At 64.5% G+C, this 55,009-nt stretch carries 57 protein-coding genes, 2 tRNA genes, 1 other RNA gene and 1 pseudogene (1 of these 61 cut by a window edge); 42 read left to right on the top strand and 19 right to left on the bottom strand.

What is annotated here, in order from left to right; all coding sequences use genetic code 11:
- Together VGN68_RS06980 and VGN68_RS06975 are read left to right on the top strand one after the other, a co-directional pair.
- Nucleotides 1–588 carry the 3' portion of a CheR family methyltransferase gene (locus VGN68_RS06980; protein WP_327475143.1) on the top strand. The gene continues 267 nt to the left of window position 1, outside the view, so the window shows 588 of its 855 coding nt (coding positions 268–855); its start codon lies beyond the left edge, outside the window; the stop codon is at nucleotides 586–588.
- Nucleotides 589–655: 67 nt separating this feature from the next.
- Complete coding sequence (locus VGN68_RS06975) at nucleotides 656–1,345, top strand: N-acetylmuramoyl-L-alanine amidase (protein ID WP_327475140.1); 690 nt, start codon at nucleotides 656–658, stop codon at nucleotides 1,343–1,345.
- 60 nt (nucleotides 1,346–1,405) lie between these two features.
- On the opposite strand, the gene VGN68_RS06970 is transcribed toward VGN68_RS06975, so the two are convergent.
- Nucleotides 1,406–1,825, bottom strand: coding sequence for a DUF3703 domain-containing protein (locus VGN68_RS06970; RefSeq protein ID WP_327475138.1), 420 nt, complete (start codon nucleotides 1,823–1,825; stop codon nucleotides 1,406–1,408).
- Nucleotides 1,826–2,157: 332 nt separating this feature from the next.
- Between VGN68_RS06970 and rnpB the strand changes: the two genes are divergently transcribed.
- Nucleotides 2,158–2,549: RNase P RNA component class A (gene rnpB, locus VGN68_RS06965), an RNA gene on the top strand.
- Between the two features lie 80 nt (nucleotides 2,550–2,629).
- Nucleotides 2,630–2,785: a hypothetical protein gene (locus VGN68_RS06960; protein WP_293703321.1), complete on the top strand. Its 156-nt coding sequence runs from the start codon at nucleotides 2,630–2,632 to the stop codon at nucleotides 2,783–2,785.
- 6 nt (nucleotides 2,786–2,791) lie between these two features.
- On the opposite strand, the gene VGN68_RS06955 is transcribed toward VGN68_RS06960, so the two are convergent.
- From VGN68_RS06955 to VGN68_RS06945, 3 genes are all read right to left on the bottom strand, one after another.
- Complete coding sequence (locus tag VGN68_RS06955; protein WP_327475135.1) at nucleotides 2,792–3,448, bottom strand: hypothetical protein; 657 nt, start codon at nucleotides 3,446–3,448, stop codon at nucleotides 2,792–2,794.
- An 87-nt stretch (nucleotides 3,449–3,535) separates the two neighbouring features.
- A complete protein-coding gene (greB, locus tag VGN68_RS06950) occupies nucleotides 3,536–4,015 on the bottom strand; it encodes a transcription elongation factor GreB (protein WP_327475287.1) in 480 nt (159 codons plus the stop codon).
- Between the two features lie 8 nt (nucleotides 4,016–4,023).
- Complete coding sequence (locus tag VGN68_RS06945; protein WP_414713023.1) at nucleotides 4,024–6,051, bottom strand: lytic transglycosylase domain-containing protein; 2,028 nt, start codon at nucleotides 6,049–6,051, stop codon at nucleotides 4,024–4,026.
- Nucleotides 6,052–6,151: 100 nt separating this feature from the next.
- On the opposite strand from VGN68_RS06945, the gene dapA reads away from it, so the two are divergent.
- From dapA to VGN68_RS06880, 13 genes are all read left to right on the top strand, one after another.
- The gene (gene dapA, locus VGN68_RS06940) at nucleotides 6,152–7,027 is read left to right on the top strand and encodes a 4-hydroxy-tetrahydrodipicolinate synthase (protein ID WP_327475132.1); all 876 of its coding nucleotides are present in this window, start codon (nucleotides 6,152–6,154) and stop codon (nucleotides 7,025–7,027) included.
- 8 nt (nucleotides 7,028–7,035) lie between these two features.
- Entirely contained in the window at nucleotides 7,036–7,521 is a 486-nt protein-coding gene (smpB, locus tag VGN68_RS06935) for an SsrA-binding protein SmpB (RefSeq protein ID WP_088442006.1), read from the top strand.
- A 32-nt stretch (nucleotides 7,522–7,553) separates the two neighbouring features.
- On the top strand, nucleotides 7,554–8,132 hold the full coding sequence (locus VGN68_RS06930) for a DUF2062 domain-containing protein (protein ID WP_327475285.1): 579 nt from the start codon (nucleotides 7,554–7,556) through the stop codon (nucleotides 8,130–8,132).
- A gap of 96 nt (nucleotides 8,133–8,228) precedes the next feature.
- Complete coding sequence (locus VGN68_RS06925; protein ID WP_327475128.1) at nucleotides 8,229–10,289, top strand: M13 family metallopeptidase; 2,061 nt, start codon at nucleotides 8,229–8,231, stop codon at nucleotides 10,287–10,289.
- Nucleotides 10,290–10,411: 122 nt separating this feature from the next.
- Nucleotides 10,412–12,760: a hybrid sensor histidine kinase/response regulator gene (locus tag VGN68_RS06920; protein WP_327475283.1), complete on the top strand. Its 2,349-nt coding sequence runs from the start codon at nucleotides 10,412–10,414 to the stop codon at nucleotides 12,758–12,760.
- Nucleotides 12,753–13,103 (top strand): response regulator, encoded by a 351-nt coding sequence (locus VGN68_RS06915; RefSeq protein WP_327475126.1) that lies wholly within the window; start codon nucleotides 12,753–12,755, stop codon nucleotides 13,101–13,103. Before VGN68_RS06920 ends, VGN68_RS06915 begins: the two co-directional genes overlap by 8 nt.
- A 135-nt stretch (nucleotides 13,104–13,238) precedes the next feature.
- Entirely contained in the window at nucleotides 13,239–14,318 is a 1,080-nt protein-coding gene (gene recA / locus VGN68_RS06910; RefSeq protein WP_327475124.1) for a recombinase RecA, read from the top strand.
- A 237-nt stretch (nucleotides 14,319–14,555) separates the two neighbouring features.
- Complete coding sequence (locus tag VGN68_RS06905) at nucleotides 14,556–15,161, top strand: hypothetical protein (protein ID WP_327475122.1); 606 nt, start codon at nucleotides 14,556–14,558, stop codon at nucleotides 15,159–15,161.
- A 254-nt stretch (nucleotides 15,162–15,415) separates the two neighbouring features.
- Nucleotides 15,416–16,231: an agmatinase gene (gene speB / locus VGN68_RS06900; protein WP_327475120.1), complete on the top strand. Its 816-nt coding sequence runs from the start codon at nucleotides 15,416–15,418 to the stop codon at nucleotides 16,229–16,231.
- Between the two features lie 18 nt (nucleotides 16,232–16,249).
- On the top strand, nucleotides 16,250–16,876 hold the full coding sequence (locus VGN68_RS06895; protein WP_327475118.1) for a glutathione S-transferase family protein: 627 nt from the start codon (nucleotides 16,250–16,252) through the stop codon (nucleotides 16,874–16,876).
- The gene (locus tag VGN68_RS06890) at nucleotides 16,866–17,453 is read left to right on the top strand and encodes a hypothetical protein (RefSeq protein ID WP_327475116.1); all 588 of its coding nucleotides are present in this window, start codon (nucleotides 16,866–16,868) and stop codon (nucleotides 17,451–17,453) included. Before VGN68_RS06895 ends, VGN68_RS06890 begins: the two co-directional genes overlap by 11 nt.
- Nucleotides 17,454–17,525: 72 nt before the next feature.
- Complete coding sequence (gene alaS / locus VGN68_RS06885; RefSeq protein WP_327475114.1) at nucleotides 17,526–20,162, top strand: alanine--tRNA ligase; 2,637 nt, start codon at nucleotides 17,526–17,528, stop codon at nucleotides 20,160–20,162.
- Entirely contained in the window at nucleotides 20,159–20,635 is a 477-nt protein-coding gene (locus tag VGN68_RS06880) for an SRPBCC family protein (RefSeq protein WP_327475112.1), read from the top strand. Before alaS ends, VGN68_RS06880 begins: the two co-directional genes overlap by 4 nt.
- A 347-nt stretch (nucleotides 20,636–20,982) precedes the next feature.
- Here VGN68_RS06880 and VGN68_RS06875 read toward each other — a convergent pair whose 3' ends face one another.
- Together VGN68_RS06875 and VGN68_RS06870 are read right to left on the bottom strand one after the other, a co-directional pair.
- Nucleotides 20,983–21,396, bottom strand: coding sequence for a holin family protein (locus VGN68_RS06875; RefSeq protein WP_327475110.1), 414 nt, complete (start codon nucleotides 21,394–21,396; stop codon nucleotides 20,983–20,985).
- Between the two features lie 61 nt (nucleotides 21,397–21,457).
- Nucleotides 21,458–22,027, bottom strand: coding sequence for a glycoside hydrolase family 108 protein (locus VGN68_RS06870; RefSeq protein WP_327475108.1), 570 nt, complete (start codon nucleotides 22,025–22,027; stop codon nucleotides 21,458–21,460).
- A 71-nt stretch (nucleotides 22,028–22,098) separates the two neighbouring features.
- On the opposite strand from VGN68_RS06870, the gene VGN68_RS06865 reads away from it, so the two are divergent.
- Both VGN68_RS06865 and VGN68_RS06860 read left to right on the top strand, forming a co-directional pair.
- On the top strand, nucleotides 22,099–23,076 hold the full coding sequence (locus VGN68_RS06865) for an NADPH:quinone oxidoreductase family protein (RefSeq protein WP_327475106.1): 978 nt from the start codon (nucleotides 22,099–22,101) through the stop codon (nucleotides 23,074–23,076).
- A 100-nt stretch (nucleotides 23,077–23,176) separates the two neighbouring features.
- Nucleotides 23,177–23,506, top strand: a complete 330-nt coding sequence (locus VGN68_RS06860; RefSeq protein ID WP_327475104.1) for an EF-hand domain-containing protein — start codon at nucleotides 23,177–23,179, stop codon at nucleotides 23,504–23,506.
- 65 nt (nucleotides 23,507–23,571) lie between these two features.
- Here the strand turns inward: VGN68_RS06860 and VGN68_RS06855 are convergent.
- Nucleotides 23,572–23,648: transfer RNA gene (locus tag VGN68_RS06855), tRNA-Pro, on the bottom strand.
- A gap of 276 nt (nucleotides 23,649–23,924) precedes the next feature.
- Between VGN68_RS06855 and yajC the strand changes: the two genes are divergently transcribed.
- Genes yajC through secF form a run of 3 tightly spaced genes read left to right on the top strand, consistent with a single transcriptional unit; the run spans nucleotide 23,925 to nucleotide 26,914 of the window.
- Nucleotides 23,925–24,254 (top strand): preprotein translocase subunit YajC, encoded by a 330-nt coding sequence (gene yajC, locus VGN68_RS06850; protein WP_327475102.1) that lies wholly within the window; start codon nucleotides 23,925–23,927, stop codon nucleotides 24,252–24,254.
- A gap of 53 nt (nucleotides 24,255–24,307) precedes the next feature.
- Entirely contained in the window at nucleotides 24,308–25,921 is a 1,614-nt protein-coding gene (gene secD / locus VGN68_RS06845) for a protein translocase subunit SecD (protein WP_327475281.1), read from the top strand.
- A gap of 12 nt (nucleotides 25,922–25,933) precedes the next feature.
- Nucleotides 25,934–26,914 (top strand): protein translocase subunit SecF, encoded by a 981-nt coding sequence (secF, locus tag VGN68_RS06840; RefSeq protein ID WP_327475100.1) that lies wholly within the window; start codon nucleotides 25,934–25,936, stop codon nucleotides 26,912–26,914.
- Between the two features lie 120 nt (nucleotides 26,915–27,034).
- Here secF and VGN68_RS06835 read toward each other — a convergent pair whose 3' ends face one another.
- Nucleotides 27,035–28,207 carry a glycosyltransferase gene (locus VGN68_RS06835; RefSeq protein WP_327475098.1) on the bottom strand — a complete coding sequence of 391 codons (1,173 nt, stop codon included), beginning with the start codon at nucleotides 28,205–28,207 and terminating at the stop codon, nucleotides 27,035–27,037.
- 106 nt (nucleotides 28,208–28,313) lie between these two features.
- Nucleotides 28,314–28,874, bottom strand: a complete 561-nt coding sequence (locus tag VGN68_RS06830) for a helix-turn-helix transcriptional regulator (RefSeq protein WP_327475096.1) — start codon at nucleotides 28,872–28,874, stop codon at nucleotides 28,314–28,316.
- Between the two features lie 88 nt (nucleotides 28,875–28,962).
- On the opposite strand from VGN68_RS06830, the gene VGN68_RS06825 reads away from it, so the two are divergent.
- Nucleotides 28,963–29,445: a DUF6456 domain-containing protein gene (locus VGN68_RS06825; RefSeq protein WP_327475094.1), complete on the top strand. Its 483-nt coding sequence runs from the start codon at nucleotides 28,963–28,965 to the stop codon at nucleotides 29,443–29,445.
- 202 nt (nucleotides 29,446–29,647) lie between these two features.
- Here VGN68_RS06825 and VGN68_RS06820 read toward each other — a convergent pair whose 3' ends face one another.
- The gene (locus VGN68_RS06820) at nucleotides 29,648–30,304 is read right to left on the bottom strand and encodes a suppressor of fused domain protein (RefSeq protein ID WP_327475092.1); all 657 of its coding nucleotides are present in this window, start codon (nucleotides 30,302–30,304) and stop codon (nucleotides 29,648–29,650) included.
- A 105-nt stretch (nucleotides 30,305–30,409) separates the two neighbouring features.
- A complete protein-coding gene (locus VGN68_RS06815) occupies nucleotides 30,410–32,185 on the bottom strand; it encodes an ABC-F family ATP-binding cassette domain-containing protein (protein WP_327475090.1) in 1,776 nt (591 codons plus the stop codon).
- A gap of 133 nt (nucleotides 32,186–32,318) precedes the next feature.
- Here VGN68_RS06815 and VGN68_RS06810 point away from each other — a divergent pair, with 133 nt between their 5' ends.
- The gene (locus VGN68_RS06810) at nucleotides 32,319–33,065 is read left to right on the top strand and encodes an SIMPL domain-containing protein (RefSeq protein WP_327475088.1); all 747 of its coding nucleotides are present in this window, start codon (nucleotides 32,319–32,321) and stop codon (nucleotides 33,063–33,065) included.
- A gap of 135 nt (nucleotides 33,066–33,200) precedes the next feature.
- Here the strand turns inward: VGN68_RS06810 and VGN68_RS06805 are convergent, their stop codons facing one another.
- A complete protein-coding gene (locus VGN68_RS06805) occupies nucleotides 33,201–33,887 on the bottom strand; it encodes a 2OG-Fe(II) oxygenase (RefSeq protein ID WP_327475086.1) in 687 nt (228 codons plus the stop codon).
- Between the two features lie 113 nt (nucleotides 33,888–34,000).
- Here VGN68_RS06805 and VGN68_RS06800 point away from each other — a divergent pair.
- From VGN68_RS06800 to VGN68_RS06735, 14 genes are all read left to right on the top strand, one after another.
- Nucleotides 34,001–34,077 (top strand) — tRNA-His (locus tag VGN68_RS06800).
- Nucleotides 34,078–34,177: 100 nt separating this feature from the next.
- Complete coding sequence (locus tag VGN68_RS06795; RefSeq protein ID WP_327475084.1) at nucleotides 34,178–35,227, top strand: Glu/Leu/Phe/Val family dehydrogenase; 1,050 nt, start codon at nucleotides 34,178–34,180, stop codon at nucleotides 35,225–35,227.
- Nucleotides 35,228–35,549: 322 nt separating this feature from the next.
- Complete coding sequence (locus VGN68_RS06790; protein ID WP_327475082.1) at nucleotides 35,550–36,272, top strand: SIMPL domain-containing protein; 723 nt, start codon at nucleotides 35,550–35,552, stop codon at nucleotides 36,270–36,272.
- 56 nt (nucleotides 36,273–36,328) lie between these two features.
- Nucleotides 36,329–36,697: a YbaN family protein gene (locus VGN68_RS06785; RefSeq protein ID WP_327475080.1), complete on the top strand. Its 369-nt coding sequence runs from the start codon at nucleotides 36,329–36,331 to the stop codon at nucleotides 36,695–36,697.
- A 286-nt stretch (nucleotides 36,698–36,983) separates the two neighbouring features.
- The gene (gene ccmC / locus VGN68_RS06780) at nucleotides 36,984–37,724 is read left to right on the top strand and encodes a heme ABC transporter permease CcmC (RefSeq protein ID WP_327475078.1); all 741 of its coding nucleotides are present in this window, start codon (nucleotides 36,984–36,986) and stop codon (nucleotides 37,722–37,724) included.
- On the top strand, nucleotides 37,721–37,876 hold the full coding sequence (locus tag VGN68_RS06775; protein ID WP_327475076.1) for a hypothetical protein: 156 nt from the start codon (nucleotides 37,721–37,723) through the stop codon (nucleotides 37,874–37,876). Before ccmC ends, VGN68_RS06775 begins: the two co-directional genes overlap by 4 nt.
- Nucleotides 37,873–38,307: a cytochrome c maturation protein CcmE gene (gene ccmE, locus VGN68_RS06770; protein ID WP_327475074.1), complete on the top strand. Its 435-nt coding sequence runs from the start codon at nucleotides 37,873–37,875 to the stop codon at nucleotides 38,305–38,307. The genes VGN68_RS06775 and ccmE overlap by 4 nt, the downstream gene beginning before the upstream one ends.
- Before the next feature lie 127 nt (nucleotides 38,308–38,434).
- On the top strand, nucleotides 38,435–40,405 hold the full coding sequence (locus VGN68_RS06765) for a heme lyase CcmF/NrfE family subunit (protein ID WP_327475072.1): 1,971 nt from the start codon (nucleotides 38,435–38,437) through the stop codon (nucleotides 40,403–40,405).
- Entirely contained in the window at nucleotides 40,402–40,932 is a 531-nt protein-coding gene (locus tag VGN68_RS06760) for a DsbE family thiol:disulfide interchange protein (protein ID WP_137753283.1), read from the top strand. The genes VGN68_RS06765 and VGN68_RS06760 overlap by 4 nt, the downstream gene beginning before the upstream one ends.
- Nucleotides 40,933–41,033: 101 nt before the next feature.
- Entirely contained in the window at nucleotides 41,034–41,489 is a 456-nt protein-coding gene (locus VGN68_RS06755) for a cytochrome c-type biogenesis protein (RefSeq protein ID WP_327475070.1), read from the top strand.
- A complete protein-coding gene (locus tag VGN68_RS06750; RefSeq protein WP_327475069.1) occupies nucleotides 41,486–42,136 on the top strand; it encodes a tetratricopeptide repeat protein in 651 nt (216 codons plus the stop codon). Before VGN68_RS06755 ends, VGN68_RS06750 begins: the two co-directional genes overlap by 4 nt.
- 44 nt (nucleotides 42,137–42,180) lie before the next feature.
- On the top strand, nucleotides 42,181–44,142 hold the full coding sequence (locus VGN68_RS06745; protein WP_327475068.1) for a potassium transporter Kup: 1,962 nt from the start codon (nucleotides 42,181–42,183) through the stop codon (nucleotides 44,140–44,142).
- A gap of 90 nt (nucleotides 44,143–44,232) precedes the next feature.
- Nucleotides 44,233–45,066, top strand: coding sequence for a hypothetical protein (locus VGN68_RS06740; RefSeq protein ID WP_327475067.1), 834 nt, complete (start codon nucleotides 44,233–44,235; stop codon nucleotides 45,064–45,066).
- On the top strand, nucleotides 45,066–45,551 hold the full coding sequence (locus tag VGN68_RS06735) for an AHH domain-containing protein (RefSeq protein ID WP_327475066.1): 486 nt from the start codon (nucleotides 45,066–45,068) through the stop codon (nucleotides 45,549–45,551). Before VGN68_RS06740 ends, VGN68_RS06735 begins: the two co-directional genes overlap by 1 nt.
- On the opposite strand, the gene VGN68_RS06730 is transcribed toward VGN68_RS06735, so the two are convergent.
- The 4 genes from VGN68_RS06730 to VGN68_RS06715 form a co-directional block, all read right to left on the bottom strand.
- Nucleotides 45,541–46,512, bottom strand: coding sequence for a nitronate monooxygenase family protein (locus tag VGN68_RS06730; RefSeq protein ID WP_327475065.1), 972 nt, complete (start codon nucleotides 46,510–46,512; stop codon nucleotides 45,541–45,543). The genes VGN68_RS06735 and VGN68_RS06730 overlap by 11 nt on opposite strands.
- A gap of 125 nt (nucleotides 46,513–46,637) precedes the next feature.
- Nucleotides 46,638–47,135 (bottom strand): hypothetical protein, encoded by a 498-nt coding sequence (locus tag VGN68_RS06725; protein WP_327475064.1) that lies wholly within the window; start codon nucleotides 47,133–47,135, stop codon nucleotides 46,638–46,640.
- A gap of 14 nt (nucleotides 47,136–47,149) precedes the next feature.
- The gene (locus VGN68_RS06720) at nucleotides 47,150–47,926 is read right to left on the bottom strand and encodes an SDR family oxidoreductase (RefSeq protein ID WP_327475063.1); all 777 of its coding nucleotides are present in this window, start codon (nucleotides 47,924–47,926) and stop codon (nucleotides 47,150–47,152) included.
- Nucleotides 47,927–47,983: 57 nt separating this feature from the next.
- Nucleotides 47,984–48,811, bottom strand: coding sequence for an alpha/beta hydrolase (locus VGN68_RS06715; protein ID WP_327475061.1), 828 nt, complete (start codon nucleotides 48,809–48,811; stop codon nucleotides 47,984–47,986).
- Between the two features lie 127 nt (nucleotides 48,812–48,938).
- Between VGN68_RS06715 and VGN68_RS06710 the strand changes: the two genes are divergently transcribed.
- From VGN68_RS06710 to VGN68_RS06700, 3 genes and pseudogenes are all read left to right on the top strand, one after another.
- Nucleotides 48,939–49,952: a GlxA family transcriptional regulator gene (locus tag VGN68_RS06710; protein ID WP_327475059.1), complete on the top strand. Its 1,014-nt coding sequence runs from the start codon at nucleotides 48,939–48,941 to the stop codon at nucleotides 49,950–49,952.
- Nucleotides 49,953–50,114: 162 nt separating this feature from the next.
- A pseudogene (locus VGN68_RS06705) lies at nucleotides 50,115–50,474 on the top strand (YciI family protein); the annotation flags it as partial.
- A 129-nt stretch (nucleotides 50,475–50,603) separates the two neighbouring features.
- Entirely contained in the window at nucleotides 50,604–51,860 is a 1,257-nt protein-coding gene (locus VGN68_RS06700) for an RNA polymerase sigma factor (RefSeq protein ID WP_327475057.1), read from the top strand.
- Here the strand turns inward: VGN68_RS06700 and VGN68_RS06695 are convergent.
- From VGN68_RS06695 to VGN68_RS06685, 3 genes are all read right to left on the bottom strand, one after another.
- Nucleotides 51,857–52,078: a hypothetical protein gene (locus tag VGN68_RS06695; protein WP_414713022.1), complete on the bottom strand. Its 222-nt coding sequence runs from the start codon at nucleotides 52,076–52,078 to the stop codon at nucleotides 51,857–51,859. The two genes, VGN68_RS06700 and VGN68_RS06695, sit on opposite strands and share 4 nt — an antisense overlap.
- 8 nt (nucleotides 52,079–52,086) lie before the next feature.
- A complete protein-coding gene (locus tag VGN68_RS06690) occupies nucleotides 52,087–52,455 on the bottom strand; it encodes an antitoxin Xre/MbcA/ParS toxin-binding domain-containing protein (protein ID WP_327475053.1) in 369 nt (122 codons plus the stop codon).
- A gap of 158 nt (nucleotides 52,456–52,613) precedes the next feature.
- Nucleotides 52,614–53,585 (bottom strand): hypothetical protein, encoded by a 972-nt coding sequence (locus VGN68_RS06685; protein ID WP_327475051.1) that lies wholly within the window; start codon nucleotides 53,583–53,585, stop codon nucleotides 52,614–52,616.
- Between the two features lie 708 nt (nucleotides 53,586–54,293).
- On the opposite strand from VGN68_RS06685, the gene mauJ reads away from it, so the two are divergent.
- The gene (gene mauJ, locus VGN68_RS06680; protein ID WP_327475049.1) at nucleotides 54,294–54,881 is read left to right on the top strand and encodes a methylamine utilization protein MauJ; all 588 of its coding nucleotides are present in this window, start codon (nucleotides 54,294–54,296) and stop codon (nucleotides 54,879–54,881) included.
- The last annotated feature ends 128 nt before the right edge of the window (nucleotides 54,882–55,009 follow it).

Below are 55,009 nucleotides of genomic sequence, written 5' to 3'. Positions count from 1 at the left end.
GCTGCAACGGTGCTTGATAAGCTGCGCGAGATCAACAAGCTGCGCCGCCGACTGACGATCTGGCATTGCGGCGTCTCGACCGGCCAAGAGGCCTATTCGCTGGCCATGCTGATTGCCGAACAGGGCGAAAAATGGGCGGGGTGGCAGGTCGATATCGTCGGCACCGACGTCAGCTATCACGCGATTAGCCGCGCCCGCGTCGGCCTGTACAGCCAGTTCGAGATCCAGCGCGGGCTGCCGGTCCAGCGGATGGTGCGCTGGTTCGATCAGACCGAGGCTGGCTGGCTGGTCAAAGCCGATATCCGCCGCCGCATCGATTTTTCGGTGCAGAACATGTTGACCGACCGGCCACCGCTCGCCAGCCCCGCCGACCTCATTTTCTGTCGCAATTTGCTGCTCTATTTCTCTGCGCCGATGCGGCAAAAGGCATTCGCAAAGCTGCGGGCGATGGCGGCGCCGCAAAGCTTTCTTGTTCTGGGCGCGGGCGAAACCGTGCTTGGGCAAACGGACCAGTTCGTCGCGAGTCCGCGTTTACGCGGTTTGTACGAACCCGCCGACCAGCAAGTGCGCCGCGCGGCGGCGGCCTGACCTTGCTTTTTACGCGCCACTGGCGCAATCGACGAACTGACAAGCACAGGACGGGTCTTCCGAGCGCATGAGCGATTTTATCGAACGCTGGTCTCCCAATTTCGACGAGCGCGCGCTGCCCATCTCGATGATCGTGCTGCACTACACCGGTATGAAGAGCGGCGCCGAAGCGATTGATTGGCTTGCCAATCCCGACTCGAAAGTCTCGGCGCATTATGTCGTCAGCGAGGACGGTCAGATCACTCAGATGGTGCCTGAGGAAAAACGCGCCTGGCACGCAGGTAAATCGCATTGGCGCGGGATCAGCGACATCAATTCGGCGAGCGTCGGGATCGAGATCGTCAACCCCGGGCACGAATGGGGCTATGTCCCGTTCCCAGACCCGCAGGTCGGCTCGGTCGTCCGCCTCGTCCACCTGATCAAGGACCGCTACGCGATCACCCGCGGCAATGTCGTCGGCCATTCGGACATCGCCCCGACGCGCAAGCAAGATCCGGGCGAATTGTTCCCATGGGAAGAACTGGCCCGCCGCCGTCTGGCACTGCCGCGCCCGCGCAAGAAGCTGACCGATCCGCTATGGACCGATGCGGGGTTCCTGCTGGCCCTCGAACGCTTCGGCTATGACGTGACCGACGGTTTTGCGGCGACAGTTGCCTTCCAGCGCCGCTTTCGCCCCGAACTGATCGATGGCACGATCGACGGCGAGTGCCGGGCGATCCTGCTGGGGCTGTTGCTGCCGCAGCCCGAGGGGAACTGAGGACCGGTATCGCCGTCGCGTTCGCGGCAACAAGAGGCACGCCGTCTTGTCGGTATCGGTTTAGCGCACAACTAACAGATAGGCGGCGATGACCGCGGCGACCAGAACAGCGCGCAGGATCAACCCGTTACGCAGCGAATGACCTTCAAGATGGGCTTGCAGGTCCGCTGGGATCGGCATCGGCCGTGTTGCCGAAACGTCCGCGCCGCCCGTGTTGCCGACCGGCACCCAGCCCGCCAGGTGGAAGGGACCCGCGCCGATCAGGCGGACCAACTGGCCGCGCGCTTCGCTGCGATCCCCTTGCTTGCGCGCGAGCAGCAACATCCGGAAATGCGTCTGGACATGCGTCCAGTAGCGACGCTGGCCCAAGATATGCGCGCGTTCCAAATGATGTTTGGCTAGCGCCATATCGCTCGTCGCCTCGGCAGCGCGCGCTGCCGCCATTTCGTTCGCGAACGCGGATTTCAGGGCGGACTTCATAAAAGGCGTCTCCGGGAATCAGGGACGAAAATATCATAGATGTTGCGGCCCGAACGAGCGCCGAAGGGAACTAGTATACTGTTTGTGAGCGGCAGGTGGCACCAGTTGCGGACGTTACCCTTCCTCCCCGGCACCGGGAGGGGGACCGCCCCCAAGCGGTGGTGGAGGGGTCGCGGCGGTGCCTTATAACGCGAGGTTCCGACCCCTCCGTCAGCCCTGCGGGCTGCCACCTCCCCGTTCCGGGGAGGATCGGCAACGTCCGCTTCCCACCCCAAACCACCACACCCCGCAATCGCTCGCCATGCGCCGGCATTCGCGCTATACTCGCACCGCCAGAGGGTTGGGCGATCGCCGCCGGTGGGGTATCCTGCCGGGGGAGGAAAGTCCGGGCTCCACGGAAATCACGGTGCCGGATAACGTCCGGCGGGCTGGCCCTCGGGCCGGTTCAGGGAAAGTGCCACAGAGAGCAAACCGCCACGGCTTCGGCCCGGCGAAAGGTGAAAGGGTGCGGTAAGAGCGCACCGCGCGGCTGGCAACAGGCGCGGCACGGCAAACCCCACCGGGAGCAAGGTCGAATAGGGACGGTACGGAGCAATCCAGGGCTGATTCCGGCCCAGCCGTCCGGGTTGACTGCTTGAGCGTTCGGGTAACCGTTCGCCTAGAGGAATGATCGCCCATCCCCGTAAGGGGTGGACAGAACCCGGCTTATAGACCCTCTGGCAACATTCTCTCCCCGACACCGCGCGGGAACGCCCGTGCGCTGTCCGCGTTCTATGCCGGACCAGTTGAAAAGGGATACGCATCATGAAAGTCGTCGATGAGCATGTCGAAGTGACGGAGACCGAAGCCAGCGGCGGGGTCAAGGGCCACAATGTGCGCTATGTGCTGGCCTTTTCGCTGATCGCGGTGGTAATCGTGATGTCGGCGATCTGGATCATCCCGGCACTGCTCCAGCCCTGATTGCGATCATTCCGCCTTGGCAACGCGGACGAGTTCTGCTTCCGGATCGGGTGTTTCCTCCATGTAGATGGTGCGTGCCGGTTGGCTGAACCGGCGCGTATGAAGCCTTTTATAGCCACGGTCGCCCGTGGTCGGGACGGTGAGCTTGGTGGTGTTGATATCGCCGGTCGCGACATTCCAGCTCATTTCGCGGCCTTCATGCGCAAATGTGCGGCTGTACACCGTGGCATCCAGGCCGATCAGCCGCATCCGGGGCCGCTCCGCCGTGCGGACGGCGCGATACCGGTAGGTAGCCGATAAGGCCGTGCTGCCGCCGGTCAAATCGCGGATCGTCAGGACGCCTTTTGCGATTTTCAGTTCCGCGGGACCGATCGGAAGCGGTTCGAGTTTCAATTCGCCGCCAATCTCGTGCCCGATATCGACGTCGCTGCGATAGCTGAGCATGACGCGCAGCGTTCGCGCGTCAGGGCTAGCGACGACATACACGGTGTCGGTATCGCCGTCGCCGTTGAGGTCACCGTCGGCGCGCGTCTCGATTTCTTCGCCGCGTTCGAGCCACCCCTTCAACATTTCGTCGGTAACAGGCGGCATCGCAGTACGATCTTCCGTGGCGTGAGCCGTACCGGTCAGCAAGAGCGCGGCCATGACCATTGCGTTTCGCATCGCCCCAAACTCCCTCATCCGGTCCAGATTATCATCTGTTAGCTGTCGGTCCAGCCCGCTTCAGTGACGGCGCGCACTGTGAAGCGCCTAGCGATATTCGATTGCGACGACTTCCCATTGCTTCGGCCCCGACGGCAGTTGGACCACCCGCACATCGCCGACCGCGGCGCCGCGCAGGGCGCGGGCGAGCGGGCTGTTCCAGCCGATCCGGCCGACGCCCGCTTCGGCTTCATCATCGCCGACGAGGGTGACGGTGCGCCGCGCATCGTCGTCGTCGGCGAGCTCGGCGGTGGCGCCGAACCAGATGCGGCTTTTGTCAGGCTGCTCCGCTGGATCGACCACGCGGGCTGCCTTCATCCGGCGCGCCAGGAACGACAGCCGCCGGTCGATCTCACGCAGCCGTTTGCGGCCATAGATATAGTCGCCATTCTCACTGCGGTCGCCGTTGCCCGCGGCCCAACTGATCACCTCGACGAGCTTCGGCCGCTCATCCCCGAGCAGCGCGTCATATTCGGCGCGCAGCGCGGCAAAGCCGGTCGGCGAAATGATGTTGCTGCGTTCCCCCACCACGCGGATTACCCCGGCGTGCGTTTGCCGAGGTAGAAGCTGAGCGGCGCCTGCGGCAGCGTTTTTCCGGGTTGCAGCGTGTCGTAAACGACCGCATTTTCCAGCACGCGCTGCACGTAATTCCTGGTCTCAAAGATCGGGATCGCCTCGATCCAGTCGAGCATCTCGATCGATCCGGTGCGCGGGTCGCCATTGGCGCGTAGCCACTTGTTCACATTGCCCGGCCCGGCATTATACGCCGCGACGGCGAGCGGGTAGCTGCCGCCATAATAGCGCAGCATCTGCTGGAAATAGGTCGACCCGAGCATCATGTTGTAGTTGGTGTCACTGGTCAGCAGATCGCGGTTGTACGAGAGGCCGAGCTTGCCCGCGACCTCGTTCGCGGTGGCTGGCATCAGCTGCATCATCCCGCGGGCGCCGGCATGGCTGATCGCTTGCCGGTCGAACTGGCTTTCCTGGCGGGTGATCGCGTGGATGAAGGTCCAGTTGCCTTCGTGACCTGCAGGCACGCGCACGGTGGGGAAACCGGCGACCTCGACCGCGTCGAGGCTGTTCGCCTGCGCGCTGCGGCCGATCATGACGCCCAGGTCGGGGCGGCCGATCTGCGAGGCCAGCTGTCCCGCGAGGACATGGTCGGCGGGCGACGTCGCCTTTTGCGACAGCGCGCGCAGGAACAGGGTCTGCTCACGCCACGCGCCGATTTCGCCGAGCGCGCGCGCGGCGCGGACCAGTCGGTCGTCGTTGAAGTTGCGCTTTTCGTCGTCGCTGACCCGGATTGTCGGGTTGGGGGTCGGCTTGGGCTGCGGACGGCCCAGCCGTTCGAGCGCGAGCTGGCCATAGAATTGGTCATAATGCTGGGCGGCATCGGCGAAATGCGCATTGGCGGTGCCGCGGTCGCCGGCTGCCAGCGCCGCGCGTCCGGCCCAATAAAAGCCCTTGGTACGCGTCTGCGCCGATCGCGCCGCTTCGCCATAAGCGCGGTACAGTTTCACCGCCTCGGCAGGGCGGCGCAGATCCTTGTACGCCAGCTGGCCCGCGAGCCACGCCAGCGACGTGTAATCGTCGCGGACGCTGAGCGGGGTTTCGCGGATCACCGTTCCCGGCGGGAACGCATCGTCGATCTGCCGCGCAATATTATAGGCGGTCAGCTTGTCGCCGCCACTGTCGGCCTGCCGCGCGTTGGTCAGCAGTGTTTCGATCCATTCCTCGGGATCGGTTGGCGCCTTGGCGAGCGAGCGGGGCGCCGCCAGCAACGCGCGCGCTTCGCCGACGCGGCCGGTCTGGCGCAGCCAGGTCGCCTTGTCGGTGATATAACCGGCATCGCTGCGGATCAGCGACGGATTGGCGCTTTCGACCGCCGAGGCCTGAAACGCGGCGTCCACTGCGCTGCTGCGCATCGCGAGGCGCGCGGCAAAGACGCTGCGCCGTTCGGGTGAGGTATAGGCAAGCTGTCGGCTCGCTGCGCCGGTCGCGCCCGACCACAGCAGCCGGTCCATTCGCGCGTCATGATCGGCAGGCGTGATCGCGCCCGGGAACAAGCCGAGCACGCGGCTGGTCTCGGCATCGTCCAACGGCCCGCTGACCCACGCGCGGCGCACCGCGGCATTGGCCTCGTCACGGCGGCCCGATGCGTTAAGCGCCAGCGCGTGGCGCAAATGGCCGCTGGCGGTCTGCGGCGGATAGGCCTGAAAATAGGCGAGGGTGCGCGGCGGATCGAAGCTGTCGATCGCGATCGCCTTTTCGGCGCGGGTGCGCATCTTGTCGGCGTCGGGCCAGCCCTTGTTGGTCATCAGGAAGCGCGACAGCTGGTCGAATGAGGCGCCGGTGTTGGCGGTCAGCCGCCGCCATTCCATCACCGCATCGCCGACCGAATTGGTGGCGGGCGGCGGTCCCGCAGTTGAGGCCAGCCCCATCTGGGCGCGATACCATGCCATCTGCTCAGGAGTGAGTTCGCTGGCGGTGGCCGCCGTCGGAATGAGGAGGGCCATGGCGAGCGCCAGGCGCGAAATACGGGGCAGCGTGTTCATGCCGTGCATGTTAGTGCCAAACTCCTTGCGGGGCGCTGAATAGGCGTCCATTAGCGGCGCGCCGTCGGGACTCTACCGGCTGGGCCGTGTTTTTGTAAAGGAGCGGGGCATGTTTTCGGGGTCTATTCCCGCTTTGGTGACGCCATTTCGCGATGGGGCGTTCGACGCGCCCGCCTTCGCGCGCCTTATCGATTGGCAGATCAAAGAAGGGACCAGCGCGCTGGTCCCGTGCGGTACGACCGGCGAAAGCCCGACGCTGGGGTTCGACGAACATTATCAGGTGATCGACAGCTGCATCCAGGCCGCAGCGGGCCGGGTGCCGGTGATCGCCGGGTGCGGGTCGAATGACACCGCCACCGCGGTTCGCCATATGCGTTATGCGCAAGCGGCTGGAGCTACGGCGGCGCTGGTGGTTGCCCCCTATTACAACAAGCCTAGCCAAGAGGGGATGCTCGCGCACTTCAAGGCGCTGGCCGACGCGAGCGACCTGCCGATCGTCGTCTATAACGTCCCTGGCCGCACGGTCGCCGACATCAGCGCCGAAACGCTGTGCAAGCTCGCGGAAATCCCGTCGGTCGTTGCTATCAAGGATGCGAGCGGCGATCTGGCGCGCGTGACCATCCAGCGCGCGGGTGCCGGGCAGGATTTCTGCCAGCTGAGCGGCAACGACGATCTGTGGTTGCCGCACGCGGTGATGGGCGGCGTGGGCTGTATTTCAGTTACCGCCAATGTCGCGCCGCGGCTCTGCGCCGATTTTGCTGCCGCGTGTGCTGCGGCCGACTGGGCGCGGGCGCTGGTGTTGCACGGTCGCCTGTTCGGCCTGCATCAGGCGATGTTCTCCGACACCTCGCCGGGACCGGTCAAATATGCGCTGTCGCGGGTCCACGACTGGTTTTCGCCCGAAGTGCGCCTACCTATCATTCCGGCGAACGCTGCTTCGCGCGCCGCCGTCGATGCCGCGCTGTCCGCGGCAGGAGTGATTTAGGTTTCATCATGGCCCGTCCGCAGTCCGCCGCCGAATTTGACAAGAAAAAGGTCGTCGCCGAAAACCGGCGCGCGCGGTTCGACTTTGCCATCGAACAGGTGTTCGAGGCCGGGATCGCGCTCCAGGGTACCGAGGTCAAATCGCTGCGCTTCGGCGAAGGCACAATCGCGGAGAGTTATGCCGAGGTGAAGGGCAATGAGGTGTGGCTGATCAACAGCAACATCCCCGAATTCAGCCACGGCAACCGCCACAATCATGAGCCCAAGCGCCCACGCAAGCTACTTTTGAGCGGCCGCGAGATCAACAAGATGTACGCTGGTGTCGCGCGGCAGGGGATGACGTTGGTCCCGCTCTCTGTCTATTTCAACAGTCGCGGCCGCGCGAAGGTCGAGCTTGCGCTCGCCAAGGGCAAGAAGGCGCATGACAAGCGGGAGTCGATCAAGGAACGCGACTGGAAGCGTGACAAGCAGCGACTGATGAAAGAGCGCGGGTGAGCGGCGGCAAGCCCAAGGACAAGGCGGCGGTGATGAACTGGATCCGCCGCAATTCGCCGACGCGCGACGAACTGCTCGCGAGCCGTTTCGTCAAGCCGTTTGCCCATCGAGTCGCGCACAGCCATTTGTGGCGTTTCACCCGCACCTCGGTGCCGCGCGGGACGGCGCTGGGCTTGTTCGTCGGTATCTTCTTTCTGATCCCGGGTATCCAAATTTTGGGAGTCGCGCTGCTCGCGCTGCCGGTCCGCGCCAACATCCCGATCGGCGCCGCGATGACCTTTTTGTCGAACCCGGTGACGACGCCGTTCATCATCCTGGCGTCGGTGTGGTTGGGCGACTGGCTGTTTGGGTTGCAAGCCAATAGCGCGACCTTTGCGGCGATGATCGAACATGGTGCATCGGCAGGCGAATGGGTGAGCTGGGTGTTTTCGGATGCCGCCCCGGCCTTGATGGCAGGCCTGCTGGTCATATCCGTCGTGTCCGCGGCGATTGGCTATGTGCTCGCCGCGATCTTTTGGGACAATTGGATCCGCCTCCGCTGGCGGCGCAAATTGCGCCGCGCGCGCGACCAACGACATGAGCCATCGACGAGCGACACCCCCGCCGGTTGAACCGCCCGCGCGCCGTCGTATAGCTATCCCATCGCAATCCGGTGCTGCGCTACCGCACAGCGCGTGGTTGCTTGGTTTTGAAAACTGGGGACTATCATGACTCTTTTGCATGTTTCTTCGCGCCTGCTGGCGACCGCCGCGCTGGGCGCTGTACTGATGACCTCCGCGCCGGCTGTTGCCAAGGAAAAGGCCGCGCCCGCGCCCGCTGCCGAACCGGCGGCCAAGCCCGAGCTTGGTACCTTCGGCTTCGATACCGCGGGCATGGATACGAGCGTTGCGCCGGGCGACGATTTCTATGCCTATGCCAATGGCACCTGGGCCAAGAACACGCCGATCCCCGCCGACAAGTCCAACTATGGCATGTTCACCGCGCTCGGCGACCTCTCGCAGCAGCGCACCCGTGAAATCCTCGAGGCGGCGAAGGCCGATCCGAACAGCATGATCGGCCGCAACTATGCCGCCTATCTGGATGGCGCGGCGGTCGAGGCGAAAGGACTGGCGCCGATCCAGCCGTGGCTCGCCAAGATTCGCGCCGTCGACAAGCCGGGCCTTGCCGCGCTGCTCGCCGAAGCCGACCGCAACGGCGTCCAGCACTTCTTTGGCGGCTACGTCGGCCAGGACGACAAGAACCCCGAAGTCTATATCTACACGATGTTCCAGGGCGGCATCGGCATGCCCGACCGCGATTTCTACCTGAAGGACAATGAGCGCAACGCCAAGTTGCAGGCGGCTTACCTGAAGCATCTGGAGAATGTGCTGACCCTGGCGGGCGAAACCAACGCAGCGGCGCGCGCCAAGGCGATCTATGATTTCGAAAAGCAGATCGCGACCGTCCATTGGGACAAGAACGACAGCAGCGACGCGACCAAAGTCTATAACAAGATGACGATCGCTGAGCTGGCGGCCGCGGCGCCGGGCTTTGATTGGGCGACCTTCATCCGCGGCATTGGCGTCAACGAGGATTCGCTGCTGGTGTCGCAACCGAGCGCCTTTACCGGCGAAGCCAAGCTGCTCGCCGACGCGCCAATCGCGGTGATCCGCGACGCGCTGCTGGTGCGCAGTCTCAACGGATTTTCGGGCGTGCTGCCCGAGAAGTTCGCGCAGGAAAGCTTCTCTTTCTATGGTACTGCTTTGTCAGGCACGCCGCAGATGCAGGAGCGTTGGAAGCGCGCGGTCGATTTCACCACCGGCAATTTGGGTGAGGCCGTCGGCGAGGATTATGTCGCGAAATACTTCCCGCCCGAAACCAAGGCGGCAATGGACGAACTTGTCAGGAATGTCCTCGCCGCAATGGGCCGCCGTATCGACGGCCTCGCGTGGATGCAGCCGCAGACCAAGGTCAAGGCGAAGCAGAAGCTGGCCAATTTCACGACCAAGATCGGCTACCCCGACCGGTGGAAGGATTATAGCAAGCTGGAGATCAAGGCGGACGACCTGTTCGGCAACGCGCTGCGCTCGAACCAGTTCGCCCACGACGACAATATCAGCCGCCTCGGTGGTCCGATCCGGCGCTGGGAATGGGGGATGACCCCGATGACGGTCAACGCCTATGCCAATTTCGGCATGAACGAGATCGTCTTCCCCGCCGCGATCCTGCAGCCGCCCTTCTTTGACCCGCACGCCGACCCGGCGATCAACTATGGCGGCATTGGCGCGGTCATCGGCCATGAAATCAGCCATCATTTCGACGATCAGGGCGCGAAATATGACGAGACCGGCAAGCTCGCCGACTGGTGGACCCCCGCCGACGTCGCGGCATTCGAGGCCGCGGGCAAGGCGCTGATCGCGCAATATGACGCCTATGAAGTGCTGCCCGGCGAAAAGCTCGACGGCACCTTTACGCTGGGCGAAAATATCGGCGATCTGGCGGGCCTGACTGTTGCCTATGACGCGTACAAGGCGTCGCTGGGTGGCAAGGAAGCACCGGTGCTGGGCGGGCTGACCGGCGACCAGCGTTTCTTTCTCGGCTGGGCGCAGGTGTGGCGGCGCAATTATCGCGACCAGAATCTGTCGCAGCGGATCACGACCGATCCGCATTCGCCGTCGATCCAGCGGACTTGGGTCTCGCGCAACCTTGACCCGTGGTATAAGGCGTACCAGATCAAGGAAGGCCAGAAGCTATATCTGGCGCCCAAGGACCGTGTTCGCATCTGGTGATGCGCCGATAAGAAAGACTGTCATTGACCGCGACGAGCCTGCCTTCCGCTGATTCCGATATCGGCAGGGGGGCGGGTGGCGTCGGCCCGCTCGTAGTGCCGAACGGGCTGTCGCGTGTCGATATGGGCCTGCTCGGCGGGCTGGCGCTCCTTTCGGTGGCGCTGCTGTTCTGGGCCACACGTGACACGGTGCTCGCCGCAGGTTTCGCCGCCGGACTTGCGCTGGCGGTTGGTGGGGTGGTGCTGGCGCGCCGCTTGTTCCCCGCCGCCGTCGCGGTTGATGCGGCGGCCCCCGATTGGACGATGCTGCGCCAAGCGGTAAATCATGACGATGTCGCAATCGCGGTCACCGACCGCGCCGGGCGCATGGTGTGCGCGAATGATTTGTTTGGCACCTGGATGGGCGGTTTCGTCACGCCGCCGGGGCTGCCGCTCGAAGGCCGCGGTGCCGATGTGCTGAAGAATGCCGGGCGCACGGCCTGGCGCGATGGCGAAGGGCGCGCCGACGGGCTCGCGATCGGGCCGCTGCAACTGCGCGCGCAGGTGACGCGGACGGGGCAGGCGGAGGATTATCTTGTCTGGCGCTTTTCGGCGGTCGAGCGGCTCGATCTCGCGTCGGAAATCACCCGCCACCTTGACGGACCTGCGGGACGCACGCTCAGCCATGCCGGGGTGATGGCGGCGCTGGTCAACGCCGAAGGGCGACTGCGTGTCGCCAATCAGGCGTTCCTGCTCCGTGCGCTGGGCGAGGATGATGCCGGCCATTATGCCGGCCGCGATGTTGCGCCGATGCTGCGGATCGACGACGGAGGCGCGCTCTATTTCGCGCGCGAGGGCGATCGCGCCACCCCGGTGCGGATGCTGCAAATCCCGCTCGCTCCGGCCGACACCAATGGCCCCGTGCTGCTCGCGCTGCTCGACGAGGAAATGGGTCCGGCCGACCGCGGCACCGCACAGACCTATGTCGAAACCTTGCTGTCGCTGTTGCCGTTCGGGCTGGCGATGGTCGATCGCGACGGGCGTTTCCTGTACATGAACCGCGCGTTCGTGCGCGCCGCGAATCTGGGCGAGGGCAAGATGCCGCGCTACCCTGGCGACATTGTGGTGGGCGAGGACAAGGGGCCGCTCGCCGACATGATCCGCCGCCACAGCAGCGGGCAGCAGGTCGGCGGCGACCTGTCGATCCGGCTGGCGGGGCAAAGCGGCGATCCGGTGTCGATCCGCGTCGTCGGGGTCCGCGGGCTGGGCGAGGCGGCGGTGCTGCTGAGCCTGAAGGATTCGAGCGAGGAATCCCGGCTGAAGCGCCAGGTCGCGCAGGCGTCGAAGATGCAGGCGGTTGGCCAGCTGGCCGGCGGGGTCGCGCATGATTTCAACAATATCCTGACCGCGGTGCTTGGTGCCTGCGACCTGATGCTGATGCGTCACACGCCCGGCGACAGCGACTATGACGACATCCAGCAGATCCGCAGCAACGCCAACCGCGCCGCCAGCCTGACGCGGCAACTGCTCGCTTTTTCGCGGCAGCAGACCCTGCGCCCGCAGATCCTGCAACTGCCCGACGTGATTTCGGAGGTATCGCACCTGCTCAAGCGGCTGATCGGCGAGACGGTGCAGCTGGCGGTCCATCATGGCCGCGGGCTGGGCGCGGTGCGCGCCGATCCGGGGCAGCTGGAGCAGGTGATCATCAACCTGGCGGTCAACGCGCGCGACGCGATGCCGGGCGGGGGGACACTGACGATCGAGACCTATCCGGTATCGGCGGCGGATGTGCGCCAGATGGGCAATGAATTCATGCCGCCCGCCGATTATTGCGCGCTCAAGGTCAGCGATACCGGCACCGGCATCGCCGCCGACGTGCTGCCCAAGATATTCGAGCCTTTCTTTACCACCAAGGATGTGGGCAAGGGGACGGGCCTCGGGCTGTCGACCGTTTACGGCATCATCAAGCAATCGGCGGGGTATATTTTTGCCGACAGCCAGCCGGGGCAGGGGACCAGCTTTTTCATCTACCTGCCCGTCCACCGCGCGGGCACCGACACGCCGGTGGTCGCGCCGCCGCCCGTCAAGCCCAAGAAAAGCCAATGGGGCACCGGCACCATCCTGCTCGTCGAGGACGAGGATATGGTGCGCGCGGTGGCTGAACGCGCGCTGACCCGCGCCGGCTATACCGTCGTTACCGCGTCGCAGGGCGAGGAAGGGCTCGAACGATTTGCCCAAATGGACAAGGTCGATCTGATCATCAGCGATGTCGTGATGCCGACGATGGACGGCCCCGCGATGGTGCGCGCCCTGCGCGCCAAGCGGCCCGACCTGCCCGTGCTGTTCATGTCAGGCTATGCCGAGGAGCAGCTCCGGCAGTCGATCAACATTGACGATGTGGCGTTCCTGCCCAAACCTTTCTCGGTCGCGCAATTGGCCGAGGCAACATCGGCGGCGCTGGATGACGCGGCGCACAGGATGAAAAATGGCTGACACTCCGCGTATCTTGCTCGTCGAGGACGATGTGCTGATTGGCATGATGCTCGTCGATATGTTCGACGCGCTCGGTCTGCCCGAACCGGCGCAGGCGTCGACCAAAGACGAGGCGCTGGCGATCATCGCGAGCGAATCATTGGGCGGCGCGCTCGTCGATATCAACTTGGGCGACGAAAAGGGCTGGCCGGTTGCGGATGCGCTGGCCGAGCGCGGCATCCCCTTTGCCTTCACCTCGGGTGGCGGCGACATTCTGCCGCCTGCGCACGCGCACCGCAGGCTGGTCGCCAAACCGTTTCGGATCAGCGATATCGAAGTCGCGCTGGCCGAATTCGAGGCGTAGCAAACACGGCGTCCCAGCGTCGGCGACCGGGAAGAGATATTTTTGTTCCACTCTTGTTCTTTGAGAACAAATGCCGTACATAGGTTCGGCGTTGCGATGCTTCTGTCGTCGCTCTAGAGCTGGAAGGGTACGGTAATGGCCGGACAATTGTCACTCGTCGAATCGGGGAAATCAGTGAACAACACGGACAGGCAGAAGGCGCTCGACGCCGCGCTCGCGCAGATCGATCGCGCCTTTGGCAAGGGCTCGGTAATGAAATTGGGCTCGAAGGAAGCGATGCAGGTCGAGGCGATCTCGACCGGTTCGCTCGGCCTCGACATCGCGCTCGGCGTCGGCGGCCTCCCGCGCGGCCGCGTCATCGAAATCTATGGCCCCGAAAGCTCGGGCAAGACCACGCTCGCGCTGCACTGCCTGGCCGAAGCGCAAAAGGGCGGCGGCACCGTTGCCTTCGTCGATGCCGAACATGCGCTCGACCCGGTCTATGCGCGCAAGCTCGGCGTCAACATCGACGAACTGATCGTGTCGCAGCCCGACACCGGCGAGCAGGCGCTGGAAATCGTCGATACGCTGGTGCGCTCGAATGCGATCGATGTGCTCGTCGTCGACTCGGTCGCGGCGCTTGTTCCGCGCGCCGAAATCGAGGGCGAGATGGGCGACAGCCATGTCGGCCTGCAAGCCCGTTTGATGTCGCAGTCGCTGCGCAAGCTGACCGGTTCGATCAGCCGCTCGCGCTGCATGGTGATCTTCATCAACCAGCTGCGGATGAAAATCGGCGTGATGTACGGCAATCCCGAGACCACGACCGGCGGCAACGCGCTGAAATTCTACGCCTCGGTTCGCCTTGACATCCGCCGTACCGGGCAGATCAAGAATGGCGACGAAATCGTCGGCAACACGACCAAGGTCAAGGTCGTGAAGAACAAGGTCGCGCCGCCGTTCAAGCAGGTCGAATTCGACATCATGTACGGGCAGGGCATTTCCAAGATCGGCGAGATTCTCGATCTGGGGGTCAAGGCCGGGATCGTCGAAAAGTCGGGCGCCTGGTTCAGCTATGACTCGATCCGCATCGGGCAGGGCCGCGAAAATGCCAAGACCTTCCTCAAGGAAAACCCCGAACTGATGGACCGGCTCGAAGCCGCCATCCGCAGCCGCACCGACGCGGTGGCCGAAGAAATGATGGCCGGCCCCGACGACGAGGGCGACGACATCAACTGATCCCGATCCGGTCGGTTCGCATGGGCGGGCCGACGGGGAAACGGCGGCGGGTCTCCAGCCCCTTGCACCTGCACTCCCCTCTCCCCGCAGGTGGACCCGCCGGCCGTTGACCTTTTGGGCTGTGGCGGCTTTTTTGGTGTTGCTGGAGACGGCGGCTTTGGGGGTGGCAAGCGGACCGGCTGGTTTTCGGGCAAAAGATTCCATTGCGGACGGTCTTCAGCAGTTTAGTCTAGCGGCATGAACGACGTAAAGTTGCTGACTGAGCTAAGTGGGTCGATGCTAGCGGAATCATTTCCGTCGAATTATGGCGTTGCCGCAATAAGAGCGGGAGAGGCCATGTCTTGCTTGCTCGCTTCACGACAACAGTGGACGGACCGATTTACAGTCCAAGTTGAAGGCGAAAGGGTTCTGATACCGACACGACTTCGCTTTACGTCCCAAGCGCCCGCTCTTGCTAAGAACGATGGGGCTTGGCAGTTCGTCCGTGCCTTGCAATCTCGAAGCGGCGATGGGTTTGAGCGTCAACGCGCTGCCCGCGATCTACTAACTGAAATACAGCCTTGGGCTGCTCCCTTTATCGTTGCACTGATCAGCGAATACATTGTCGAGATTTTAGACGACATTGCCTCATCCCTGACATCGGAAAATGAGCGGACGCTTGCCGCTTTCGTCGTCCAGAATGAAGCCTACTGGAATAAGACCAAGCGCCGGGTGGCGAGTTATTGGGACGTATATTATCGATCGAACCACAGCGGTGAGATGCGCCGAGCTTATCGGCGAAACGAGTATGTTGGCTTCAAGCTAATCGACCGGCTCGAAACGGCGGCTTATGGAAACCTCTAAGCAGACGCGTAATGGCCGATTTTGGTCGGAAGCGGATGCCTTTTCATTTCCGTTCGTGTCGCGCGAAGTCGAGACACCCATCGGCCATGCCCGGTCTCGCGCGGCATCTCGACTTCGTTCGATGCGAGCGGGGGTGGAAAGGATGGGGCGGTGGTTGCCCGGGGTCCATTCACATTGGCACCGGGCGTCATCTGTCCAACGCAATCGTCCGCACCGCGCCTTGCGCGAGCCTCGCCAACAGCTACAAGCGAGCCATGCCTGCGATCCGCCTCTTTGGCCTGCCCACCGATATCAACAGCAGCTTCGAGCGCGGCGCGGCTGCCGGGCCTGCGGCGATCCGCGCAGCGCTGTTCAGCGATCGCGGCAATATGGCTAGCGAATTAGGGCCGGAGATCGGAGCCGACGTCGCATTCACCGACGACGGCGATCTGTCGCTGACCGAAAACACCGCGCAGGACGATGCCGCGATCCGGCGGCATGTCGTGATGCTGCAAGAGGATGGCGAGGTGCCGCTGGCGCTGGGGGGCGATCATGCGGTGACCTTTCCGCTCGTCGCGGCCGCGGCGACCTGTTTCGGGCCGGTGAATATCCTCCATTTCGACGCGCACCCCGATCTCTACGATGATTTCGCGGGCAACCCGCGCAGTCATGCCTCGCCCTTCGCGCGCATCTGCGAGGCGGGTCACGCGGCACGGTTGGTGCAGGTCGGCATCCGGACGCTCAACGGTCATTGCCGCGAACAGGCGGCGCGCTTCGGGGTCGAGGTCATTCAGATGGCCGATTTCACCCCCGATCGTGTCCCTGTCCTCGACGGCCCACTCTATATCTCGATCGACCTCGACGGCATCGATCCGGCGGCGGCGCCCGGCGTCGCGCATCCCGAGCCGGGGGGACTGACGGTGCGCGAAGTGCTGGCGGTGCTGCACAAACAGACCGCGCCGATCGTCGGCGCCGACATCGTCGAGCATCATCCCGGCCGCGACATCGGCGATGTCACCGCGATCCTTGGCGCCAAGCTGGTCCGCGAGCTGGCCGCGCTGATCGACCGCAACGGCATTTACAAGACCTGACCCCCTGAGGAGAATGAAATGACCCTGATCGTCCACCATCTGAACAACAGCCGCTCGCAGCGCATCCTGTGGCTGCTCGAGGAAATCGGCGCGCCGTATGAGATCAAATTTTATGACCGCGATGCGACGACCAACCTGGCGCCGCCCGAACTGATCGCGGTCCATCCGCTCGGCAAGTCGCCGGTGATTTCGGATGGTGACCGCGTCATCATCGAGTCGGGGGCGATCACCGAATATCTGTGCGAGCGGCATGGCGGCGGCCATCTGGTTCCCGAGCGCGGCACCGACGACCATATCAGCCACCTCGAATGGCTGCATTTTGCCGAAGGATCGGCGATGACCCCGATCCTGCTGCGCATCTATACGTCGCGGCTGGGCGAGGCGGCGGCGCCGCTCGAACCGCGGATCAACCAGCAGCTCGACGCGCATTTCGCCTATATGGAGAGCCGCGTCGGCGACAACGGCCATTTCATCGGCGACAGCCTGTCGGCGGCGGACATCATGCTCAGCTTCCCCGCCGAAATCGCGATCATGCAGGGGATGGCGCCGCGCTATCCCAAGCTCGCCGCCTTTGTGAACGCGTGCCATGCGCGCCCGGCCTGGCAGCGCGCGCGCGAAAAGGGCGGCGCCTATTATGGCTATTGACCGGTGGCGCTGGTTGCCGCTCGCCGCGCTGGGGCTGATTGCCAGCGCAGCGGCGGCGCAGGTGCCGCCGCTCGGTCCCGAGGTTGAGCGGATCGCGACCGCCGCCGACGGCGAGGAATTTACCGTCGCGGAGGCCGACGAAAGCGCCGCTATGGGGCGTTTTGCCGCCTATACGATGGCGCTGGCGAAGCGCGATTATGCCAGCGCCTATACGATGCTGCGGCTGTCGTTCCAGGCGGCCAACCCGCGGCTGGAATGGGAAATGAACCTGCGCAAGCGCCCGACCCTGTGGGCCGACGGCACGCTCCGCGTGCTGCGCGTCAGTTGGTATGCCGACCCTGCAGGGCAGCCGCCGGGGCTGTACGCCGCGTTCGATTTCCGCGGCGATCGCCAGGACGGCACGATGGATTGCGGCTATGTCGCGGTCCACCGCACTGCGCCGGGTGCCGAATGGACCGTCGTGCGCACCGATACGTCGGAGGTGCCGCCCGAGCTGATCGAGGATGGCGTGCCCAAGGCCGACGTTCTGCGCCAGCTGCCCTGTTATCTGGGCAAGGGAATCGCCACCGCCTTTTGACTGATTGGGCCGATGACGGTCATCGACACGAAGCGGCTTGTCGCATGACGGCAAAGTCCCTAATTCGCGCGCATGACATCGACCAACGACATTCGCCGCTCGTTCCTCGACTATTTCGGGGGCACCGGGCACCATATCGAGCCGTCGGCGCCGCTGGTGCCGTACAACGACCCGACGTTGATGTTCGTCAACGCGGGGATGGTGCCGTTCAAGAATGTCTTCACCGGGCTGGAAAAGCGGCCGTACAGCACCGCGGTGTCGGCGCAGAAATGCGTCCGTGCTGGCGGCAAGCATAACGACCTCGACAATGTCGGCTTCACCGCGCGGCATCATACCTTCTTTGAAATGCTGGGCAATTTCTCGTTCGGCGACTATTTCAAGGAACAGGCGATCCTCCATGCGTGGACGCTGATCACCAAGACCTGGGGGCTGGCGCCCGAGCGGTTGACGGTCACCGTCTATCACACCGACGACGAAGCGTTCGACCTGTGGAAAAAGATCGCCGGACTGCCCGAAGAGCGGATCATCCGCATCGCGACCAACGACAATTTCTGGTCGATGGGCGACACCGGCCCGTGCGGGCCGTGCAGCGAAATCTTTTACGACCATGGCGACCATATCTGGGGCGGCCCGCCGGGATCGCCCGAAGAGGACGGCGACCGCTTCGTCGAAATCTGGAACCTGGTGTTCATGCAGTATGACCAGCGCGGCCCCGGCGATCGTGTTGACCTGCCGCGGCCGAGTATCGACACCGGCATGGGGCTGGAGCGCGTCGCGGCGGTGTTGCAGGGCGTCCACGACAATTATGACACCGACACGTTCAAGGCGCTGATCGCGGCGTCGGTCGACCTGACGAGCGTTCCCGCCGAGGGCGCGACGCAGGCGAGCCACCGGGTGATCGCGGACCATTTGCGCGCCTCGAGCTTCCTCGTCGCCGACGGGGTGCTGCCGTCGAACGAGGGCCGCGGTTATGTGCTGCGCCGGATCATGCGCCGCGCGATGCGTCACGCGCATCTGCTGGGTGCCAAGGATCCGCTGATGTATCGGCTGCTGCCGTCGCTGACCGCCGAGATGGGCGCTGCCTATCCCGAGTTGATCCGCGCGCAGCCGCTGGTCGCCGAGACATTGGAGCGCGAGGAAACCAAGTTCCGCCAGACGCTCGACAAGGGGCTGAAGCTGCTCGACGAAGCGACGGTCGGGATGGGCGCGGGGGCGACCTTGCCCGGCGAGGTCGCGTTCAAGCTCTACGACACCTATGGCTTCCCCTATGACCTGACCGAAGATGCGCTGCGCACGCAGGACATTGCGGTCGATCGTGCGGGTTTCGATGCGGCGATGGCGCAGCAGAAGGCGGCGGCGCGCGCGGCGTGGAAGGGCAGCGGGCAAAAGGCGTCGGAGGAAATCTGGTTCGACCTGGCCGAAACGAACGGCAGCACCGAGTTCACGGGATATGGCGCAACGGTGGGCGAGGGTCAGGTGATCGCGCTGGTCAAGGATGGCGTTCAGGTCGATGTCGCGCAGGCGGGCGACGAGCTGGTCGTGCTGACCAACCAGACGCCCTTTTACGGCGAAAGCGGCGGCCAGATGGGTGACAGCGGCACGATCGCGACGCTGGGCGGTGCAAAGGCGTCGGTCAGCGACACCGGCAAGCCGCTGGGACGGCTGCACGCGCATCAGGCGAAGCTCGAGGCTGGGACGCTGAAGGTCGGCGATACGGTGCAACTGACCGTCGATGCCGAACGCCGCGACCGCATCCGCGCCAATCACAGCGCGACGCATCTGCTGCATGCGGCGCTCCGCAATCGGCTGGGCGGGCATGTGACGCAGAAGGGCAGCCTGGTCGCCGAGGATCGCTTCCGCTTCGACTTCTCGCATCCCAAGGCACTGACGGCGGAAGAGATCGCCGACGTCGAGGCGGATGTGAATGCGCAGATCCGCGGTAACGAGGCGGTGACGACACGGCTGATGACCCCCGACGATGCCGTCGCGGCGGGCGCGCTGGCGCTGTTCGGCGAGAAATATGGCGACGAGGTGCGCGTGCTGAGCATGGGCAAGGCGACCGAAAATCATTATTCGGTCGAACTGTGCGGCGGGACGCATGTGCGGGCGCTCGGCGACATTGCGTTGCTCAAGATCATCAGCGAGTCGGCGGTGTCGTCGGGTGTGCGGCGTATCGAAGCGCTGACCGGCGAAGCCGCGCGAACATGGTTGAACGGGCGCGACGAGGCACTGAAGGCGGCGGCGGCGGCGCTCAAGACCTCGCCCGACGAGGTTCCTGCGCGGGTTGCGCAGCTGGCCGAGGCGCTGAAGAAGGCCGAGCGCGAGCTCGCTGATGCAAAGAAGGCGCTCGCGATGGGCGGCGGTGGCGGCGCGACTGGGCCTGCTGTCGAACAGGTTGGTGACACAGCGTTTGTCGCGCAGGTCGTCGACGGGCTTGATCCCAAGGAACTGCGCGGCACCGTCGACGGGCTGAAGAAGCAGGTCGGCAGCGGTGTCGCGATGCTCGTTGCGGTCAACGACGGACGCGCTTCGGTCGCGGTCGGGGTGACCGAGGGTGTGGCCCATAATGCCGTCGATCTCGTCAAGCTCGCGGTTGCGGCGCTCGGCGGACAGGGCGGCGGCGGGCGGCCGGACATGGCGCAAGGCGGCGGTCCCGACGGCGGCGCGGCGGATGCGGCGGTGGCCGCGGTCAAAGCCGCGCTCGCTTGAAACCGACCAAGAAGACGCGGCGCACCGATCATGCCGAACGGCTGATCGCGGCGCCGCTGGTCGATGTCTTTTCGGCCTTCACCAGCGAGGCGAAGCTCGCGCGTTGGTTGCCGCCAGAAGGGGCGACGGGCGAATTTGAGCATGTCGACCTGCGGCCCGGCGGCGGCTTTCTGATGCGGCTGACCTTCGACGATGCCGATGTCGAGACCAAGAGCGACGATGATAGCGATATCGTCGAGGTCTATATTCCGACGCTCGACGACGGTCGCCTGATCGTGTGGGAGGTCGAGTTCGTGTCCGACGACCCGCGCTTTTCGGGGACGATGGCGATGCACTGGTATTTGTCGCGGCAGGGCGGCGGGACGCTGGTGACGATCGATGCGCATCATGTGCCGCCGGGGATTTCGGCGAAGGACCATATGGCGGGTTTGAATTCATCGCTGTCGAATTTGGCGGCGGTGGTGGAGGGGTAGCGCGGATCCTTGTTTGGATTCGCGCGGAGATCACAGAGGTCGCAGAGGATTTGTTCACGCGCGGAGACGCGGAGACGCGGAGGAAGAAGAGATGGGCGGCTTTGCCGCCTTTTTCTTTTCTCTGCGTGCTCTGCGTCTTTGCGCGAACATTTTCTTCTCCGCGCCTCTGCGCCTCCGCGTGAACTCGTGAAAAACCGCGCATCCTCGGCGGCGGTGATGGAGGGATAAAGCCATCTCAAATCCCGCTCGCATCGAGCGAAGTCGAGATGTCCCTCGGTGGGGTGCTACCTCGATAGGTGTCTCGACTTCGCTCGACACGAACGGAATTTAAGGTAGGTCTGCTCTCATCAGGCTTCGACTCCCTTCGCTTTCCCCCACGCCCTCGCGGCGGTGTACCCCAGATATCCCGTACCAAAGAGCGCGTAGAGCGGCTCTGGAATGCCCGCGAGATAGGCGTTCATCCCTTCTGCGATGCCCTTCGCCATGTCGGGCCGCGCCGCGGCGATCAGGCCCATCGGGATGGCCCACAGCAGCAGCGCATACATGACATAGAGGAAGCTCGGCCGCGCGCGGCTGGTCCACGGGTCGGCGCTGTTCGCCTCGGCGACGATCGCGGTCATGCGGGTGCGGATCGCTTCCATTTCCTGGCTGCCTTCCAGCTTGAGCAGTTCCAGCTTGGCGCGGTCGCGTGCTTCGGGGTCAGGAATAATCTTGTCGATCAGCTTGGCGATCGGGCCGATCAGGCCTTCGATAATGCTCATTTCGATGCTCCTATATGTTCAAAGTTCAGGGAAGTTCAGCCCAACGGCGCGTTGCGCAGCGTCAAAGCAGGCCGATCCGGTTCGCCAGCCAGCCGTAGAGAAAGGCTTCCTGGCTGGGGCGGCGTTCGGCGAGCGCGATGTAGCGCTCGCCCTGCAGCGCCTCCATCGCGCGCAGCAGCACGGTCTCGCCGCCGGCGCCGCGGGCGCGCAAAAAGGCGTCGAGCGCCGACAAGGTGCGCGGCCCGATCTCGCGATCGACCGCGATGTCGGGATAGTCGCGCGCGGCGCGGTTGAGCGCGTTGAGCGCGCGCTGCAGGAAGCCGACTGCGACGGCGGTGCCCATGTTGACGCCGGTGTCGAACAATTCGGCGGCGATCTGGGGCGCGCGGAGTGCCACCCGGTCGAAGCCGGGACGCAGCCAATAGATGCGGCGATAAATGGCCGCAGCGGTTGCGCGTGGCAAGTCGCGCATCGCGCCGTCATACCCCTGCGCGCGCGCCACCGCCTCGGTAATGCCCCAGCAGGTCGGGCCGCCGCGGTCGGCGGGATGGTTTACATATCGCCCTTCGCGGTCGATGACGGCATCGATCAACGCGTCGGGGTCGAGAGGCCGGGGGTCGGATTTTGGCATGATTCGCTCCTGTGGTTTGATATGCTGACAGAACGAACCATATTGGAACATTGTAGGAAAGGCTTTTCTTCATGCGGGCATTGCAGGTGCGCGAATTGCTGTCCGATCATGCCGGGGCCGGGGTGTCGGATATTCCGGTGCCGCAGCCGGGACCGGGCGAGGTGCGGGTGCGCGTCCGCGCGGCGGCGGTGAATTTCCCGGACCTGTTGATGACGCGCGGTGCATATCAGTTGAAACCCGACCTGCCGTTCGTGTCGGGGCTGGAGTTTGCCGGCGAAGTCGATGCGCTGGGCGAGGGGGTCGGCGATTGGCAGCTTGGCGACGCGGTGGTCGGCGGCAACCGGTTTGGAGCGATGGCCGAACTATGCGTCGCGCCCGCGGCGGCGCTGCGCCCCAAACCCGAGCGGCTGACATGGGAGGAAGCAGCGGCCTATCCGGTCGCGTATCTGACCGCTTATGTGGCTCTGGTCCGCTGCGTGCGAATTGAGGCGGGCGAGTGGCTGCTGGTGCATGGCGCGGCGGGGGGCGTCGGGCTGGCGGCGGTTGATCTAGGCAAAGCGCTCGGCGCGCGGGTGATCGCGGCGGCGAGCAGCGCCGCCAAGCGTGAGGCGATTACGCAGCTTTATGCACCCGACGCGGTGATCGATGGCGGGCCGGGGTTTCGCGAGCGGGTGAAGGCGTTGACCGGCGGGGCGGGGGCAGATGTCATCTTCGATCCGGTTGGCGGCGATATATTCGACGAATCGACGCGCTGCATCGCATTTGGCGGGCGCTTGCTGGTGATCGGCTTTGCGTCGGGGCGCATTCCGGAAGTCTCGGTGAACATGCCGTTGATCAAGGGATTTTCGGTCGTGGGGGTGCGCGCGGGCGAATATGGTCGCCGCTTTCCGGATCGCGGGGCGGAAAATGTTGCGGCGATCGACGCGCTGGCGGCGGCGGGGACGATCCGCCCGCACGTCCATGCCGCGCTGGACCTCGCCGACTGGCGCACCGCCTTTGCGATGCTGGAGCGGCGCGAGGTGGTCGGCAAGGTTGTGCTGAAACCGTGACGAACCGAAACGGCTTGCCATAGTTTTGCGACGTCCAAGCTGTCATGTCGGCGACGGGACATCCCGGCGACGTCGCCGACCATGACCAAAAGGATTGAATATGCAGAAATTGACGATGACGGCCGCGGCGATCGCCCTGGCCATCCCGGCGCTGGCCACCGCGCAGCCCAGACCCGACGACGGCCGCCTGTTTGCGATGCTCGACACCAATGGCGATGGGAAGCTCGACAAGGCTGAGATCACCAAAATGGCCGAAATGCGCGCGCAGCGTCAGGGCGATCCCACAATGGCCTCGCCCGAAAAGGTCGATGCGTTTATCAAGCATGTCGACGCCAACGGCGACGGCGTGATCGACAAGGCCGAAATCGGCGCGATGCGCGCCGCGCGCGCCGGCGCGCCGCCAGCTGAGACTTCGTCAGCCGCGAATTGACCACAAGTGCCGGTGGCGGCTCCGGCCGCTACCCGCCGCTTGCGAGGATTTTCTTGTTTGAAAATTGGTCGGGACGAGAGGATTCGAACCTCCGACCCCCACACCCCCAGTGTGATGCGCTACCAGGCTGCGCTACGTCCCGACCGGCCCTGTTGGGCAGGCGAGGCCACTAGCGCGGGTTGTCGGGGGATGCAAGGCTTCCCTGCGCAAAGTCGATCGACGGAGTGATTGCGGCGGGTGGGCGGCATCGTGCCCTTGACCTGATCGCGATCCTCCCCATTTCGGCGGCGCTTGCCAAGGGGGAGGGCGCAGCGACCGGTTGCGCGCGCCGCCCCTGCGTGATAGGCGCCGCGCCATTATATGCGCGCCGGTTCCGCAGCGGAACGGGCTGCGTTTTCAAACGGAAAGTTTTTCATCCATGTCGACGCAATTGCTTCTGACCCAGGCGGCCGGATCGGGCAGCGGGGCTGCCAGTTTCCTGATGCTGGTCCCCTATCTGCTGATCTTTGTCGTGTTCTGGTTCTTCCTGATCCGCCCGCAGCAGGTGCGCGCCAAGGAGCATCGCGCGAAGATCGCCGCGGTGAAGCCGCGCGATCAGGTGGTGACCGGCGGCGGCATCGTCGGCAAGGTCACCCGCGTCGACGATGATTTCGCCGACGTCGAAATCGCGCAGGGCGTCAAGATCAAGGTCGTCAAGGCGACCCTGGCCGACGTGATGCAGCCCGGCGCCAAGCCCGCCAACGACTGACGCCGCGGGGGCGGCGCCATGCTGCCCCGCGCATGCTATCGGACCTTAACGCCATGCTCGATTTCCCGCGCTGGAAAACCATCAGCATCAGCATCATCCTGTTGCTGGGCATCCTCTTTTCCATCCCCAGCTTCCTGCCCGAAAAGACGCGCGACAGCCTGCCGGCATTTATGCAGGCCAAGGTCAATCTGGGGCTCGATCTGGCGGGCGGCAGCCATTTGCTGCTCGAGGCCGACATCGACGATCTGCGCAAGACGCAGCTCGCCAATATGGAAAAGACCGTCCGCGCCGCGATGAACGGCGAACGCGGACCCGACGATGACATCGCGATCGGCGAACTGACGACCGAGGGCGGCAGGATCAGCTTTCTGATCCGCGACCAGGCGCAGCTCGACGATGCGCGCGACCGGTTGTTCAGCCAGACGCAGGGCGCGGCGATGACCGGCCAGCGCGACTGGAACATCGACATCGTCGATACCACGCGCATCGTGATGACCCCGACCACCGCTGGTCAGACACAAGCGGTCGCCGACGCGATGGATTCGGCGCGCGACATCATCGACAAACGCGTCAACGATCTGGGTACCCGCGAACCGACGATCATCCGCGAAGGCAACGACCGTGTCGTTGTCCAGGTTCCGGGGTTGCAAGACCCCGCGGCACTTAAGGAACTGATCGGCAAGACCGCGCGGCTGGAATTCCGCATGGTCGACCCCAACGCCGACCCCGCCGAAGCCGCTGCGGGCCGCGTCCCGGTGGGCAGCGAAATCGTCCCCTATGCCGAGGGTGAGGGCAGCGGCGCGACGTTCGAAGTGCTGCGCCGACAAGTGATGATCAGCGGCGAACAGCTGATCAACGCCAAGCAAAGTTTTGACCCGCAGTCGAACGAGCCGGTCGTGTCGATCAGTTTCGATTCGGGCGGATCGAGCACCTTTGCCAAGGTGACCGCGCAGAATGTCGGCAAGCGGTTCGCGATGGTGCTCGACGGCAAAGTGCTGTCGGCGCCGTCGATCAACGAACCGATCTTGGGCGGTAGCGCACAGATTTCGGGCAGCTTTTCGGTGGCGAGCGCCAACGCGCTGGCGATCTCGCTGCGCTCGGGCGCCTTGCCGGTGAAGATGGAAGTCGTCGAAGAACGGACCGTTACCCCTGAACTCGGCGCCGATTCGATCCGCAAGGGCGTGATCGCGGGGATCATCGCCACCGTCGCGGTGCTGGTGCTGATGATGGTCGTCTATGGCCGGTTCGGCATCTATGCGAATATCGCGCTGTTCTTTAACGTGTTCCTGATCATCGCGATCATGGCGGCGTTCAACGCGACATTGACCCTGCCGGGGATCGCGGGCTTCGTGCTGACCATCGGTGCGGCGGTCGACGCCAACGTGTTGATCAACGAGCGCATACGCGAGGAATTGAAACGCGGGCGCAAGGTGTATCAGGCGATCGACCTCGGCTATTCCGAAGCCAGCCGCGCGATTTTCGACGCCAATGTCACCAACGTCATCGCCGCGGTGCTGATGTTCTGGTTCGGCTCGGGCCCGATCAAGGGCTTTGCCGTGGTGCTGACCATCGGCATCGTCACCAGCGTTTTCACCGCCGTCACCGTCACCCGCATGTTCGTTGCCCATTGGCTACGCACCGCGCGTCCGACGTCGATCAACATTTAAGGGAGCGAAGAGATGCGCTTGCTCAAACTCGTCCCCGACGACACCAACATCGACTTTCTGCGGTGGCGGAAGGTCGCGTCCTTCATGAGCTTTTTTCTCGTCGTCGTGTCGATCGCGCTGGTCGCGGTCAAGGGGCTGAACCTGGGTGTCGATTTCGTCGGCGGCCAGTCGGTTCGCGTCGAATTTACGCAGGAAATGCCGCCGATCGACGATATTCGCGAAAAGGTCGGCCAGATCGGACTGGGCGAAGCGACGATCCAGCAGTTCGGATCGGACAAGGCGGTGTCGATCCGTACCGCGTTGCCCGAAGGCGACAAGGCCGCCGCAGAGCGGGCCGGGCAACAGCTGGTGGCAGGGATCGAAAAGGCGTTTCCCACCGCCAAGACAGGCTCGGTCGAAACCGTGTCGGGCAAGGTGTCCGGCGAATTGATCCGGACCGGCGCGATCAGCCTGGGTCTCGCGATCATCGGCATTTCAATCTACATCTGGATCCGCTTCGAATGGCAATTCGGGGTCGGGGCGCTGGGCCGCTTGTTCCACGAGGTGTCGCTGACGTTCGGGCTGTTCGCGGTGACGCAGATGCAGTTCGACCTGAACAGCGTCGCGGCGTTGCTGACGATCGTCGGCTATTCGCTGAACGACACGATCGTGGTGTATGACCGCATCCGTGAAAACCTGAAAAAATACCGCAAGATGGACATTGTTCCGCTGCTCAACCTTAGCATCAACGAAACGCTGTCGCGTACCGTGATGACCACGGTAGCGATGGTGCTCGCGCTGGGCGTGCTTTTGCTGTTTGGCCCCGACGTGATTTTCGGCTTTACCGCCGCGATGCTGTTCGGCGTGTTCATTGGCGGCTATTCGTCGGTGCTGATGTCAACGCCGGTGCTGGTGTGGCTCAAGGTCGGCCCCCACAGCTTTGTGCCGCGCACCAGCGCAGGCATGGACGGCGGCGAGCGGGTCGAGCGCAAGGACGACGGCGCGGTCGTCTAACCGGGCAATCCGCCAGAGAAACAGCGCTGCGCTCCCGCGAAGGCGGGAGCCTATCTCCGTTGGGTGCTATTTTGAACCGGCCGGAGATGGATCGCCGCCTTCGCGGGGAAACGCGGCAACTTATGCCAAATGACCGGCGCAGCGGCGGAGATGATCGGCCAGTTCGCGGCCGTTGCGGTCCCAGTCGAAGCGGCCCGCGAGGGTCGCGGCGACGTCTGATGGCGCAGGCGGGTCTGCGAGAACCGCTTCTACCGCGGCAGCAATGGCGTCGGGCGTCCGTTCGACGATCCGTCCCGCCACGAGCGACGTGACCAACTCGGCCGCGCCGCCCGCATCGCTGATGACGATGGGCGTGCCACAGGCGAGCGCCTCGACCCAGGCATTGGCGAGGCCTTCGCTGACCGAGGGCATGACGATAATATCGGCGGCGCGATACAGCATCGGCAGGTCGGCATTGGCGACCGGACCCATGACATGGACGCGGGTTTCGACGCTGAGCCGCTGCGCCAGCGCGCGGTAGCGGCCTTCGGCTTCGCCAGCGCCGGCCAGCCAATAATGGACACCGGGCAGCGCGGGAAGCGCCTCGATCACCAGCGCCTGACCCTTGCGCGGGATGAGCGCGCCGACGGTCAGGATCATCGGGGCGTCGGCGATGCCGAGCGCGGCGCGGGCGGCGGTGCGGTCGCCGGGATGGAAGCGCGCGGTGTCGATGCCCGTGTAGTGGGTGGTGACCTTGGCCGGTTCGATGCCGATCACGGCCATGTCGCAGCGCATCGCGTCCGATACCGCGAGCAGGCCCGCGGCCTTGTCGGCGGCAGCGAGCAATTGCGGCGCGGTCGCGGGGTCATGGCCGAAATGGCTGATGTCGGCGCCGCGCGCCTTGACCGAGAAGGGGAGGCCAAGCGCAGCGGCGACGCGCATCGCGGCGGGGCCGTCGGGGTAGAAGAATTGGGCGTCGATGACGTCGAAGGTCCGACCGCGCACGGCTGACAGCACTGCGCGCGCGACCATCGCCGGGTTGAGGCGGGCGCCGATGCGAGGGATCAGCGGGAAGCGCGGGCGGTGGACGGTGAGACCGTTCCAGCGTTCGGTTCGCGGCAGGGCGCGGAGCTTGCGGTAGCGCGGGTGGAGCGAGAGCGGGAAGGGGGGGAGGCCGACCGGGGCGACGACGGTGAGGTCGATACCCGGTTGCGCGGCAAGCGCGCGGAGGCTCCTTTCGACGAACAGCCCGAAGTTGGGACGGGCGCCGTCGGGGAACAGCGTGGCGATGCTGAGGACGCGGAAGGGGGTCATGCCTGCCCTCTCATCCGTTTGTGCTGAGCTTGTCGAAGCACCGCTTTTCCTTGACGTCGGTGAAAGAAAGGACGGCCCTTCGACAAGCTCAGGGCGAACGGCTGGGCTAGAGAGTGCGGATCAGGCGCACCGCGACCGCTGCCCATGGCGGATTGCTGACCACCTGTTGCCGGGCGCCGGTGCCGAGCGGCAGCAGGTGCAGTTTCTCGCCATCGACGTTGAGCAGGCGCGCGAAGAAGAAGCGCCCGGCGGGACGCGGGACGAGCAGGTCGCGGTTCAGCGCGCTCGTCCAGTCGCCTTCGATGCGGCGGCACCAGATTTCATCGCCGGCGCGGTAATCGCCGATCGACGAGGTGACGCGCACCGCGACCATGTCTTCGGCGGGGCGCGCGGTGAGCGCCTGTTCGACCCGCGTCGGCGCGTGCGCGCCATCGGCGCCGAGATGCGCGGTGATGGTGAGCTGGGTATCCTGCGGCAATTGCACCAGCTCGGCGGCATCGACCCCGAGCGCGGCGGCAATGCGGTTCATCCAGCCTAGCGACAGGTTGCGGGTGCCGGTTTCGAGGCGGCCGATCGTCTGCGCGGTGGTCGGTGGATCGCAGCGCGCGCCGACTTCTTCGAGCGTCAGTCCCTTGGCGCGGCGCACCGCGCGGATGCTGTTGATCATCGCAAAACTTTCAAATAACCAAATCGGTTTCTTCTTTCCTACAAAATAATCCAGTGTCAAGACTTGTCTTCGAATCAAGGAGATTGCCATGACCGCACGCCAGCTTGCCACCTGCCTGCATCCCGATGATCGCATCGATCCCGACAAACGCGGCCCGCAGACGATGCGGCAGGTGACGGTGAATATCGCCGAGAGCCCGATCGCGTGGCTCGCCGCGCGTGGCCATCTGACGCAGGTGCAATTGGGCGCGGGCGAACGGCTGCGCGCCGATTATGAGCGCGCGGGCTTGGCAGCGCGGGTGACGATGCGCTGGGACGCCGCGCCGCCCGCGAAGAGCCGCGGCGGTGCGCGCGCAGCGGATGCGTCGCTGGCGCGGATCGACGCGCACCGGCGCTTTCATGCGGCGCTCGATGCGGTGGGGCCAGGGCTGGCTGACATATGTTGGCGGGTGATTTGTGCGGGGGAGGGGATTGCCGGGGCGGAGAAGGGGCTGGGGTGGCCAGCGCGGTCGGGGAAGCTGGTGCTGGGGCTGGCGCTGGATCGGCTGGCGCGGTTTTACGGGACGGGATAGGTGGGGGTGGACGGCCAGCGGCGATCGGAAGCTGGCGTCAGGCTATGATGAGATTCGCGCAGAGGCGCAGAGAACGCAGAGATTTTTACAATTTCTCTCTGCGTTCTCTGCGCCTCTGCGCGAAATATTTAGAAGGCGACATCCGACCAAAGTCGGACATGGCTGAGTTCGTAAACTTCCGCTGAAAGCCGTCGCACGACCATTATACAGAGAGTGACTTGCGATTGGGATTCGTCACAGGGTGGTATCCTGCAGCTCGGAGTTTCTCGATCAAGGCAAGGGATCCGTGCGTTTTTGCGAACCCGAGTTCGGCATCGGTCATGCCCGTGAAGCCGACCAGAATGACCTGACCAGATGGAAGGGAAAATTCCTGCGGCCCATCCTCCCTCTCCACGAGGATCAGATTGCGCAATTGACAGTTTGGCTGACCATTGAGCGGAGCGCGTAAGGGAATGCGGTCGTGCAACGAGAAGCGGTCTGCTCCGGCATACCGACCGACACCGAGCAGCAGATCAAATGCGAGCATATGCTGCAGCGTTCGGATCGCCCAATCCCCTTGCTCCGATACCGCGAAGGTGAATTCAACCCCAGCACCCGACTCCCCCTCCGGATCATAGTCGGCTCCTTCCTGCTCCCAAGGATTTGAATATCCCGAGGTTACATAGAGCCATGAGGGTCGGTCGGCCGTTGGCGCGAACTCGAAAACGCCGTGAAACAACCAGCGAGGGTCAATGTCCATCTGACCGAAGCGTTCTTCGAATAGCTGCTGAGTGAGGGGGAAGATGCCTCGGCTGATGGGGCCGAATAGGGCCGGATACACCTCTTCCTCGCGAATTTTCCACACACGCTCAAGGTCCACGACGATCCTTCCTGCCCCATACGCTCAAGGGGACGTCTATTATCGGATGGATGAAATCAATAGCCGTCAGGCAGCTTCCCACCCCAAAACGGCCGCGCGGCGGGGTTAGCCCAGCGCCTCGACCTCTTCGGCCAGTGCAAGCCAGCGATCTTCCGCCGCGGCTTTTTCCTCGCGCAGCTTTTCCAGTTTGCCCGTCAGCGCGGTGAATTTTGCATGGTCGCGCGTGAACAAAGTGCCGTCCGACAATTCGGTTTCCGCCGCAGCCATCTCCACCTCAATCGCCTCGATCCGTCCCGGCAGCAGGTCGTAATCGCGCTGATCCTTGTAGCTGAGCTTCTTGCGCGCGGTCGGCGGGGGCGGGGCGGCGGCGGTTGATGCTTTGGTCTTGACGCTGTTCGGCTTGACCCGCTTCGCTTCCCAATCGGCATAACCGCCCGCGACGATATCGACTTTGCCGGTTCCGTCGAGGCCGAGCGTCACGGTGACGGTGCGGTCGAGGAAGTCGCGGTCGTGGCTGACGAGCAGCACGGTGCCGGCGTAATCGGCGATGACTTCCTGCAAGAGGTCGAGCGTTTCGAGGTCGAGATCGTTGGTCGGCTCGTCGAGCACGAGCAGGTTCGATTCGCGGGCAAATTCGCGCGCGAGCAGCAGGCGCGAGCGTTCGCCGCCTGACAGCGCGCCGACGCTGGCCTCCATGACGCCGGGATCGAACAGGAATTCCTTGAGATAGCCCTGAATATGCTTTTTGACCCCGCGCACCTCGACCCAGTCGCCGCCGTCGGCAAGGATGTCGCGGACGGTCTTGTCGGGCGACATCAGGCTGCGCTGCTGGTCGATGATGATGCCGTCGAGCGTCGGGGCAAGGGTGATCTGGCCGCTGTCGGGCTGGATTTCGCCGGTCAGGAGCTTGAGCATGGTCGATTTGCCCGCGCCATTGGCGCCGACGATGCCGATGCGGTCGCCGCGCTGGACGCGGAAATCAAAATTCTTGATGATGACGCGGTGGCCGAAGCTTTTCGACACACCCTCGGCAACGATCACCGATTTCGAGCGCACGTCGTCGTTGGCAAGGCCCAGCTTCGCGACGCCGGGGCCGCCGATCATCGCGGCGCGGGTGGCGCGCATTTCCTTCAGCTTTTCGAGCCGCCCCTGATTGCGCTTGCGGCGGGCGGTGACACCGCGTTCGAGCCAGTGCGCTTCGAGCCGCAGTTTCGAATCGAGGCGCTGCGCGGCGCGCGCTTCCTCGGCGGCGACGGCATCGCTCCATTCTTCGAAACCGCCGAAGCCGATTTCCTTGCGGCGGATGCTGCCGCGGTCGAGCCACAAAGTCTGGCGGGTCAGGCGGGTGAGGAACGTGCGGTCGTGGCTGATCGCGACGAACGCGCCCGTGTAGCGCGCGAGCCAGGATTCGAGCCAGTCGATCGCGGCGAGGTCGAGGTGGTTGGTCGGTTCGTCGAGGAGCAGTACGTCGGGGTTTTGCGCGAGGGCGCGGGCGAGCGCGGCGCGGCGGCGCTCGCCGCCCGAGGCGCTGGCGGCGGTGCGGCTCATGTCGATGCCGAGCTGGTCGGCGATCGCGGCGACCTCAAATTCTTCGGGGGCATCGGGCGCCGCGACGGCGAAATCCATCAACGTCGCGAAGCGCGAAAAATCGGGCTCCTGTTCGAGGATCACGACATGGGTGCCGGGGACGATGACGCGCTTGCCTTTGTCGGGATCGATCTGCCCCGCGAGCAGCTTGAGCAAGGTCGTCTTGCCCGCGCCGTTGCGGCCGATCAGCGCCAGCCGGTCGCGTTCGCCGACGTAGATGTCGAGATCCTGAAACAGCCAGCCGCTGCCCTGCACAAGGCCGAGGCCTTCGTATGAAAGAATGGGGGCTGCCATGATGAACGGCGCGCTACCGATCCATTCAGCATCATGCAAGCGCCGTCCGCGCAAAGGCCGGAACGGGTTCAGTCCGTCTGCGTTACGGGCTGGAAATCGGAAATGGCCGGGGTTCGGCCGACAGGAGAATGAAATGACGAAGCAATTGATCGCCGTTATGGCTACCGGACTGGCGCTGATGGCGGCAACGCCTGCGTTCGCGCAGCAGGGAGGTTCGACGGTGACCGCAGCAACGACGCAGGGACCGATCCTGGCCTTTTCGGTCAGCGAGGAAGTGCGCTCGCGCCCCGATCAGGCGACCGTCGGCGCCGGGGTGACGACCACCGCGCCGACCGCGGTCGAAGCGATGCGCCTGAACGCTACCGCGATGGACAAGCTGATCGCCGCGGCGAAGGCGCGCGGGATCAAGGCCGAAGACATCCAGACGAGCGGCATCAGCCTGTCGCCGCAATATGACTATAACAATCAGGGCAACGGTCAGCCGCCGCGCTTTCTGGGCTATCAGGTGAGCAACAGCGTGCGCGCGACCACGTCGAAGATCGCCGACATCGGCCCGCTGCTCGATGCGCTGGTCGCCGCGGGCGGCACCAATATCGACGGGCCTTCGTTCGGCATGAAGGATCCCGATGCGCAGCTGGTCGGTGCGCGCGGCACCGCGATCAAGGCGGCCGAAGCCAAGGCGGCGGATTACGCGCGGCTTGCGGGTTTCCGCGGCGCCGAGCTGGTGTCGATCAGCGAAGGCGGCAGCTTTGGCGGGCCGCCGCCGCCGGCGCCGCCGATGGTGCGTATGCAGGCTATGGATGCCAAGGCGACGCCGGTCGAGCCGGGGCGCGTTTCGAACACGCTGACGCTGAATTTCCAGTATCGGTTGGTGAAATAGGTTCCTTACTCCGTTCGTCCTGAGGAGCCATTGAGCTTGCCGAAATGGCGTCTCGAAGGGCCTGGCTCAGCGCTTGGCCCTTCGAGACGGGCCTTCGACTTCGCTCAGTCCCTCCTCAGGGCGAACGGTTTTGATTTATGAGTAAGCCAACTCCCCCTCCGCCCACGGCCATGGCCGTTCGCGGAACCATTTGGTGATGATATATTTCCGTCCTTTGCGGACTCTCATCCCGTGGTGGAGCGTGTCGGGGTTGACCGTGCCGTCGGGGCGGACATTGTTCCATGCGAGCAGCTTGCCGAGCTCGGGCTGGTGCAGTTTCCCGGTGGCGAGGAAGCGCGTCGCGCCGCCCGCGCCGGGTTCGTTGAGATAGATCATCAGCGTCCAGCTGCGCTGCCCGGGGATCGCGCAATAGGTTTGCCAATCGGCGCCATGCGGGTCGAAATAATCGGTGTGCGCCTTGAACTCCTGCCCGACGTCGTAGCGTTGGCCCTGCATCGGTTCACCATAGGCGAGCGGAATGCCGGTGAGGTCGTGGAGGCGGTTGTTGACCGCGATGACCAGCGGGTCGCGATGATCGAGGTCGCAGGTCGTGCTGGTGCGAAAGGCCTCGTCGCCATTGGGATCGGCGATGGTCGAGGGGCGGACGTCGCGGTCGATCTGTGCGATCAACTCGGTGCAGGTTTCGGCGTCGAGGAAGCGCGACAGCATGAACTGTTCAAGCTTGGGCGTCGGCGCGCGGCGGATGCCGGGGACGGCGGCGAGCCGCGCCGCGGTGCGGTCGGCGCCCGAGGTCGCCATGTCGACAAATTCATTTGCAGCCATGGCGCGCGTTTTAGCAGGGAACCGCGTGCGAACAATGCTTGACGAACGGGGCGATGCGCGCCTATCGCCGCGCGCTGTCGAGGCCGCTTTCCTGCGCCCTCGTCGCATGTGTGGCGACCATAGCTCAGTTGGTTAGAGCGCCGGTTTGTGGTACCGGAGGTCGCGGGTTCGAGCCCCGTTGGTCGCCCCATTTCCTGATGATGATCGCCCGATCTGCGTTTCGGCGTGACTCTGTGCTTGCGCCTGATTATTACGCTGTGACGTAATTTTTTAACGCGAGGATTGAGTCCATGTCCGCAGTCTGGGATTTCGCCGATTTCGACGATCATGAACATGTCCACATGTTCCGCGATCGTACCAGCGGCCTGACCGCGGTCATCGCGGTTCACTCGACGCACCTCGGCCCCGGTGCGGGCGGGGTGCGCTACTGGCATTATCCGCAGCGCGCCGCGGCGATCACCGACGCGCTGCGGCTGTCGCGCGGCATGAGCTACAAAAACGCCATGGCCGGGCTGCCGATGGGCGGCGGCAAGGGCGTGATTTTAGCCGACGAAGGCGCGGCGAAGACACCCGAACTGCTCGCGGCATTTGGTCGCGCGGTCGAGTCGCTGGGCGGTGCTTATGTCACTGCCGAGGATGTCGGCATGGCCGACGCCGATATGGTGGCGATTTCGAAGCACACCAGGCATGTCAGCGGCCTGCCGGTGGCGAGCGGCGAAGCAGGCGGCGATCCCGGCCCCCTGACCGCGCTCGGCGTCTATCTGGGCATCAAGGCGGCGATTCTGCAGGGTCTGGGCACCGACAGCGCGAAGGGCGTGCGCGTGGCGATCCAGGGCGTCGGCAGCGTCGGTGGCGGCGTCGCGCGGCGGCTGGCGGCTGAAGGCGCGAAGCTGACGCTGGCCGACGTCAATCTGGCGCGTGCCAAGGACCTGGCCGAGGAATTGGGCGCCGATCTCGCCGATTCGGCGGCGATCATGGAAGTCGAGGCCGATGTGCTGAGCCCCAATGCGCTGGGCGCGATCCTGACCGAGCGCAGCATCGAGAAGCTGCGCGTGCCGATCGTCGCGGGCGGTGCCAACAACCAGCTGGCGACCGCCGCCGACGGCCAGCGCATCCACGACCGCGGTATCGTTTATGCCCCCGATTATGTGATCAACGCGGGCGGGATCATCAATGTGGCGCTGGAATATCTGGGGCAGGGCAGCCGCGAGGAAGTCGAAAGCCGCATCCACCTGATCCCCGGGCGGCTGGCGGAAATATGGGCCGAGAGCAAGGCGAGCGGTGCGCCGGCGTCGGCGGTTGCGGACCGGATGGCGCAGAAGCTGATCGGCCGGGGGTGAATTGGGTAAGCCCTGCCCTTCGGGGGAGGGGTGCGGTTGGCGGTTGCAAGTCCACCGCGCTGCGACTAGCGGGCGAGCTCGCAAATCCAGCTGTATGGGGAGTTGCTCGATGGTTATGACGCGCCAGCGCTGCTCGATCATAGTGATTGGCTGACAGGATTTGGCGCCCATCTCGACGCTCAGCGTAACGCACATTAGGCGCTACAAAGCAGGCAAAGCGTGACCTGCACAGGCGGCGCAATATTCGGTTTTTGGTCTGCGGCGTAATCTAAACTTAATCTACCACAGATATCGCTGCCCGGTCGCCCGCTGGAGCCTTAACATGTGGCATAAGACGAAGTTGAAGTTAGCGATCGTTGCGTGCGTTCCTCTGCTCTTCGGCGCGACTGCCCTCACAAATGGCGATGACGAGAAATACACCCGTCTTTCGTTGTCGGGCGTGGGTTATGCGGCTCAAGACAGGGAATTTGTGACGCTGTCCGCCTCTACAACGAGCTTCTCAACCGACGCTTCGCGCGCGATGCGTGACAATGCCGAAGATATGAATCGTTTGCGTGATCGCCTTGCCGATATGGGAGTCGCCAAAGCGGACTTCCAAACGTCCCAGTTCACCCTGCAGGAAGCGTCCGATCCGAACGACAATGATGGGGACCGCGCCCGCGGCTTTTCCGTACAGCATCAACTGTCGATCGTCGTGCGTGACACCGACGCAACGGGCAAAGTGATGGACGCTATCGTGAACGCCGGGGCGCGAAATATTCAGGTCGGAAACTATTGGGGCTTCTCCGGTGACGTTAGTCCGGACAAATTGAAGGAAGCGCGCGCGGAGGCAATCCGTGACGCCAGGACCAAAGCGCAAGATTATGCGTCAGCGCTTGGGATGAAGGTGCGGCGGATCGTGTCTATTTCGGATGGGAATGGCTATTCGCGCAGCCAGCCGCCGCCGGCTGCAAGACTGGATGTGGTCGCTCGGGGAACGACGGTCGACGCAAGGCCCGCCACAATACTTGCTTCGGTCGGTATGGTGTTCGAGCTGGAACGATAAAGCCGAAAAATCAGCGACGGCCTTGCCTGACACTGAGCGATGACGCATGACGCGCCGTGCGCTTATTCTATCTCGTTAGTGGCTGGGCGTCGCTCGCGGTCGGCGCGATCGGGGCGTTCGTGCCGCTGTTGCCGACGGTGCCGCTCGTCATCCTTGCCGCTTTCTGCTTCGCACGTTCTTCGCCGCGGCTAGAGGCTTGGCTGCTCAATCATCCGACCTTTGGGCATCATATTCTCGCCTGGCGGGAGAAGGGCGCGATCAGCCGCAAGGGCAAGGTTGCGGCGAGCATCGCCTTTGCGTTCAGCATCGTGCTGGCGTTGCTGTTTGCGCCCTGGCCGTGGATGATGGCGCCGATTATCGCGGCGGCGGTCGGTGGCAGTTGGATATGGACGCGGCCGGAGGGGTTAAGGCGCTTGCGCAACTGACGGCGGCCTTGAGGTACAGCGGACATTCGCTCCTCCCTGTCGCGAAGCGATGGGGAGGTGGCAGCGCGAAGCGCTGACGGAGGGGCAATAACGCGCCGTTGCCGCCCCTCCACCCCCGCCTGCGGCGGCGGTCCCCCTCACGGTGGCTTCGCCACAGGGAGGATCAAACGTTCCGCAAGCAGGGACAGGCTTGACGGCGCGCGTGGGGCGAGCAAAACAAGTTCACCGGGTCGCATCGGGCAAATTGCTGGACCCCTGTGCCGGGCTCCCCTAAGGACGCGAACCGATGCATGCTTATGCGAACCCGACCCGTTTTCTGGCGATAGCCCGGCCGCTGACGCCGTGGCTGCTTGGGCTTGGCCTGCTGCTCGTGCTGGCGGGTACGTGGGCGGGACTGACGCAGGTGCCGGGCGATTACAAACAGGGTGAGACGGCGCGGATTCTTTACGTCCATGTCCCCGCCGCGTGGCTCGGCATGGGCGGCTGGACGTCGCTGGCGCTGGCCGGGTTGATCCAGCTGGTGTGGCGGCATCCGTTGTCGGGCATTGCGGCGCGCGCGATTGCGGTGCCGGGGATGTTGTTCACCGCGCTATGCCTCGCCACCGGATCGATATGGGGCAAGCCGACCTGGGGAACCTGGTGGGAATGGGACGGGCGGATGACGTCGATGCTGGTCCTGCTGTTCCTCTATGCGGGCTTCATCGCGCTGACCAATGGCGATGAGGGGCAGCGGCAGGGCGGTTCGCTGTCGCGCGGCGAGGCGATTTATGCGCTGGTCGGTGCGATCAATATCCCGATCATCAACCGCAGTGTCGTATGGTGGAACAGCCTGCATCAGGGGCCGAGCATCACGCTCCGCGGGTCGAGCATCGACGGATCGATGCTGTGGCCTTTGCTCTTGACCGGATTAGGATTTTTCCTGCTATTCGGGGCGATCGTGCTGATGCGGATGCGGCGGATTATTGCTGACAATCGCGTTGCGGCGCGGCTGCGGCGGCTAGCCGATGATGAGGGGACAATCGCGTGACTGGGGTGATCAGCGGCAGCGGCCAATGGGCCTATGTGGCGGCGGCCTATGGGCTGACGGTGCTGCTGACCGGCACCGTGCTGTGGTCGAGCTGGCGCGCGATGGCGAAGGCCGAGCGGCGCAGCGATGCGCTGCGGCGGGATCGCACATGAAGGCCAAGCATCAACGGCTGGTGCTGGCGCTGTTCGCGGTTGCTGGAATTGCGGGCGCGGGGGTGCTGGGTGCGAGCGCGCTGCGCGACGAAGCCGCCTATTTCCGTACGCCGGTCGAGATCAAGGACGGCAAGGCGGTCGTTGGCGAACCGATGCGGCTGGGCGGCATGGTCGCCTTGGGCAGCATCGCGCGGCAGAGCGACGGTTTGACGATCCGCTTCGTCGCGACCGACGGCAAGGCGTCGGTGCCGGTGGAATATACGGGTATCGTGCCTGACTTGTTCGGCGAGGAATCGGGGATGGTGGCCGACGGCCGGATGCGCGCCGACGGGACATTTGTGGCCGATCGCATCCTGGCGAAGCATGACGAACGCTATATGCCGCCGCAGATGGGCGACATGCCGAAGAATATGAAGGCGCCGAAGGCGTGAGCGGTATCCATTGGTCGTCATTGCGAGCGAAGCGAAGCAATCCAGAGCGGCGCAAGGCAGCCCCTGGATTGCTTCGCTTCGCTCGCAATGACGAAGTTTTTGGTGCTTCGGTTGGGGCGACGATCAGATGATCGCCGAACTTGGCCTCGCCCTCCTCTGGATCGCCGCGGCGCTCGCCTGCCTGTCGCTCGTCGCAGGGACGCTGTTTCTGCGCGGGGGACAGAAGGATCTGGCGGCGCTCGTTCGCCCGGCGAGCGTCGCACAGGGTGTACTCACCGCGACCGCGTTCGGCCTGTTGATCGCGCTGTTCGTGCGGTCCGACATGTCGGTCGAGCTGGTTGCGCGCAACAGCAACAGCCTGAAACCGATGATCTTCAAGGTCGCGGGGACGTGGGGCAATCACGAAGGGTCGATGCTGCTCTGGCTGACGATCCTGTCGCTGTCGGGGGCGCTGATTGCGCTGTTCGAAAAGCGGCTGCGCGAGGACACGCTGATCGCGACGTTGAGCGCGCAGGCGGCGCTGAGCCTTGGTTTCTTTGCCTTCCTGATCTTTTCGTCAAACCCGTTCAACCGGTTGCCGGTGGCGCCGCCTGACGGTCAGGGGCTCAACCCGCTGCTCCAAGACATCGGCTTGGCCTTTCATCCGCCGACGCTTTATGTGGGCTATGTCGGGCTGTCGGTCGCGTTCAGCTTTGCGGTCGGCGCGCTGATCACGCGCGAGATCGGGCCGGCGTTCGCCCGCGCGATGCGGCCGTGGGTGCTGTTCAGCTGGATATTCCTGACAATCGGGATCACCGCGGGCAGTTATTGGGCCTATTATGAGCTCGGCTGGGGCGGCTGGTGGTTCTGGGATCCGGTCGAAAATGTCTCGCTGATCCCCTGGCTGGCGGGCGCCGCCTTGCTGCATTCGGTGGCGGTCACGGCGACGCGCAATGCTTTGCGCGCGTGGACCGTGATGCTGGCCGTCATTGGGTTTTCGATGTCGATGGTCGGCACCTTCATCGTGCGGTCGGGATTGCTGACCAGCGTTCACAGTTTCGCGGTCGACCCCGAGCGCGGGACTTTTCTGCTCGTGCTGATGGCGATCTATATCGGCGGCGCGCTGACGTTGTTTGCGCTGCGCGCGGGCAGCGTGGCAGAGGGTAAGAAGTTCGCGCTGCTCAGCCGCGAGGGCGCGCTGGTCATCAACAACCTGCTGTTGACGACAATCCTCGCGCTCGTTCTGCTCGGGACGCTCTATCCGATCGTCGCCGAGGCGATGGGTGAGAAGATTTCGGTCGGGCCGCCCTATTACAATCGCGTTGCGGGGCCGCTGGCGCTGATCCTGTGCCTGGTCATGGTCGCCGGGCCGCTGCTCGGCTGGCGCAAGGATGATGGCAAGAAGCTGTGGTCGCGGTTGCCGCTGGCGATCTTTGCCGGGGCGGCGGTGCTATTCGCGCTGATCCTGTTCGGCGGCAAAGTCGGCATCCTGCCGCTGCTCGGCATGACCGTCGCCGGGGTCGTTGCGGTCGCCAGTCTCGCGCCGCTATGGGGCCGGAACCTGCGCCGCACGCCGCTGCCGACCTGGGGCATGGTGATCGCGCATTTCGGCGTCGCGGTGTGCCTCGCCGGGATGGGCGCCGAAAGCGCCTTCATCAAGGAAAGGCTGGTCGCCGCGGCGCCGGGCGATGTCGTCAAGGTTGGCGATTTCGCGGTGACGTTCGTCGGCGTCAAACCGGTGGCGGGGCCGAATTTCACCTCGATCGAGGGTACGCTGGTCGCGGCGACGTCGGGCGGCCAATCCTTTACGATGCGGCCCGAAGCGCGGACTTTCCCCGGATTGATGGGCACCGCGCCGACCGAAACCAACGAGGCGGCGCTGCTGACGCGGCCGGGCGGGCAGCTCTACGCGGTGCTGGGGCAGCCGGTGACGAGCGATGACGGGACCGCCGACCGTTACCAGATCCGGCTGTGGTGGAAGCCGCTGGTGTGGTGGATATGGCTGGGCGGCGGACTGATCGCGCTGGGCGCGACGCTGTCGATGCTCGGCCGGGCGCAGTTGTTGGGAATCTGGCGCGCGCGGCGTCGCCGGAAATCAGAGGAGCGCTTCGCGCCATGACCAACCGCTGGGTGCTCTTTGTCCCGCTGGCGATCATGGGATTGCTGTTCGGCGCCTTCATCTATCGGCTGGTGACGCCCGCCGAAACGCTGATCCAGTCGCAGTGGATCGACAAGCCGATGCCGCTGTTCGACCTGCCGCCCGCGACGGCGGGGGTCGAGGGGCTGAAGAGCAGCCAGCTCGCCGACGGTCGGCCGCGGCTGGTCAATGTATTCGCCAGCTGGTGCATCCCTTGCCGCGCCGAAGCGCCGCAACTGGAGGCGCTGAAAGCCGCCGGGGTGCCGATCGACGGCATCGCGATCCGCGACCGGCCCGAGGATGTCGCGATGTTCCTGCGCGAATATGGCAATCCGTTCGATCGGATCGGATCGGATATGCAGAGCAGCGTCCAGATCGCGCTGGGGTCGTCAGGGGTACCGGAGACCTTCCTGATCGACGGCAAAGGAATTATTCGCGAGCAGATCCAGGGCGTGATCCTGGCGGACCAAGTGCCGGAAATCGTCGCCAAGCTGGAGGCGATGAAGTGACGGGTGCCTTCTCAAGCCGCCGCGCCCCTGCGCACGCAGGGGCCCATCACATGCCATCGCATCGTCAAACTGCCGGCTGTTTCGTAACGAGCAGACCGGCGATGGGCTCCTGCCTGCGCAGGGGCGCGGCGGTCTTTTTGGCGATGATGCTCGCTATCGCTGGCGCTACGCCAGCCGCCGCCCAAGACCGCTTGCCTCCCGCTCCTTACGCCTATGAACAGCTGCGCGATCCGGCGAAGGAAGCGCGCGCGAAGGCGTTGATGGAGGAATTGCGCTGTCTGGTCTGTCAGGGCCAGTCGATTGCCGACAGCGATGCGCCGCTGGCGGGGGATATGCGGCATGAGGTGCGCAGCAAGATTGCCGCGGGGGAAAGCCCCGACGAAATCAAGGCATGGCTGGTGGCGCGTTACGGCAATTGGGTGAGTTATGATCCGCCGTTCGACGGTGCGACCGCCTTCCTGTGGCTGGGACCGCTGCTGTTCCTGCTGCTCGGCGGCTGGCTGGCGTTCGGGCGGTTTCGCCGCGGTGCGGCGGACGATGCGGAGGCTGACGCATGATCTGGTTATGGGTCATGCTGGCGGCGCTGCTGACGATCGCCGCCATCGTCTGGCTGGGCAAGCTGCCCGCAGCGGCGCGTCCGCTGGCGGGGGCGGCGGTGATGCTGGGGCTGGCGGGCTATGCGTTGCAGGGCAGCCCGTCGCTGCCCGGCAAGCCGGTGGCGGCGGCGGCCGAGCCAGAGGGTTTCGGCGATGTGTTAACCGATCAGCGACAGGGGATGGCGGATCGGTTCGGCCCCGCGGCGCAGTGGCTGGGCCTGTCCGATGGCTTTGCGCGCACCGGCAAGACCGAACTGGCGGCGCAGACGCTGGAAAAGGGCCTGGAGAAATATCCAGACAATGTCGACCTGTGGGTCGGGCTGGGCAATGCGCTGACGGCACATGGCGGCGGGATGATGTCGCCCGCGGCGGCGCTGGCGTTCGACGAAGCGGCGCGCCGCGATCCAAGCCATCCGGCGCCACCGTTTTTTGCCGGACTGGCGCTGGCGCAGGGCGGTGATCTGAAGGGTGCCGAGGCGGTGTGGAGCGAATTGCTCGCGCGCAGCCCGGCCGACGCGCCGTGGCGGCCCGACCTTGAAATGCGGCTGACGCAGCTCCGGCAGGCGCTGGGGCCGCAGGTGCCGTCCGAGGCGTCGGTTGCGCCCTGATTTGGATGCTATTCCAAACGTGCGGGCTCGTCTAAAGGCTCGCGATGACTGCTGAGTCGCAAAATGAAGCCAGCGGCGCCGAAAGCGCCACACCAAGCGCCGCCAACGCCGGCCACTATGGCCACAGCCATGCCAGCGATGGCAAGCTGAAGCTGGCCGTCGGTGCGGTCGGCGTGGTATTCGGCGACATCGGCACCAGCCCGCTGTACGCGTTTCGCGAAACCTTTGCCGGGCACCACCCTATCGAGCCCGACCAGTTGCACATCTATGGCGTGCTGAGCCTGGTGTTCTGGTCGATGATGCTGGTCGTCACTTTCAAATATGTGCTGACGATCATGAAGGCCGACAACAAGGGCGAGGGCGGCAGTCTGGCCTTGCTCGCGCTGATCAGCCGTTCCTCGGGCGAGAAGCGCTGGACTTGGCCGATCATCCTGCTGGGCGTGTTCGCGACCGCGCTATTCTATGGCGACAGCATGATCACCCCGGCGATGTCGGTGCTGTCGGCGACCGAGGGGTTGCGCTACATCGACCCCGGCTTCGCCCCCTATATCGTGCCGATCGCGCTCACCATCCTGATCGGGCTGTTCGCGATCCAGTCGCGCGGGACGGCCAAGGTCGGGGCGCTGTTCGGGCCGATCATGCTGACATATTTCCTGACGCTGGCCGGACTGGGCATCATGCACATCGCCGACAATCCGTGGATTATTGTCGAGACGATCAATCCGGTGAATGCGCTGCGCTTTTTCTATGTCGATGGTTTCACGGCGTTTATCGCGCTGGGGGCTGTCGTACTGGCAGTGACGGGGGCCGAGGCGCTGTATGCGGATATGGGGCATTTCGGGCGCGGACCGATCGGGATCAGTTGGCTGGCCTTTGTCCTGCCGGCGCTGATGCTCAACTATATGGGGCAAGGGGCGATGGTCCTCGCCGCCGAGGCCGGACCACGCGCCGAGCTGATTTCCGACCCGTTTTTCCAGATGATGCCCCAATATCTTGAGGTACCCGTTGTCATCCTGGCGCTGCTCGCGACGATCATCGCCAGCCAGGCGGTGATTTCGGGCGCCTTTTCGCTGACGCAGCAGGCGATCCAGCTGGGCTTTATGCCGCGCCTGCGCGTCGACCACACCAGCGCGTCGGCCGCCGGTCAGATTTATATCCCCGTGGTCAATTGGGGATTGATGGTGATGGTCATCCTGTTGGTCCTAGGCTTTGGTTCGTCGAGCAATCTGGCCGCAGCCTATGGTATCGCGGTGACCGGCGCGATGTTCATCGACACCTGTCTGCTCTCCGTCGTGCTTTTCACGCTGTGGAAATGGCCGGCGTGGAAAGCGCTGCCGGTGCTCGCGGTGTTCTTCATCGTCGACATTGCCTATTTTGGCGCCAATCTGATCAAGGTGCCCGACGGCGGCTGGGTGCCACTGGTTATTGGGCTGATCATCTTCACGCTACTGACCACTTGGTCGCGCGGGCGCAAGCTGATGCAGCAGGAAATGGCCGAGGGCGCGATGCCGATCCCGGTGTTCGTCAAATCGGCAGCGAACAGCGCGACGCGCGTTTCAGGGACCGCCGTGTTCATGACGTCGAGCGCGGACGGGGTGCCGCACGCGCTGCTCCACAACCTCAAGCACAACAAGGTGCTGCACGAACGGATCATCCTGCTGACGATCAAGGTCGCTGACGTGCCGTTCGTGCGAGAGGAAAATCACTGCGCGCTGGAGGATCTGGGGCAGGGATTCCATCGCCTGATCCTGAACTACGGTTTTATGCAGCCAGTCGATGTGCCTGACGCGCTGAAGCGCGTGACGAGTTGCGGCGGCGAATTCAAGATGATCGAAACCAGCTTTTTCCTGTCGCGCCAGACGCTGATCGCGGCGAGCAAGCCGGGGATGCCGATCTGGCGCGAAAAGCTGTTTGCGTGGATGCTGCGCAACTCGGAAAGCGCGATGGAATATTTCCGTCTGCCGACCAACCGCGTGGTGGAGCTTGGCAGCCAGGTCGCGATCTGAGACCGACACCCCGATTAACTCGCCGTCATCGCCGAATATGCGTTTGAACATTGCCCGCAGTCTTGCGATGCAAGCGTCAAGGCAGGGAGATTGGCCAGCGATATGGACGCGGGGAAAACGGACGCTTTGATCCTGCCGGTGCCACCGGCGCCATTCGCGCTGATCGTTGGCGCGGCGATGGGGGGGCGCTCACCGGAGGCGGTGGAAACGGGGCTGCGCCATATGGGGTTGCGGCCCGAGCGGGTCGAGGGCGACGACCCCGGGATCGCGCCGCCCCGTTTTGTCCTGCGCTTTGGTGCTATGTCGGTTTTGGTTGGGGCAGCGGCCGGTTCCGCGCTGGACGCCGCCGATCCCGACAATCCAGCGACCAGCCTGCTCGCCGCCAGCCTGCCGCACGATTGGCGGCATGACGGGCATTGCTGGATGGTCGTTCCTGAAGGCGGCGAAGAGCCCGCCATGTCATCCGAGCAGCCGATGCGAATGCGCGAGTTTTTCAAGATGATGGTGCTGCTGATCGACCTGCTCGATGCCAGTCACCTTTTTTGGTCGCCCGCGCGGCTGTGGTCGGACGCGGGGCAGTTTCGCGCGTCGATCGCCGAAATGCTGGCGAGCGGGATGCCGCCGGTACTGCATCTGGTTGCATTTCGACGCCGCGAAGGTGCCGCGGGCGCAAGCATGGAAACGCGGGGATTGGCGCTGTTCGCGGGGCAGGAGTTGCAAGCGCGCATTCCCGTCGACTGGACGGTGGCCGAGATGGTGCGGCGGCTGTCGCGGCTGTCGCTTGATATGATGCTGAACGGACCCGTGCAGCACGAACGCACGATGCGGGGGCTGGAGAGCGGCGAATGGATCGACCTGTCGCCGTCGGCGGGCGCCAAGGGCTCGCGATCGATGGTCATCGTCGAGTTCGGCCGCGATCGCTGATGCCGAACCGCGGTTGGCAGGGCGCACCGCCACCGCAACCCGGATTTCAACGTCATCACCTGATCCCCATCGCCTTGCTCTACCGGGCGCAGATGGCGGCGATGTTCGAGGCGTTGCAGGGCGAAGGCTTCGCGCTTGAGAGTTTCCGCTGCAACGGACTGGTGCTGCCCGCGTGCGAAGGGGCGGCGCTGTTGTCGGGCCATGCGCTGCATCGCGGGCCGCATCAGGGGTATAGCGATGTCGTTGCAGCGCGCGTCGAGCAGATCCGGCGGCATTTTGTTTTGCACGCGCCGGTCGATCTGCGTTCGGCGCGGCGCACCGCGGTGATGCGGCTGCGGCTGTTACAAGACACGACGCGGCGCGCGCTTACGGACCGGCACGGCGCCGGGTTCTGGCTCAACCGGCGCGATCCGATGCGGTTGTTCGTCGATCGCCCCTATCTGGACGAGGCGATCGAGCGATTGTTCGGCGGCGCTACAGCCTGACCTTCGCTTCCAGCTCGCGCCGCGCGGCCAGATATTGGGCTTCGAGCTCGGCGACGAATTCGGCGACGGGGCGCACCGCGGTGACCGGGCCGATGCCCTGGCCCGATCCCCAGATGTCCTTCCAGGCCTTGACCTTGGTATTGCCGCCCGAACCGAAGTTCATTGTTGAAAGGTCGCCTTCGGGCAGATTGTCGGGGTCCATGCCTGCGGCGACGATCGATTGGCGCAGGTAATTGCCGTGGACGCCGGTGAACAGGTTCGAATACACGATGTCGGCGGCGCGCCCATCGACGATGCCATTCTTGTATCCGTCGTCGGCATTGGCTTCGGCGGTGGCGATGAAGGCGCTGCCGATATAGGCGAGGTCGGCGCCGCACGCCTGCGCCGCGAGCACCGAGCGGCCGTGGCCGATCGCGCCCGACAGCGCGATGGGGCCGTCAAACCATTCGCGGATTTCCTGCACCAGCGCGAAGGGCGACTGGCGGCCGGCGTGTCCGCCCGCGCCCGCCGCTACGGGAATGAGGCCATCGGCGCCCTTTTCGACCGCCTTGCGTGCAAAACGGTCGTCGATGACGTCGTGGAGCGTGATGCCGCCCCAGCTATGCACCGCCTGATTCAGTTCCTCGCGCGCGCCAAGCGAGGTGATGGTGATCGGTACCTTCCACTTGGCGCAAGTCGCAATGTCCTGTTCGAGCCGGTCGTTCGATTTATGGACGATCTGGTTGACCGCATAGGGCGCCGACGGTCGGTCGGGGTTGGCGCGATCCCACGCGGCGAGTTCTTCGGTGATCTGGTGCAGCCATTCGTCGAGCAACGTCTGTGGCCGCGCGTTGAGCGCCGGGAAGCTGCCCACAACCCCCGCCTTGCACTGCGCAATGACCAATTCCGGCCCCGATACGATGAACAAAGGCGAGCCGATGACGGGCAGGCGAAGGCGGTCGAAAATGGGGGGAAGGGCCATGAATCACTCTCCGGTATCAGTTTGAAACTTACCTTAACGTAAAGGGAAGGTGGTGCAAGAGGGGTTGGCGGGGTTGCAACGACAAGGGCGACCGAAGCCGCCCTTGTCCGTGATTTTGGTGGCGATCAGGCGACGGCGGTTCGGCGGCGCGCGGCTTTGAACGTCAGGTAGCCGAGGCCGACCATGGCAATCAACAGCACGCCCTGGGCAATGGCGAAGGGTGTTTCTGTTCCGTTCGGCGCCAGCGCGTTAAGCGCAGGAACCTTGAGGAATGACTGTACCACCAGCACGAACATGTTGAGATAGAGCGCGAGCGCGGCGGTGGTCGCATAGATGGTCGCGGCGCCGCCGACGAGCTTGCGGCCATACCAGGCCCAGAAGGTGGCGACGAGGATCAGCGTCGAGAGGATTCCGAAGCCGAGCGCCGGGGTGAAGGCGACGATCGGGAACAGGAAGCCGGTCAGGCTTGTCAGCAGCGTCGTCCACAGGAAGATGCCGGTTGTGCGCGGCAGGATACGGCCACGCGCAAAGGCGGGGAGGGCGATCAGGCCCGCGCCAATGCCGACGAGGCTGATAGCGACATGGAGCGCGGTAAATTGCGGGATGGTCAGACCTAGGATCATGGCACGTCTCCCCCCTACAGATAGCGCGCCGCGGGGCGCGCCAGCGACAGGTTGGGACGGAGCGCGGCGCGAGCCGTGATAAAGGCATCGTAATCGGCCATGTCGGGCAGCGCGGGAATGGTGACAACTTCACCCGCGTCGAAACCGGCGAGCGCGGCGTCGACCATATCGCTCACGTCCATAACGATTTCGGCGGGCAGGCTGGCGAGTTGCTCCTCGGTCCAGATCGGAGTGCGGGTCGCCCCCGGCAATACAGCCTGAACACGCACGCCCTTGGCGCCGAGTTCGGCCTGCAAGGCTTCGCTGAACGCCAGCACATAGGCTTTGCTGGCTGGGTAGGTCGCGGTGAAGCCATCGGGGATCAGTGCCGTCACCGAGCCGATGTTGATGATCGCCCCGCTGCCCTTCACAGCAAGCCGGGGCGCTATGGCTGCGGCGAGCCGGGTCACGGCCAGGATATTGAGGTTGATCAGCGCGGTCAGTTGCGCGGGGTCGGCTTCGACAAAGCTGGTTTCGCCTGCAATTCCGGCGTTGTTGATCAGACCGGTGATCGCTTCATCGGTTCGCAGGCGGGTTTCGACACGCGCGAGGTCGTCGGGATTGGCGAGATCGGCGGCGATGACCTCGATGGAAGCGCCGGTGTTGTTGCGCAGCTGGTCGGCAAGGGCTGCGAGTTTGTCGGCGCGGCGCGCGACCAGGACCAGGTCATGCCCGCGGCGGGCAACGCGGTCGGCATAGACGGCGCCGATGCCGTCCGATGCGCCGGTGATGAGGAAGCTTTGCTTGGTCACGGCGTTTCTCCTTGATGAAGGAGGAGGCGCGGCCCCGCTGGACCGCGCCTCCGTGTATCAGTTGTTGATGAAATCGAGAAGATCGGCGTTGAACCGGTCCTGGTGGGTGACGGTCAGGCCATGATCGGCGCCTGCGTAGATTTTCAGCACCGCCTGTTTGACGATCTTCACCGTGGCGCGGGCTGAGGTATCGACGGGGACGATCTGGTCGTCGTCGCCGTGGAGGACGAGGGTCGGGACATCGAACTTCTTCAGATCGTCGTTGAAGTCGCTTTCCGAAAAGGCACGAATGCTGTCGAGTTGGCCCTTGAGCCCGCCCATCATCCCCTGCCGCACGAAATCGTCGCGCAACGCTTCGCTCACCACCGCGCCGTCGCGGTTATAGCCGTAGAAGGGGATGGTCAGATCCTTGAAGAACTGCGGCCGGTTATCGAAGGTGCCCTTGCGGATGCCGTCGAAGGCGTCGATCGGCAGCCCGCCGGGATTGGCTTCGGTCTTGAGCATCAGCGGCGGCACTGCGCCGATCAGCGCGATCTTGGCGACCCGCGCCGTGCCGTGGCGGCCGATATAGCGGGTGACTTCGCCGCCGCCGGTCGAGTGGCCGACGAGGATGACGTCCTTCAGGTCCAGCTGCTCGATCAGTTCGGCAAGGTCATCAGCGTACTGATCCATATTGTTGTTGTCCCAGACCTGATCCGAGCGGCCATGGCTGCGGCGGTCGTGGGCGATGGTACGGAAGCCTTGGTTGGCGAAAAAGACCATCTGGACATCCCAAGCGTCGGCGCTGAGCGGCCAGCCGTGCGAGAAGATGATCGGCTGGCCGGTCTTCGGACCCCAGTCCTTGAAGAAGATGTTGGTGCCGTCCTTGGTGGTGATGCTGGTCATGTCGTGGTTCCTTTCAGTCTGGAGGGGCGGGCTGTCCGTCCCGATGCGATGGAGATACGACTTTCCGCGCTTGCGCGGGATTGGCGGACACGACATTATACGGGCCGATTCCGACAAAGGAGCCGATATGCCCAAGCTGACGCTGCCCGACGCGGCCATTGTGCCGCTGATCGAAGTCGGATTGATGATCTATCCCGACTGTCAGATGGGCATGGTCCACGGTATTACCGACCTATTCGACGTCGCGGGCCGCTTTGCGGTCGAGCATGGGCGGCGGCCGATGCGGGTCAGTCACTGGCAGCTGCCGGCTGGCGGCGGCTTTGCGCGGTGCCGCGACAGCCACCCGGACGAACCGGCAGGAAATTCTCCTGCGGTCGTCATCGTGCCGGGCAGCCTGCACAAGCTGCTCGAACCCGGCGAGGTCGAACCCTATGCGCGCTGGCTGCTCGACCGGCACGCGCACGGCACGGTGCTGGCGTCAAATTGCGGCGGCGCCTTTGCGCTTGCGGCGACGGGGCTGCTCGCGGGGCGGCCCGCGACGACGCATTGGTATTTCGCCGAGGAGTTCCGGCGCCGCTTTCCCCGCGTTCATTTGCAAGCCGACCGGATGGTGATCGACGATGGCGACATCGTGACCGCCGGCGGCATGATGGCGTGGACCGACCTGGGCCTGCGCATCGTCGAGCGCCTGCTCGGCCCGACCGTGATGATCGAAACCGCACGCTTCCTGCTGATCGACCCTGCGGGGCGCGAGCAGAAAAATTATGCAAGCTTCGCCCCGACGCTCACCCACGGCGACGAGCCGATTCTGAAGGTCCAGCATTGGTTGCAGGCGCGCGGCGCGGGGCAGGTCGCGGTCGCGGAAATGGCGGGTGAGGCAGGGATGGAGGAGCGGACCTTTCAGCGGCGCTTCAAGGCGGCAACGGGCATGACCCCCGTCGAATATGTCCAGCATCTGCGCGTCGGCAAGGCACGCGAATTGCTGGAATTCACGAGGCGCACGGTCGACCAGATTGCGTGGAGCGTGGGGTACGAGGATGCCGCCGCATTCCGCAAGCTGTTCCATCGTCTGATCGGCCTGTCGCCGCACGAATATCGCCAGCGCTTCGCGACGCCGGGGTCGCTGACCGAAGCGGCATGATTGTCGGCGACTATCCGAAAGGTAATCGCCGCGACAGCGATGGTCCGTAATAACGGCCAGCGGCGCGCCGAAGATTTTTTTGCCCGCGTGTCGATTCTGCTCGGGCTCGTTCGTCGTCAGGATAGGAGGCCGCTGTTGGCCCCGCCAACAAGGAGATGACCAATGCGTGTGATGGTGTTCGTAAAGGCAACCGAGGACAGCGAAAAAGGCCTGGGTCCGGTCGAAGAAATGAAGGAAATGTTCGACGCGATGGGCAAGTTCAACGAGGAACTGGTCAACGCGGGCGTCATGGTCGCCGGCGATGGGCTGAAGCCCTCGTCGCACGGCAAGCGGATCCACTTCGACGGCCCGAGCCGCACGGTGATCGACGGCCCCTTCGCCGAGGCTCGCGAACTCGTCGCCGGATACTGGATCTGGGAGGTCAAGGACATGGACGAGGCGGTCGCCTGGGCCAAGCGTTGCCCCAATCCGATGATGGGGCCGAGCGATCTCGAGATCCGTCCTTTCTATGAAATGGAGGATTTCGGCGAGGTACTGACCCCCGAAACCACCGAACGTTATGAGCGGATCACCGACAAGATGGCGAGCGAATAAGCCGGTCGGTTCGTTGCCATGCTTGCCTCGCCGACGAACTTCGCGGACAAGGCGGGCATGGCGGCGGACCCCACCCATCGGGCAATCGAGGCGGTTTTTCGCATCGAGCGGGCGCGGCTGATGGCCGGGCTGGCGCGGCTGACCCGCGATGTCGACCGCGCCGAGGAGCTGGCGCAGGACGCGCTGCTGGTCGCGCTGACCGAATGGCCGACCAGCGGCGTTCCCGCCAATCCCGGCGCCTGGTTGATGGCGGCGGCGAAGCGGCGCGCCATCGACGGCATCCGGCACACCCAGATGCGGGAGCGCAAACTTGCCGCGCTTGCTCGCGAAATGGATGAGGAGCAGGGCATGAGCGCCGAAGCCCTTGAGGCCGCGCTGGACGATCCGCTGGGCGACGAGCTGCTCGGGCTGATCTTTGCCGCATGCCACCCGGTGATCGGACCGGAGGGGCGCGCTGCGCTGACCTTGCGGCTGGTCGGCGGGCTGACGGTGGAAGAAATTGCCCGGGCGTTCCTGTCGAACGAGGCGGCGATTGCGGCGCGGATCACCCGGGCCAAGAAGGCGATCGCCAAGGCCGGGGTGCAGTTCGAAGTGCCGCGGGGCGCCGAGCTGGCGGCGCGGCTGCCGTCGGTGCTGGAGGTTGTCTATCTGATCTTCAACGAAGGCTATGCTGCGACCGCGGGGCCGTCGCTGGTCCGCCCGCCCTTGTGCGGTGAGGCGCAGCGGCTGGGGCGCATCCTCGCCGGACTGATGCCCGAACAGCCCGAGGTGCTGGGGCTGCTGGCGCTGATGGAGATCCAGGCGTCGCGGTTGGCGGCGCGGGCCGGGCCGGACGGCAAGTTCGTGCCGCTGACCGAGCAGAACCGGGCGCGGTGGGACCAGTTGCTGATCCGCCGCGGGCTGAATGCGCTCGAACGGGCCGAGGCGCTGGGCGGCGCCAATGGCCCCTATGCGCTGCAGGCGGCGCTGGCGGCGTGCCACGCCCGGGCGCGGCGGGCCGAGGACACCGACTGGCGGCGCATCGCCGCGCTGTACGACCGGTTGCGGCAGGTGATGCCGTCGCCGGTGGTCGAGCTGAACCGCGCGATTGCGCACAGCATGGCGTTCGGCCCCGACGCCGGGCTGGCGCTGGTCGACCAAATCGCCGACGCAGCAATGCTGCGCAACTATGCGCCGCTGCCCGCGGCACGCGGCGACTTCCTGCTACGCGCCGGTCGCCGCGCCGAGGCGAAGGCGCAGTTCGAAGCCGCGGCGGCGCTGGCGGGCAATGACCGCGAACGCGACTATCTGTTGCGCCGCGCCGCCGATTGTTAATAGCCCCCTTCGGACCCCGGGGCACGGTAGAAGCGGTGGCGGGTGACGGTGCCGTCGATCAGGCTTTTCTTCAGTTTCTTGCGCATCTTGTCGGCGCCGTCGGGGGAGACGCAGACGAGACGGGTGCCGCCATCGGGCAGGGGCTCGATCGCGCTGATGACGACCCCCGCGCTCTTGCACAGCGCGGTCACCTCGGCCTCGGGCAGCGTGACGTTCATCGCGCGGCTCATGAGGTTTCGGCGCCGGGCGCCATGGCGCGGATCGCGGCGGCGACCTGCTCGAAACCCTCGGCACTGGCGGTGGCGAGCGCGAGCGGACGGCCGCCGAGTTCGGCATTGTCGCTGTTCAGAAATTCGACCGCCGGATCGCGGCCGCCCATGGTCAGAAAGGCAAGCTGGCTGATGTCGCCCTGCCGCTTGGCATCGTCGCGGGCGAGCGGGGTGCGGTTCTTGCGGAAATAATTGTTGCTGCGCGCGCGGGCGGGCGCGTCGGCATCGCTCGCAGCGTCCGCCCCTGCGGCGCTGGCGGGCTTGGCAGGCGCGGCGACGGAGGCCTTGCGGACGGGCGGGTTCACGGGTTTGGCTCGGCTGTTCATCGGGCGCGGCTCCTGTTGGGGTAAGCGGGAGCGCGCAAGTCTCTCAGCCGCGGCGGCTCATGACCATCGATACCGCGATGATGCCTATATGGGGGCGGAGCAAGGCGATTGTAAGGCGCAGCCGCCCGCGCCGGACCGGGACCGCGCCCCACCGCCGCTCACCCGTGCGCCCGCTGCCCCGACCAAGCGCCCGCGCCCGCAGTTTCCCCCGCAGCATCATTGGCAGCATCGGGCAGCGCGAAAAAGGCGCGGCGCGCGGCCTCGCCCGCGGTCAGCAGCGGGGTGACCTCGGCCGCGCGCAGCTTTTCGTACACTTCCAGCTCGTCGTCATCGAGCGCGCGGGCATAGGCGGGGTCGCCGAACTGGCCTTCCTCATGCCCCCAAAAATCGGCGGGCGGCGGGAAGTCGGTGCGCCAGTCGTCGGCGTGGTCGTCGTACCACACGGTCATCGCGGCGGCGGCCTGTTCGGGGGTTTCCTCGCTTTCGGCGTCGTCGCCGAAATCGGCGGAAATCTGCGCAACTTCACTCGCGATTGCGTTGTCCTGCCACAGCGCGGCGAGCGGGTTGGCGCGGTTGTCGCGGCCGGTCAGCCAGAGCGCGAGCGCGGTGGTGAGCGGGGCAGGCTGGCCGTCGGCGTCGTCCGCCGCGTCTGCATGGTGCGCGGCGGCGGCGTCGAACAGCGCCAGGAAGCCCGGCCAGTCGCCCGCGATCAGCTGCGCCAGCATATCCTCCCCGGCCTCTGCGGGCGTTTCGACCATCTTGTCGAGCCGCGCCAGCATCGCGAGGCCCAGACGCGAATCGAGGCGGCGGCGCTTGGCAAAGCTGCGCCCCTCTTCGCGCAGCAGCTCGGCGGTTTCGTCATAGCCCCAGATCGCGCGGTCGAGCAGTTCATCGACCAGCCGCCCGCGCGCGATCAACACCGCCGCGGCGCAGCCCAGCTTGAACGCGGCGCCCGCGGCGCGGTGCTTGAGCTGATAGACGGCGGACGGCGACATGCCGACTTTTGCCGCGGAGATTTTCACCGAGCCGGTGGTGGCGAGGCTTTCGAGAAAGTCGCGCTGGAGCTTGGGGGTCCAGTGGTAGCTGGCGGGGGCGGGGAGGAAGGCGGGGTAATCGTCGGTGTCGTCCATTGATTCGTCCTTTTCGGTTTGGGGAACCGAAGGAGTGAACCATATGGGTTAAATGTAGGAAAGAGGTTTTTGCGTTGTTTCTGCACCATGACGCATTTCCATAATTGGCCTCGCCGCCGTCACGGTGGAAATCGAGAAGGGTGGATCGCTGCGGAGTCGGTGGGTCATTTCTTTCAGAATTGTGCGTGCTCGTGGCTGGTCTCGTCAAAGCATTAGATTCCAAATATAAGGTCGCTAGATCAGCCCGAAATCCCGCCACTACATCGACGTAATAGAAAATGGAGGCTGCCGTTCATAGGAGAGCATATGCGCGTTGCCGCTGAGATATTGGTTGATAGCTCATTGCGCGTAGTGAGCGACGACGACACCTTGGAAATGCGAAGCTTGGAGAAGAGTTTCGAGGTGAAAATTCGAAATAACCTTGAAGCCGAACCGTTCGTTCAAAACTCGCTCCGAGTAGAGATGTTTTTCGAGACTCAGAGTTTGTAAACGGCCCGCGGTGATGCGCTCGACAACATGGCGAGAGTCTTAAACGCACTTTGTTTTACCACTGGCGCCCGGTTTCAAAATGTTACGGTCGTTAGGGCGTTCGATTGGACGCCAGATATTGATGAGAGAGATGGGCGATATTTTGGAAGTTCGAGGGTCGCTGTCGCTAGTCCAGAATTAGACCGAGATTTTGCACGAACCGCCGAGCGTATGATGGCGATGCACGATGATGACGTGAGCCAAGCTGTGATGAGATGGTACAGATTTGGCCAAAGAGCGGACAATATTGAAGATCAGTTCATGTATTTTTGGTTCGCGGTAGAAATTGCTTCTGGCGCTCTTAAAGAAACAGGAAAAATTGCTCATCTTTGTCCAAAGTGTAATTCGGCGCTGCATTGTGAATTTTGTAACGAGACGCCGATGAGGAGGCGTTTTGCCACAGAAGCGATAAAGGATCTAATCTTCAGAGTTGCTCCGCCGGGCGCAAATAAGGACGAGCTATACAATACGCTTACAAAGATTCGAAACACGCTGCATCACGGACGTAGGCTAAACTCGATAGAAAAAAAGCTCCCATGTACAGACGAGCAAGCGGTTCACGTCCTCGCCAACATTGCGTGGCGCGCAATATCTCTGCTGGCGGTTCATGACAGTGATCCCAGTCCCGACACTCCGCTAACACTTGCCCGCATTGAGGGCGTCACAAACAAGACTATGGTGGTGAGCGCGCACGTCGTCTCGACATTTCCGGGTGGGGGCGATCTTGATTTGGCTGGTGCCCCGAACGTCGATATTAGGCCGTGTTGACAAAAGGGATTCCCAAACCCGCCTTGTTCTGATTCAAGACTGCTTTTTGAGGGGCAGTCATGGGTCGCGGGGATTTGTCGGACGCGGAGTGGGATCTGATCGGGCCGCTACTGCCGCCTGAGCGCGGT

The organism is Sphingopyxis sp., assembly GCF_035998965.1.
GTDB lineage: Bacteria > Pseudomonadota > Alphaproteobacteria > Sphingomonadales > Sphingomonadaceae > Sphingopyxis.
The sequence above is the reverse complement of the archived record's forward strand: the minus strand, read 5'-3'. Positions and strand labels throughout refer to the sequence as shown.

Bases quoted from the DNA above. Each gene is read 5' to 3' on its own strand.
- VGN68_RS06975 (WP_327475140.1), top strand. From the start codon at position 656: ATGAGCGATTTTATCGAACGCTGGTCTCCCAATTTCGACGAGCGCGCG.
- VGN68_RS06970 (WP_327475138.1), bottom strand. From the start codon at position 1,825: ATGAAGTCCGCCCTGAAATCCGCGTTCGCGAACGAAATGGCGGCAGCG.
- VGN68_RS06960 (WP_293703321.1), top strand. From the start codon at position 2,630: ATGAAAGTCGTCGATGAGCATGTCGAAGTGACGGAGACCGAAGCCAGC.
- VGN68_RS06955 (WP_327475135.1), bottom strand. From the start codon at position 3,448: ATGCGAAACGCAATGGTCATGGCCGCGCTCTTGCTGACCGGTACGGCT.
- VGN68_RS06945 (WP_414713023.1), bottom strand. From the start codon at position 6,051: ATGCACGGCATGAACACGCTGCCCCGTATTTCGCGCCTGGCGCTCGCC.
- dapA (WP_327475132.1), top strand. From the start codon at position 6,152: ATGTTTTCGGGGTCTATTCCCGCTTTGGTGACGCCATTTCGCGATGGG.
- smpB (WP_088442006.1), top strand. From the start codon at position 7,036: ATGGCCCGTCCGCAGTCCGCCGCCGAATTTGACAAGAAAAAGGTCGTC.
- VGN68_RS06930 (WP_327475285.1), top strand. From the start codon at position 7,554: ATGAACTGGATCCGCCGCAATTCGCCGACGCGCGACGAACTGCTCGCG.
- VGN68_RS06925 (WP_327475128.1), top strand. From the start codon at position 8,229: ATGACTCTTTTGCATGTTTCTTCGCGCCTGCTGGCGACCGCCGCGCTG.
- VGN68_RS06920 (WP_327475283.1), top strand. From the start codon at position 10,412: ATGGGCCTGCTCGGCGGGCTGGCGCTCCTTTCGGTGGCGCTGCTGTTC.
- VGN68_RS06915 (WP_327475126.1), top strand. From the start codon at position 12,753: ATGGCTGACACTCCGCGTATCTTGCTCGTCGAGGACGATGTGCTGATT.
- recA (WP_327475124.1), top strand. From the start codon at position 13,239: ATGGCCGGACAATTGTCACTCGTCGAATCGGGGAAATCAGTGAACAAC.
- VGN68_RS06905 (WP_327475122.1), top strand. From the start codon at position 14,556: ATGAACGACGTAAAGTTGCTGACTGAGCTAAGTGGGTCGATGCTAGCG.
- speB (WP_327475120.1), top strand. From the start codon at position 15,416: ATGCCTGCGATCCGCCTCTTTGGCCTGCCCACCGATATCAACAGCAGC.
- VGN68_RS06895 (WP_327475118.1), top strand. From the start codon at position 16,250: ATGACCCTGATCGTCCACCATCTGAACAACAGCCGCTCGCAGCGCATC.
- VGN68_RS06890 (WP_327475116.1), top strand. From the start codon at position 16,866: ATGGCTATTGACCGGTGGCGCTGGTTGCCGCTCGCCGCGCTGGGGCTG.
- alaS (WP_327475114.1), top strand. From the start codon at position 17,526: ATGACATCGACCAACGACATTCGCCGCTCGTTCCTCGACTATTTCGGG.
- VGN68_RS06875 (WP_327475110.1), bottom strand. From the start codon at position 21,396: ATGAGCATTATCGAAGGCCTGATCGGCCCGATCGCCAAGCTGATCGAC.
- VGN68_RS06870 (WP_327475108.1), bottom strand. From the start codon at position 22,027: ATGCCAAAATCCGACCCCCGGCCTCTCGACCCCGACGCGTTGATCGAT.
- VGN68_RS06865 (WP_327475106.1), top strand. From the start codon at position 22,099: ATGCGGGCATTGCAGGTGCGCGAATTGCTGTCCGATCATGCCGGGGCC.
- VGN68_RS06860 (WP_327475104.1), top strand. From the start codon at position 23,177: ATGCAGAAATTGACGATGACGGCCGCGGCGATCGCCCTGGCCATCCCG.
- yajC (WP_327475102.1), top strand. From the start codon at position 23,925: ATGTCGACGCAATTGCTTCTGACCCAGGCGGCCGGATCGGGCAGCGGG.
- secD (WP_327475281.1), top strand. From the start codon at position 24,308: ATGCTCGATTTCCCGCGCTGGAAAACCATCAGCATCAGCATCATCCTG.
- secF (WP_327475100.1), top strand. From the start codon at position 25,934: ATGCGCTTGCTCAAACTCGTCCCCGACGACACCAACATCGACTTTCTG.
- VGN68_RS06835 (WP_327475098.1), bottom strand. From the start codon at position 28,207: ATGACCCCCTTCCGCGTCCTCAGCATCGCCACGCTGTTCCCCGACGGC.
- VGN68_RS06830 (WP_327475096.1), bottom strand. From the start codon at position 28,874: ATGATCAACAGCATCCGCGCGGTGCGCCGCGCCAAGGGACTGACGCTC.
- VGN68_RS06825 (WP_327475094.1), top strand. From the start codon at position 28,963: ATGACCGCACGCCAGCTTGCCACCTGCCTGCATCCCGATGATCGCATC.
- VGN68_RS06815 (WP_327475090.1), bottom strand. From the start codon at position 32,185: ATGGCAGCCCCCATTCTTTCATACGAAGGCCTCGGCCTTGTGCAGGGC.
- VGN68_RS06810 (WP_327475088.1), top strand. From the start codon at position 32,319: ATGACGAAGCAATTGATCGCCGTTATGGCTACCGGACTGGCGCTGATG.
- VGN68_RS06805 (WP_327475086.1), bottom strand. From the start codon at position 33,887: ATGGCTGCAAATGAATTTGTCGACATGGCGACCTCGGGCGCCGACCGC.
- VGN68_RS06795 (WP_327475084.1), top strand. From the start codon at position 34,178: ATGTCCGCAGTCTGGGATTTCGCCGATTTCGACGATCATGAACATGTC.
- VGN68_RS06790 (WP_327475082.1), top strand. From the start codon at position 35,550: ATGTGGCATAAGACGAAGTTGAAGTTAGCGATCGTTGCGTGCGTTCCT.
- ccmC (WP_327475078.1), top strand. From the start codon at position 36,984: ATGCATGCTTATGCGAACCCGACCCGTTTTCTGGCGATAGCCCGGCCG.
- ccmE (WP_327475074.1), top strand. From the start codon at position 37,873: ATGAAGGCCAAGCATCAACGGCTGGTGCTGGCGCTGTTCGCGGTTGCT.
- VGN68_RS06765 (WP_327475072.1), top strand. From the start codon at position 38,435: ATGATCGCCGAACTTGGCCTCGCCCTCCTCTGGATCGCCGCGGCGCTC.
- VGN68_RS06760 (WP_137753283.1), top strand. From the start codon at position 40,402: ATGACCAACCGCTGGGTGCTCTTTGTCCCGCTGGCGATCATGGGATTG.
- VGN68_RS06755 (WP_327475070.1), top strand. From the start codon at position 41,034: ATGGGCTCCTGCCTGCGCAGGGGCGCGGCGGTCTTTTTGGCGATGATG.
- VGN68_RS06750 (WP_327475069.1), top strand. From the start codon at position 41,486: ATGATCTGGTTATGGGTCATGCTGGCGGCGCTGCTGACGATCGCCGCC.
- VGN68_RS06745 (WP_327475068.1), top strand. From the start codon at position 42,181: ATGACTGCTGAGTCGCAAAATGAAGCCAGCGGCGCCGAAAGCGCCACA.
- VGN68_RS06735 (WP_327475066.1), top strand. From the start codon at position 45,066: ATGCCGAACCGCGGTTGGCAGGGCGCACCGCCACCGCAACCCGGATTT.
- VGN68_RS06730 (WP_327475065.1), bottom strand. From the start codon at position 46,512: ATGGCCCTTCCCCCCATTTTCGACCGCCTTCGCCTGCCCGTCATCGGC.
- VGN68_RS06725 (WP_327475064.1), bottom strand. From the start codon at position 47,135: ATGATCCTAGGTCTGACCATCCCGCAATTTACCGCGCTCCATGTCGCT.
- VGN68_RS06715 (WP_327475061.1), bottom strand. From the start codon at position 48,811: ATGACCAGCATCACCACCAAGGACGGCACCAACATCTTCTTCAAGGAC.
- VGN68_RS06710 (WP_327475059.1), top strand. From the start codon at position 48,939: ATGCCCAAGCTGACGCTGCCCGACGCGGCCATTGTGCCGCTGATCGAA.
- VGN68_RS06700 (WP_327475057.1), top strand. From the start codon at position 50,604: ATGGCGGCGGACCCCACCCATCGGGCAATCGAGGCGGTTTTTCGCATC.
- VGN68_RS06695 (WP_414713022.1), bottom strand. From the start codon at position 52,078: ATGAACGTCACGCTGCCCGAGGCCGAGGTGACCGCGCTGTGCAAGAGC.
- VGN68_RS06690 (WP_327475053.1), bottom strand. From the start codon at position 52,455: ATGAACAGCCGAGCCAAACCCGTGAACCCGCCCGTCCGCAAGGCCTCC.
- VGN68_RS06685 (WP_327475051.1), bottom strand. From the start codon at position 53,585: ATGGACGACACCGACGATTACCCCGCCTTCCTCCCCGCCCCCGCCAGC.
- mauJ (WP_327475049.1), top strand. From the start codon at position 54,294: ATGCACGATGATGACGTGAGCCAAGCTGTGATGAGATGGTACAGATTT.